This window comes from Streptomyces sp. NPDC058880, from assembly GCF_042742535.1.
Lineage (GTDB): Bacteria > Actinomycetota > Actinomycetes > Streptomycetales > Streptomycetaceae > Streptomyces.
In genome coordinates this window covers 57,672-114,981 of record NZ_JBHYMC010000017.1, presented here as the reverse complement: position 1 = coordinate 114,981, position 57,310 = coordinate 57,672, and the positions used below count along the sequence as shown (strand labels likewise).

The window sequence follows — 57,310 nt, the reverse complement described above, 5'->3', positions numbered from 1 at the left end:
GGCCACGGTCAAGTCGCACCTGGTCCACGTCTACGCGAAGCTCGGCGTCGAATCGCGCACGGCGGCGGTCGCGGCGGCCGCCACCCGCCGTCTGATCCGCACTCCCTAGCCGGGGGCTGCCCCGCGGCCCGGCCGATCCGCCGGAGGCGGCCCTATGCCACCCAGTGCGGGCGGTCCACCGGCGAGCGGAGCGGAACCCCGTCGTGGAAGGCCGCCGCAAGGCGGCGCACGGCCTCGTCCAGGCGGTCGGCGGGGAGGGTGTACGGGATGCGGAGGCGGTGTTCGAAGGTGCCCGGGTCGACGCCGAAGCGGGCGCCGCGGGTGATGTGCACGCCGGCGGCCGCGGCCCGTTCGGCCAGGGCCGAGCTGACCGGCTCGCCGAGGTCGACCCAGAGCGAGAGGCCGCCGGGCGGGATCCGCCAGGACCATCCCGGGGTGTGCTGCCGGAGCGAGTCCGTCAGGGCCGCGCGCCGATCGCGCAGCAGGTCGAGCCGGGCGGGCAGGGTACGGTCCATGCCGTCCAGCAGGTGGAGCGCGACGAGCTGGTCGAGGACCGAGCCGGTCATGTCGGCGGAGACCCGCGCGGCCGTCAGCTCGGTGATCATCTTCGCGGCGGCTCGGACCCAGCCGACGCGCAGGCCGCCCCAGTGGGTCTTGCTGAGCGATCCGATGGTCACCACGTGATCCGTGCCGCCGCGCGGCGCCAGCGAGGCCAGGGGCGCGGGGGCGGGCACGTCCAGGGCGATCTCGGCCATGGTCTCGTCGACCACCAGCCAGGTGCCGGTGCGCCGGGTCGCCGCGAGCAGCCGCAGCCGCTGCTCCTCGGGCATGAGCGCGCCCGTCGGGTTGTGGAAGTCGGGGATCACGTAGGCCAGCCTCGGCACGGTCTGGTGCAGCGTGGACTCGGCGATCTCCATGTCCCAGCCGGTGTCGGAGACGGCGATGGGCGCGGTGCGCAGCCGGGCTCGGCGCAGCGCGTCCAGGGCGTTGGCGTAGGTGGGGTTCTCCGTGACGACCCGGTCTCCTGCCTGGCAGAGCAGGGCTGTGACCAGGGTGAAGGCATGCTGGGCACCGGAGGTGATGAGGATCTGCTCGGGGCGGGTGGGCAGGCCGCGCCGGGTGAAGCGTTCGGCGACGGCCGTGCGAAGGTCGGGCAGGCCGTAGGGGTGGTAGCCGGGGGTGCGGGCGGCCTCGGGCAGCAGCAGGGCGGCCTGTGCGAGGGCGTCGGCGAGGGCGCCTTCGGGGGCGCCCATGGCGGCGATGGCCAGGTCGATGCCGGTGCCGCCGTCGGCGTCGTGGCCGCCGGCGCCGACGAGGGCGTGGGCTCCGACGGGGCCGTGGCCGTCGGGGAGCTCGGTCCAGGTGCCGGCGCCGCGCCGGCTGCGGACGTAGCCGCTCTCGCGGAGCAGGTCGTAGGCGCCGGTGACGGTGGCGCGGCTGGCGCCGACGGCTTCGGCGAGTTCGCGTTCGGCGGGCAGGCGCACGTGCAGGGCGATGCGGCCGTCGAGGATCAGCGTGCGGACGGCTTCGGCGAGTGACCGGTAGCCGGGGCGGGCGCGTACGTCGGCGGGGAGCAGCGCTGCGAGCTGTCGGCTGGCGATGGTTCTGTCAGCCGTCCGAGCCACTCGCCTGTTCACCGTGCCAACCTCCCCTGATTGGCTCTGACAGCCGGACCGATCGAGGTCCAGAATCGCGGCATTGGCCTCTGATGGGCAAGGGGAATCCGGGATGCCGACCCGGCGCGACGCCCACGCCCCGGCGGCCTGCGCCGAGCAGCGGGTCCAGCTCCGGCGCGGCTCGGGGCCGCGCCGACCGCTGCGCGGCGCGCCTTCGCGCGGCGTCCCCGGGAACGCGTACAGGAGCGAGAATCGGTGGCATGTCAGCCACTACGCACTCCGATGCACCCGTGATCGCGGGTCTGCTCCTGGCAGCCGGCGGCGGCCGCCGGCTCGGCGGCCGCCCGAAGGCCCTGCTGCCCTACCGTGGCCGTCCGCTGGTGGAGAACGCCGTACGGGTGCTGCGGGAGGCGGGCTGCGGCCCGGTGCACGTGGTCCTCGGAGCGTCGGCGGCCGAGGTCCGCGAGCGGGCCGACCTGTCCGGCTGCGTGGTCGTGGACAACCCGGACTGGGCGGAGGGCATGGGTTCCTCCTTGCGGGTGGGCCTGGCCTCCCTGGCCGGTACGGACGCCGGTGCGGCCCTGGTCTCGCTGGTGGACCAGCCGGGCATCGGCCCGGCGGCGGTCGCCCGGGTGCGGGAGGCCTACCGCTCCCCCGCGAGCCTGGCGGCCGCGGCGTACGACGGGGAGCGCGGGCACCCCGTGCTGTTCGGCGCGGAGCGCTGGGCGGACATCGCGGCGACGGCCACGGGCGACAAGGGCGCCCGGACCCATCTGGCGCGCCACGCCGGAGAGCTCGTACTGGTGGAGTGCTCCGACGTCGCGGAGGCCTTCGACATCGACACGCCGCCCGACCTGGCGCGACTCCTCTGAGCACCGCGTGACGACAGTGGCACTGAGGGCCACCGGCGGGGGGAATCTGTCGACTCAGAGAATCTCGACATCAACAAACCATTGAACTTCCACCATGAGGAAATTACTATCCACTGGTCAGAAGCGCCCTGAACCCACAGACGGCGCCCGCGACCGTATGTCGGAGCTCTCCACACCCGACGGCACTGCGTGCCGTCTCGCGCGAGCATTCCCCGCGGCCGCCAGGCACCGCCGCTGAAGGAGTGACAGTTATGTCCGCACCAGCGCCGTCCCCGCTGGCCATCGTCGATGCCGAGCCCCTGCCGCGGCAGGACGAAGTCCTCACCGGAGCGGCCCTCGCGTTCGTGGCCGAGCTCCACCGACGGTTCGCCCCCCGCCGCGCCGAGCTCCTCGCCCGCCGCGGCGAGCGCCGCGCCGAGATCGCCCGGACCTCCACCCTCGACTTCCTCCCGGACACCGCACAGGTCCGCGAGGGCGACTGGAAGGTGGCGCCGGCCCCGGCCGCGCTCAACGACCGCCGCGTGGAGATCACCGGTCCGACGGACCGCAAGATGACCATCAACGCCCTGAACTCGGGCGCCAGGGTCTGGCTCGCCGACTTCGAGGACGCCTCGGCTCCCACCTGGGAGAACGTCGTCCTCGGCCAGCTCAACCTGATCGACGCGTACGAGCGCCGCATCGACTTCACCGACCCCCGCACGGGCAAGGCCTACGCGCTCAAGCCCGCCGCCGAACTCGCGACCGTCGTCATGCGGCCGCGCGGCTGGCACCTGGAGGAGCGCCACCTGCAGTTCGAGGGCGGCCCGGCCTCCGGCTCCCTCGTCGACTTCGGCCTGTACTTCTTCCACAACGCCAAGCGCCTGATCGACCTGGGCAAGGGTCCGTACTTCTACCTGCCCAAGACGGAGTCGCACCTGGAGGCCCGCCTCTGGAACGACATCTTCGTCTTCGCCCAGGACTACGTCGGCATCCCGCAGGGCACCGTCCGCGCCACCGTCCTGATCGAGACGATCACCGCCGCGTACGAGATGGACGAGATCCTCTACGAGCTGCGCGACCACGCAGCGGGCCTGAACGCGGGCCGCTGGGACTACCTCTTCTCCATCGTGAAGAACTTCCGCGACGGCGGCGAGAAGTTCGTCCTGCCGGACCGCAACGCGGTGACGATGACGGCCCCGTTCATGCGGGCCTACACCGAACTGCTCGTCCGCACCTGCCACAAGCGCGGCGCGCACGCCATCGGCGGCATGGCAGCCTTCATCCCGTCCCGCAAGGACGCCGAGGCCAACACGATCGCCTTCGCGAAGGTCAAGGCCGACAAGGACCGCGAGGCGGGCGACGGCTTCGACGGCTCCTGGGTCGCCCACCCCGACCTGGTCCCGATCGCCATGGCCTCCTTCGACGCCGTGCTCGGCGACAAGCCCAACCAGAAGGACCGGCTGCGCGAGGACGTCTCGGTGGCCCCGGGCGAGCTCATCGCGATCGACTCGCTGGACGCGAAGCCGACGTACGAGGGCCTGCGCAACGCCGTCCAGGTCGGCATCCGCTACATCGAGGCCTGGCTGCGCGGCCTCGGCGCCGTCGGAATCTTCGGCCTGATGGAGGACGCGGCCACCGCCGAGATCTCCCGCTCGCAGATCTGGCAGTGGATCAACGCGGGAGTCGTCTTCGAGAACGGCAAGACCGCCACGGCCGAGCTGACCCGCGAGCTGGCGGCCGCCGAACTCGCCGCCCTGCGCACCGAGGTCGGCGAGGAGGCCTTCGCGGCCGGCAAGTGGCAGCAGGCCCACGACCTCTTCCTCACGGTCTCCCTCGACGCCGACTACGCGGACTTCCTCACGCTCCCGGCCTACGACCAGCTGGTCGGCTGACACCCCGGATCCGACCGGAACGCACCGCCCGGCCCCACCCCACGGCTCCGCCCCCGCCGCCCACGGCAGCGGGGGCGGAGCCGTGTCCGCCGCCCTGCCGGGAGGGGCACCCGGGCCATGCCGCACGGGGGCCGGGCCCCGCCGGAAGAGCACACGGGACCGAACGACCGATCGGTTGTTACTCGTTCGTAACTTGCCTGTACCTAGCGGTAACAACCGGGTCCGTGTCACCTTTCCGGTGCCACCGGCCGGCGGTACCCCCACTTCCCAGCCACACGAAACGGCGACGCGACGTCGCCCGCTTCGGCGTGGCCGAACGCAGGAGTTCCGCAGTGATCGGATTCCGCAACGTCAGCAAGGACCGGATCCCCCGTCGGTTGCGACGACTGGTCTGTGCCGCCGTCACCGTGCCGCTCGCCACCGGCGCGCTGCTGGCCGGCGGCGCCGGGACCGCCGGGGCCGCCCCCGGGAACGGTCCCACGGCCGTGGTGTCCATGGGCGACAGCTACATCTCCGGCGAGGCCGGGCGATGGAAGGGCAACAGCCTGACCAACACCGGCAGCCGCAACGGCACGGACCGCGGCTGGGTCAGCGGCAGCAGCTACGACCCCTCGAAGGTATACGGCACCACGGCCGGAGGCTGCCACCGGTCCGACTCGGCCGAGGTGCGCAGCGCCGGAGCGATCGCCGCCGTCGCCGTGAACCTCGCCTGTTCCGGGGCCGTCTCGCAGAACGTGTTCCGCGCCTCCAACGGCGGCGTCCCCTACAAGGGCGAGGCCCCGCAGGCCGACCAGCTGGCCGCCGTGGCCGCGAGCCACGATGTCAAGGCCATCGCCCTGTCCGTCGGAGGCAACGACCTGGGCTTCGCCGACATCATCAAGAACTGCGCCCTCGACTTCGTCATCTGGTACTCGTACTGCTACGACGACCAGCAGTACGCCGTCGACCAGAAGATCGACGGCGTCATGGCGAACGTCGGCAAGGCCGTCGACGAGATCCGTGCCGTGATGCGCACGGCCGGGTACGCCGACTCCTCCTACCGGATCGTCCTCCAGTCCTACCCGTCGCCGATCCCGCGGGGTGCGGAGAATCGCTACACCCAGAGCGACTGGAGCCGCCTCAACACGGGCGGCTGCCCCTTCTGGAACCGGGACTCGGACTGGGCGCGCGACTCGCTCGTGCCGCAGATCGCCGGCCGTCTCAAGGGCGTCGCCGCCGCCAAGGGCGTGCAGTTCCTGGACCTGCGGGACATGCTCCAGGGACGCGAGGTGTGCGCGAAGGCGAGCAAGCAGGTCACCTCCACGGTCCCGGCCTCGGGCAGGACGAGCGAGTGGGCGCGCTGGATCGACAACAACGAGTCGCAGGGCCTGATCCAGGAGTCCATGCACCCCAACTACTACGGCCAGCTGGCCGCCGGCCGGTGCCTGGCCCTGGCCATGGCGCAGCCCGCCTCCTCCGCCTCCAGCTGCAAGAACACCGCGGGGAGTGACCACACCGGAATGTTCCTGACCGCGGCGCCCTAGCTGTTTCGAAAGTCCCGCCTGGCCCGCGACGCCTGGCACGCGCGCTCGCCGCGTGTCGGGGTCGCCCACGTACGCCCCGTACGAGGACGACCCTCCGCCTTGCGATCGCACGCACCAGACGCCGCGGGGCCCGCCCTTCGGGCGGACGGCGCTCCTTTCGACACACGCCCCGGCAGGCGCGCGGCCACCGTTCGTACGGGCGCACGGCGGTTCGCCCGTACCGGACGCGGCGGTGCGCTCGCCACACCCGCAGTGGGTGGCGAGCGCACCGCCGTGCTTCCTGCGACCGGTCAGTGGACCGGCACCGGTTCGGGTGCGGCCCCCGAGGCCGCGCCCTTCCTGGCGCCGAGGTGGTTGAAGGCCAGGTTCAGCACGATCGCCACCACGCAGCCGGTGCTGATGCCGGAGTCGAGGACGACCAGCAGGTCCTTCGGGAAGGCGTGGTAGAACTCCGGCGCGGCGATCGGGATCAGGCCGATGCCGACGGATGCGGCGACGATCAGGGCGTTCTCGCCCTTCTCCATGGCCGCTCCGGCCAGGGTCTGGATGCCGCTGGCGGCCACCGAACCGAAGAGGACGATGCCGGCGCCGCCGAGGACGGGCAGCGGGACCACTCCGATCACCGAGGCCGCCATGGGACACAGGCCCAGCAGGATCAGGATGCCGCCGCCGGCGGCGACGACGAACCGGCTGCGCACCCTGGTCATGGCGACCAGGCCGATGTTCTGGGCGAAGGCGCTGCACATGAAGCCGTTGAAGAGCGGGCTGATCGCGCTGCCGAGGGTGTCGGCGCGCAGGCCTCCTGCGATGGTCCTCTCGTCCGCCGGCCGGCCGACGATCTTGCCCAGGGCGAGGATGTCGGCGGTGGACTCGGTCATGCAGACGAGCATGACGATGCACATCGAGACGATCGCGGCCACCTGGAACTGCGGGGCACCGAAGTGGAACGGAGTGGGGAAGCCGACCACCGAGGCGTTCTTGACGGCGTCGAAGCTGGTCATCCCCAGCGGAAGGGCGATCAGGGTCCCCGCGACCAGGCCGAGCAGGATGGAGATCTGCTGGAGGAATCCGCGCAGGAACTTGCGCATGAGCAGGACGATCACCAGGGTGACGGCGGCCATGCCGATGTTCTTCATCGAGCCGTAGTCGGTGGCGGTCCGGTTGCCGCCCTGTGACCAGTTGAAGGCCACGGGCAGGAGCGAGACGCCGATCAGGGTGATGACGGTGCCCGTGACGACGGGCGGGAAGAAGCGGACGAGCTTGCCGAAGTAGGGGGCGGCGAGGAAGCCGACCACCCCGGCGACGATGATCGCGCCGAAGATGACGGGCAGGGCATCGGCACCCTCCCCCTTCCCTATGGCGATCATCGGGGTCACACCGGCGAAGGAGACGCCGTTGACGAAGGGGAGCCTGGCGCCGACCTTCCAGAACCCGAGGGTCTGCAGGAGGGTGGCGAGTCCGGCGGTGAAGAGCGAGGCGCCCATCAGGAAGGCGGTCTCGGTGGCGGAGAGTCCGACCGCGGGGCCGACGATCATGGGCGGGGCCACGACACCCGCGTACATGGCGGCCACGTGCTGGAGGCCGCTGGTGAACATCTTCAGAGGAGGCAGGGTCTCGTCGACCGGGTGCTTCTCCTCCGGTACTGCGACTGCGTCTTTGCGGAACCTGGGCGGTTGGGCCACGGCTTCCTCCGGTCGGGTAACACGTCGGCAGGGACGTGGGTGTCATGGAGGTGGTGCGAAAGCGGTGCGAGTCGAGCGCGTTGATGGAGTTGTGGGTGGAGCCGGTGGATCTACTTCTTGTCCCAAGGGGCGCGGAAACGATTCGCCCAATCGCCGCTCCCGCGGTGCGCCCGTGGCGCTGGTGGCACGAGTCACCGCTCCCGGGGGCGCCTTCGGATCTCCTCGGGCGCCACCCGGGAACGGCTGCCCGCGGACCCCGCTCGGGTCCGCGGCGGCCGGCCGGGGGCCGTCCCCCCCGGCCGGACTCCGGGGGATCAGGCCTGCGCGATCCGCGCGAGGCGCTGGGCCTCTTCCCGCGTGGACACCGCGATGGCGTCCTCGTCGGCGAAGAGCAGCCGGTTGTTCTCCACGATCTGCTTGCCGTTGACGAACGAGGCCGTCACCGGGGCGGCCGCACCGAAGACCAGAGCGGTCACCGGGTCGGCGATCGAGGAGTGCAGGAAGGTGTTCAGGTTCCACAGGACCAGGTCGGCGCACTTGCCGACCTCCAGCGAACCGATGTTGTCGGCGCGGCCGAGGACCTGGGCGCCGCCGTAGGTGCCCAGGCGCAGGGCCTGGCGCGCGTTCAGGGCGCGCTCGCGGTGGACCGGGTTCAGGCGGTTGATCAGCAGCGCGTTGCGCAGCTCGGTGTGCAGCTCGCCGGACTCGTTGGAGGCGGTGCCGTCCACGCCGAGGCCCACCGGGACGCCGGCCGCGAGCATGTCGGGGACCCGGGCGATGCCGGCGGCCAGACGCGCGTTGGAGGAAGGGCAGTGCGCGACACCGGTCTTGGTGCGGGCGAAGGCGGCGATGTCGGAGTCGTTCATGTGGACGCTGTGCGCCATCCACACGTCCTCGCCGAGCCAGCCGGTCGACTCGAAGTAGTCGGTCGGGCCCATGCCGAAGAGCTCGTGGCAGAACTTCTCCTCCTCGACGGTCTCGCTGCCGTGCGTGTGCATGCGCACACCGAGGCGGCGGGCGAGCTCGGCGCCCTGCTTGAGCAGCTCGGTGGAGACCGAGAAGGGGGAGCAGGGGGCGACGGCGACCTGGGTCATCGAGTCGAAGGACGCGTCGTGGAACTTCTTGACGGTCGCCTCGGTGTCGGCCAGCGCACCTTCGAGGGTCTCGACGGCGTGGTCCGGCGGCAGGCCGCCGTCCTTCTCGCTGCGGTCCATCGAACCGCGGGCGAGGGTGAAGCGGACGCCCATCTCGGACGCGGCCCGGATGATCGAGCCGGACAGGTCGCCGGAGCCCTTGGGGAAGACGTAGTGGTGGTCCATGGCGGTGGTGACACCGCCCTTGGCCATCGCGGCGAGGGAGCCCTGCGCGGCCGTGTACGTCATCTGCTCGTCGATGCGCGCCCACGTCGGGTACAGGGCGACGAGCCAGTTGAAGAGGTTGTGGTCGGTGGCCAGGCCGCGCGTGATCCACTGGTAGAAGTGGTGGTGCGTGTTGACCAGACCGGGGGTCACGAGGTGCCCGGTGCCGTCGATCCGGCGGACCACGTTTTCGAGGTTCTCGGGGGCCTTGCCCGCACCGATGAATTCGATCTTGTTGCCGGCGACGACGACGTGGCCCGAGGCGTACTCGGTGTCATGGGCGTCGACGGTCGCGATCGCACAGTTCTCGATGACGATGCGCGGGGCGGCGCTGTCATGGGCTGCCGATGCTGCCATGGGACTTCCTCGTGCTTTCAGTGGCGGTGCGGGCACGGCAGGACCCAGGGGATTTGAGTGCCGGAGCCGGGGCCTTGGCAGCTGACAGTACTGCCGGCCCGTGGGGTGCGTCCGGGTGCCGATTCAGGAAGTTGGGTCGTGTCGCACGGTCCCGGGGCCACTGCGGAGAGCCCCGGGACGCGCGTGCCGCGCTCTTAGAGGTTGGTCATGTCCACCGGAATGCGCGCGTCGGCGCCGTCCCGCAGGATCGTGGCCTCGATCAGACCGTACGGACGGTCCGCGGCGAAGTACACCTCGTTGTCGTTCTTGAGGCCGAAGGGCTCCAGGTCGACGAGGAAGTGGTGCTTGTTCGGGAGCGAGAAGCGGACCTCGTCGATCTCCGAACGGTGGTTGATGATGCGCGAACCCATCTGGTAGAGGGTCTGCTGCAGCGAGAGGGAGTAGGTCTCGGCGAAGGCCTGCAGCATGTGCTTGCGGGTCTCGGCATAGGACTTCTCCCAGTTGGGCATCCGCTGCTCGTCGTCCGACCAGTTGAAGCGCCAGCGGCCCGACACCTGGGTGGCCAGGATGCGGTCGTACGCCTCCTGCAGGGTCGTGTACTTGTCCTTCACGTAGCCCCAGAACTCGGAGTTCGTGGAGTTCATGACGACCAGGTCCTTGAGACCGGAGATGACCTCCCAGTTCTGGCCGTCGTAGGTGATCTGGGTGACGCGGGTCTCCTGGCCCTGGCGGACGAAGGAGTGCTTGACCTCGTCGGCGCCGATGAACTTGGAGTTCGCGTCGGACGTGGCGATCCGCTCCCAGGCGTACTCCTCGATCCGGATGCGCGCGCGCTGGATCGGCTCCTGGCTGCCCACGAACCAGCGGGCCAGGTGGATGCCGAACTGCTCGGCGGACTCGATGCCGTACTCCTTGGCGAACGCATACACCGTGTTCTTGGTGGTGTCCGTCGGCAGGACGTTGGCGTTCGAGCCGGAGTAGTGGACGTCGTCCATGTCGCCGGAGAGGGCGACCGAGACGTTCAGGTCCTTGATGTGGTGCGTGTCGCCGTCCCGCGTGATCTTGACGACGCGGTTCTCTGCTTTGCCGTACTGGTTCTGGCCCAGAATCGTGGCCATGCTAGCTCCCTCGGTAAACGGAGTAGCCGAACGGGTTGAGCAGCAGCGGTACGTGGTAGTGCTCGCCCGGGTTCACCGCGAACGTGATGGTGACCTCGGGGAAGAACGTAGCGCTGTCCCTTACGCGGGGGGCGTCCTGCTGCGCCTCGGCTTGCTTCTTTGCGAAGTACGTCTCGGTCTCGAAGTCGAGACGTACGTGGGTGGTGCCCTCCGGCAGTGCCGGCAGGTCCTTGCAGCGCCCGTCCGCATCGGTGGCGGATCCGCCCAGGGCCACCCACTCGCCGCCCGGTCCCGTACGGGCCGACAGGGAGATGGCGACGCCCTCGGCGGGCCTGCCGATGCTGGTGTCCAGGATGTGCGTGGACACGGACGCGGTGGTCTCGGTGCTCATGGTCGGACTCACTCTCCTTCTACGAGGCGGGTCAGGCGGATCTTGTTGATCTTGACGAGCTCGCCGCGGGCGATGTCCCGCTCCTGCTCCGGCGAGTTGTCGATCCGGACCTTGACTGCGTCCCGCATGAACTCACCGGTCGCACCGGTGGCGCAGATGAGGAAGACGTGGCCGAACTTCTCCTGGTAGGCCAGGTTCAGTTCGAGGAGCTCGTTCCTGAGCTCCTCGGAGGCGCCGGCCATGCCCCGCTGTTCGCGGGCGGAGGTCGGGTCTCCCGGCTTCGGCCGGCCGATCGGCGCGTGGCCTCCCATCGCTTCGGCCAGGTCCTCCGCGGTGAGCTCCGCCATGGCGGCCTCGTTCGCGGCGAACAGGGACTCGGCGGTGGCGAAGGGGCGCTGGGCGAGCATCTTGCTCCCCCACGCCGAGCTGGCGCACACCTCGTGCAGCTCGGCCGAGGCCGCCCTGTCGTCCAAGGTGTTGATCCGGGTGAGACCCGGGGTCGGACTCGAAGTCACGGTAGGCCTCCGTGGCCTGTTGTTGCTTTGACGGGCTGCGCATAGCTAACGCCCTCCGCAACACGGCGTCAACACTTTGTTGAAACTTCCCGTACACAAAAGCCGCCGCCCGGGTGAATGGGGCGGCGGCTCGTCACCGTGAGTCGTAATCCGCTCACGCCTGGGTGTTCTTACTGGGATTTTCCCTGTTCAAGTAGTTGTAGACCGTGAAGCGGCTGACGCCCAGCGCGCCCGCGACCGTCTCCACGCCGTGCCGCACGGAGAAGGCGCCGCGCGCCTCCAGTATCCGGACGACGTCCTGCTTGGACTTCCGGTCGAGCTGGGACAGCGGCATGCCGTGCCGGCGTTCCAGCGCGGCCAGGATGTGGTCCAGCGAGTCCGAGAGCTGCGGCAGGCGCACGGCGAGCAGCTCCCGGCCCTCCCAGGTGAGCACGACGTCGTCGGGCGTGGCCTGCGCCGGATCCATGAGCTCACCGCCCATGGCGTCCACGAGCGGCTTGACCGCCGTGACGAAGGGGTGGTCGCGGGGCTCGGTCATGACGCCTCCTCGCCGATCACGTTGACCTGGAGGGTGACGCGGGTGGCCCCGGCCCCCAGGGAGTCGCGCAGCAGCGCGCTCACGGCGGACAGCACCCGGTCGGCCTCACCCTCCGCGGTGTTGCCGAAGGGGCCGACGTCCACCGCCTCCAGCTGGGCCTTCTGGATGACCTCGCGGGCCGCCACGGCGTGGTCGGGGGCCTCTTCGAGATCGAAGGGCTCGGTCGTGAACTCCACTCTCAATCGCACGCGGCTCAAGCTACCGCGCCGTCTCGATTTTTCGGCAGTCCGCACTTGACATCCGCGCGGAACCCCATGCAGTCTTCCATCAAGCAGAAAACAACTTCCGCAATACGGAAGGAGCGCACACCCCTCATGGGATACACGGACCAGCGCTTCGATGTGAACCTGTCGATCCTCTTCACGGAACTCCCGCTTCTGGAGCGCCCCGCGGCCGCCGCCGCGGCGGGCTTCACGGCGGTCGAGCTGTGGTGGCCCTGGATCGAGACCCCCACCCCCGCTCAGGAGGAGCTCGACGCCCTCAAGAAGGCCCTTGAGGACGCCGGCACCCAGCTGGTGGGCCTGAACTTCTACGCCGGCCGCCTGCCGGGCCCGGACCGCGGCGCGGTCTCGGTACCCGGTGAGGAGTCGGACCGCTTCAACGCCAACATCAACGTCGCGGCGGACTTTGCCGCCTCGGTCGGCTGCAAGGCGCTCAACGCCCTGTACGGCAACCGCGTCGAAGGCGTGGACCCGGCCGCCCAGGACGAGCTGGCCCTGAAGAACCTGGTCGTGGCGGCGCAGGCCGCGGACCGCGTGGGCGCGATCCTCCTGATCGAGACCCTCAACAAGCCCGAGTCGCCGCTCTACCCGCTGGTGAGCGCCCCGGCCGGCATCGAAGTGGTGGACAAGGTGAACCAGGCCACCGGCCTCGGCAACGCCAAGTTCCTGCTCGACCTTTACCACCTGGCGATGAACGATGAGGACCTCTCCGAGGTCATCGAAAAGTACGCCGCCAAGACCGGGCACGTCCAGATCGCGGACAAGCCGGGACGGGGGGCTCCGGGCACCGGCGAGCTGCCCCTGGAAGAGCTGCTCGACCAGCTGAAGAAGGCCGGATACGAGGGCTACGTGGGGCTTGAGTACAAGGCCGAGGACGCCGCCGCCTCCTTCGCCTGGCTGCCGGCCGAGGCCCGCGCCGCCCAGTAGGGGGACGAAGTCCGGGCGATCAGCCAGGCACCTCACGCACTTTTCGTACGAAGCATTAAGAGAAGGACCCTCATCATGAGCAACCCCGCTGCGCTCCCGTCGATCGCCTGGATCGGTCTCGGAATCATGGGCTCCCCCATGTCCGAGAACCTGCTGAAGGCCGGCTACCCGGTCACCGGCTTCACGCTGGAGCAGGACAAGCTGGACCGCCTGGCCGCCGCCGGCGGCACCGCGGCCGGATCGATCGCCGAGGCCGTCAAGGACGCCGACGTGATCATCACGATGGTGCCCGCCTCCCCGCAGGTCGAGGCCATCAACTACGGCCCCGAGGGCATCCTGGAGAACGCCAAGTCCGGCGCGCTGATCATCGACATGTCGTCGATCACCCCGCAGACCTCCGTGGACCTGGCGAAGAACGCCGCCGAGAAGGGCATCCGCGTCATCGACGCCCCGGTGTCCGGCGGCGAGGCCGGCGCCATCGAGGCCGTCCTGTCGATCATGGTGGGTGGCGAGCAGGCGGACTTCGACGCCGCCCTGCCGATCCTGGAGACCCTCGGCAAGACCATCGTCCTGTGCGGCCCGCACGGCTCCGGCCAGACGGTGAAGGCCGCCAACCAGCTCATCGTCGCGGTGAACATCCAGGCGTGTGCCGAGGCCGTCGTCTTCCTGGAGAAGTCGGGCGTGAACCTCACCGCCGCCCTGGACGTCCTCAACGGCGGCCTGGCCGGCTCCACGGTGCTGACCCGCAAGAAGGACAACTTCCTGAACCGCGACTTCAAGCCCGGCTTCCGGATCGACCTGCACCACAAGGACATGGGCATCGTCACCGACGCCGCCCGCAACGTCGGTGCCGCCCTCCCGGTCGGCGCGGTCGTCGCCCAGCTGGTCGCCTCCCTGCGCGCCCAGGGTGACGGCGGCCTGGACCACTCGGCCCTGCTGCGCGCCGTCGAGCGCCTCTCCGGCGCCCAGGTCTGAGGTCCCCCGCCGGGCCCCCACGGGGCCCGGACCGCCCCCTCGCGCAGGGGGCACCGAGTCTCCGGACGGTGCCGGTGCTGACACCTGTCCTGTCGCGCCCAAGCGTCGGCACCGTCCGGGTCATCTCACCCCACAACTTCGTTCAACAAACTGTTGACGTTTAGTTCTTGCCGAATTTAGGCTGTTCCGCATGACGGAAGACGCTTTCCGTCAGCAGTTACCCGTACGGAAGGTCACCATGTCGAAGCGCACGCTGACGACCGAGTCCGGCGCCCCGGTCGCCGACAATCAGAACTCCGCCACCGCCGGCGTCGGTGGCCCGCTCCTGATCCAGGACCAGCAGCTCCTGGAGAAGCTCGCCCGCTTCAACCGCGAGCGCATCCCGGAGCGCGTGGTGCACGCCCGCGGCTCGGCGGCGTACGGCTACTTCGAGGTGACCGACGACGTCACCGCGTACACCAGTGCCGCCTTCCTCAACACGGTCGGCAAGAAGACCGAGACCTTCCTGCGGTTCTCCACCGTCGCAGACTCCCTCGGCGGCGCGGACGCGGTGCGCGACCCCCGTGGCTTCGCCCTGAAGTTCTACACCGAAGAGGGCAACTACGACCTCGTCGGCAACAACACCCCGGTGTTCTTCATCAAGGACCCGATCAAGTTCCCCGACTTCATCCACTCCCAGAAGCGCGACCCCTTCACGGGCAAGCAGGAGCCGGACAACGTCTGGGACTTCTGGGCGCACGCCCCCGAGGCGACGCACCAGATCACCTGGCTGATGGGTGACCGCGGCATCCCGGCGTCGTACCGCCACATGAACGGCTACGGCTCCCACACGTACCAGTGGACGAACGAGAAGGGCGAGGCCTTCTTCGTCAAGTACCACTTCAAGACCAATCAGGGCATCCGCTGCCTCTCCGGCGAGCAGGCCGCAGAGCTGGTCGGCAAGGACGCGAACTCGCACCAGACCGACCTGCTCCAGGCCATCGAGCGCGGTGTGAACCCGAGCTGGACGCTCTACGTCCAGATCATGCCGGCCGCCGAGGCCGCGGACTACCGCTTCAACCCGTTCGACCTCACCAAGGTGTGGCCGCACGCCGACTACCCGCTGCAGCGGGTGGGCCGCCTGGTCCTCGACCGCAACCCGGACAACGTCTTCGCCGAGGTCGAGCAGTCCGCCTTCTCCCCGAACAACTTCGTCCCGGGCATCACCGCCTCGCCGGACAAGATGCTCCAGGGCCGCCTGTTCGCCTACGCGGACGCCCAGCGCTACCGCCTCGGTGTGAACCACACCCAACTGCCGGTCAACGCCCCCAAGGCGACGAAGGCCGACAACTACGGCCGCGACGGCGTCATGGCGCTGCGCAACGGCTCCCGCCACGACAAGAACTACGAGCCCAACTCGCACCAGGGCCCGTCCGAGACCGGACTGGCGCTGGGCGCCCCCAGGGCCGTCTCCGGCTACACGGGCACCCACGAGACCCCGGCCCACACCAAGGACGACGACTTCTTCCAGGCCGGTGAGCTCTACCGCCTGATGTCGGAGGCCGAGAAGGAGCGCCTGGTGGCGAACATCGCCGGCGGCCTCTCCCAGGTCACCCTTGAGGACGTCATCGAGAAGAACCTGGCTCACTTCCACGCCGCCGACGCCGACTACGGCCGTCGCGTCGAGGAAGCCGTGCGCGCCCTGCGCGACGCCTGAGCCGACAGGGATGTACCGGGGGCCTGACGGGAGGTCAGGCCCCGGGTGCTGGGCCCGAACCGTGAACCCGGATGAGGGGTGGTACACGGCGAGGGCAGGACGAGGACCGTGGCAGGCGTGCGAGCCAGTGCGGTGGTAATGGGTTCCGAGGCCCGTCTCTTGACCTGAGGGAGACGGTGCCGGAGTTCTCGTCGCCCGCCCGCCACGGTCCCAGCCACTCCCCCTTCTCTTCCCACAGGGGCTGCGCACAGAGCGCCCTGCGGGAAGCGGAGAAGGAAACCTTCCTCCCCACACAACTCCGCCCGGCGGTGCGAACGTCCTGTCGCGCCAGCCTCGCACCGTCGGGCGGTAACAACCAGAGCGCCGAGTCACGGACGGTCCCGTGACTCGGCGCTTTGTCGTACCCGTCCGGATGGCCGAACCCGTCCGGATGCCGTCACCGTGGGGTGGCCGTCACCGTGGGGTGGCCGTCACCGTGGGGTGGCAAGCGCCGTGGGGTGGCCGGCCTCCGGTCGGGCAGGTGCCGGCGCCGGGTTGGGCGTCCGGGGCCCCGCCGTCGAGGGACCCGGCGCACCGCGGCCGCACCGGAGCGCGGGCCGTGCACGGCACTTCCGGGCGGTTCGAGGACCACGAAGGGCCGTTTCCGGCCGGTCGAGGCCGAAGGCCGTTCCCGGCCTCCCGGGGCGGCCACGTACGGGAGCCGCCCACCGCACGTCCCGGTCCCGGTGGGCGGGCCCCGGTGCGCGGGGAACCGGGCGTCACGCGGCATCGCACGGCCGGGCCGGGCCCGGGGGAGCCGGTCAGCACGCTCGCGGCGCCGGAGAGCGCGTACGGGACGCACACGGGGGCGCGAGCCTCCTGAGGAGATCCCCGCCCGGCCCCCGCCGGCCACTGCAGCACCCCGGAGCCGGCCTCCAGCAGTACCCCGAGACCGGGCTCCGCCTCCGCCGCGGCCCACGGCGCGCGAGGACCGGCCGGAAGCACGACGCGCCGCGACCCCCGCCCTCCTCGTGGGGGACGGGGGTCGCGGCGTACGGCCGGAGCCGGGGATCAGACCTTCAGGGCCTTGATCGCGGTCGGGGCGTGACCGGGCTCGGTCGCGAGCTCCTCGAACTCGGTGACGTCGCTCATGTCGACGGTCTTGCTCATCGAGATGTTGGTGATGCGCTCCAGGATGGCCTCGACGACGACCGGGACCTGGAACTCCTGGGCCAGCTTCTTGGCCTGCTCGAAGGCGGCACCCAGCTCGTTCGGGTCGGTGACGCGGATGGCCTTGACGCCGAGGCCCTCGGCGACCTTGACGTGGTCGACGCCGTAGGCGCCGATCTCCGGGGTGTTGATGTTCTCGAACTCGAGGTTGACCTCGAAGTTGATGCCGAGACCGCCCTGCGCCTGACGGATCAGGCCGAGGTAGGCGTTGTTGACGAGGACGTGGACGTAGGGGACCTTGTGCTGGGCCGCGACCGCCAGCTCCTCGATCATGAACTGGAAGTCGTAGTCGCCCGAGAGCGCGACGATCGGGGTCTGCGGGTCCGCGGTGGCGGCACCGATGGCGGCCGGGATGGTCCAGCCGAGCGGACCTGCCTGGCCGCAGTTGATCCAGTGGCGCGGCTTGTAGACGTGCAGCATCTGCGCGCCGGCGATCTGGGAGAGGCCGATCGTGGTGACGTAGCGGGTCTCGGGGCCGAACGCCTTGTTCATCTCCTCGTAGACGCGCTGCGGCTTCATGGGGATGTTGTCGAAGTGCGTGCGGCGCTGCAGGGTGGCCTTGCGCTCCTGGGCGGAGGCGGCCCAGGCGGAGAAGTCCGGCAGCTTGCCCTCCGCCTTGAGCTCCTTGGCGACCTCGATGAAGAGCTCCAGCGCCGCCTTGGCGTCGGAGGCGATGCCGAAGTCCGGGGCGAAGATCTTGCCGATCTGGGTGGGCTCGATGTCGACGTGGACGAACGTGCGGTCGCCCAGGTACGCGTCCAGGTTGTAGCCGGTGTGACGGTTGGCCCAGCGGTTGCCGATGCCGAGGACGACGTCCGACTCCAGGAAGGTCGCGTTGCCGTAGCGGTGCGAGGTCTGGACTCCGACCATGCCGGCCGCCAGCTCGTGGTCGTCCGGGATGACGCCCCAGCCCATCAGGGTGGAGATGACCGGGATGTTGGTCAGCTCGGCGAACTCGACCAGCAGGTCGGAGGCGTCGGCGTTGATGATGCCGCCGCCGGCGACGATCAGCGGGCGCTCGGACTCCAGCAGGAAGCTCAGGGCCTTCTCGGCCTGCGCCCGGCTGGCCTGCGGCTTGTAGACCGGCAGCGGCTGGTAGGTCGCCGGGTCGAACTCGATCTCGGTCAGCTGGACGTCGATCGGCAGGTCGATGAGGACCGGGCCGGGACGGCCGGAGCGCATGAGGTGGAACGCCTGCTGGAAGACGCCGGGGACCTGTGCGGCCTCCAGGACCGTCGTGGCGGCCTTGGTGACCGGCTTGGCGATGGCGGCGATGTCGACGGCCTGGAAGTCCTCCTTGTGGAGCTTCGAGACCGGGGCCTGACCGGTGATGCACAGGATCGGGATGGAGTCCGCGATGGCCGAGTACAGGCCGGTGATCATGTCGGTGCCGGCCGGGCCCGAGGTACCGATGCAGACGCCGATGTTGCCCGCCTTGGCCCGCGTGTACCCCTCCGCCATGTGCGAGGCGCCCTCGACGTGGCGGGCGAGCGTGTGGTTGATGCCGCCCACGTTCTTGAGCTCGCGGTAGAAGGGGTTGATCGCAGCACCGGGAACACCGAACGCTTGTTCGACACCCTCGAGCTTGAGGATCTCAACTGCAGCAGCGGCGGCTGTCATACGAGGCATCAGGTTCTCCTGCGGGTCTGGCGGGTCAGGCTTTTCCGTAATCCGGAAGTTTTGTTCTGCTATACGGAACAAGCTAAGCGGCGTCTTCTTCGGCGTCAAGGCGGTGAAGGGCCCCGGAAGCCGCCAAATGCCGCATCTCGCTCGACGACTTGTACAAATCGCCGATCAGCCGACGGGAACGGGGCGGAAATGGCCTGCGCGCTCGCCCCGGTGGTCGCCGGTGGTGGAGCATGGACCCACGCACGGCGACGGAGGGGGCCAGGGGTCATGGCGGAAGCGGTACCGGTGCGCTGCCCGGCGTGCCTGCGCGAGAACGGCTACATCGCGCCGGTCTTCCCCTGCGCCTGCGGCAGCCCGGTCGATCCGCCGCTCGACCTGTCGGTGCCACCGGAGCAGCTGACCCACCGCACCTGGTCGGACAGCTGGGTGACGGTGCGGTGCACGGCCTGCGGGCGGGACAGCGAGTGGCCGCAGCCCGAGCTGGGCTGCGGGTCGTGCGGCACGGTGGTCCGGCTGCCGGTGCACCCACCCGAAGCCGGGACGGTCCCCGGCGCCACGGCGGCCGCGGGATCCGCCACGGGATCCGCCACGGACCCCGCCCCCGGCCTCGCCCCTCCGGGCCGCACCGCCACGGGGCGTAGCACCACGGGGCGCCCGGCCGCACCGCCGGGCATGGACCCGGACCCGGCGCACATACCGCCGCCTGCGACGGCTGCCGTCCCGCGGCCCGCATTCCGCCCCGTGACCATCCGGACGGCCCGGGACGCGGTGGCCACCGCCGCGCTGTACCTGCGCTGGCTCGGCTTCCAGGACGTACGGCAGCCCGACGGGCGCCCGATCCCCTCGGCGGCGGTGGACCTGCGGGCGCCGGGGCTGGTGGCCCAGGTGGACCCGACCACCGCGCCGGCCGGACTGCGGGCCGTGGAGTGCGTCTGGCTGAACGGGCTCACGGCCGCGGCGACCAGCGTCTACTTCTCGCTCGCCGGATACGCGGAGGACGCCCGCAGCCGCGCGGACGAGCTCGGCATACCGCTGTTCGTCATGGACCTCACCGGGATGCCGCAGCCGGTCAACGACCCGGCGGACGCGCTGGTCCGCTCAGGGGCGTAGCGGCCGACCCCTTAGGCTCGGGGCGTTACCTGCCGACTGGCCGAGGAGAGTCCCGTGAGCCTGTACGACATCCCGCTGACCACCCTGTCCGACGAACCCACGAGCCTGGCCGCGCACAAGGGCAAGGCGATCCTCCTGGTGAACACCGCGTCGCAGTGCGGGCTCACCCCGCAGTACTCGGGCCTGGCCCGCCTGCAGTTCGCGTACGAGCAGAAGGGCTTCACGGTCATCGGCGTGCCCTGCAACCAGTTCGGCGGGCAGGAGCCCGGCAACGCCGAGGACATCCAGACCTTCTGCGCGGCCGGCTTCGGTGTCACCTTCCCGATGCTGGAGAAGTCCGAGGTCAACGGCGAGAACCGGCACCCCCTCTACCAGGAGCTGGTGAAGACCCCCGACGCGGACGGCGCGGCGGGGGACATCCAGTGGAACTTCGAGAAGTTCCTCATCTCCCCCGCCGGCGAGGTCGTGGCACGCTTCCGTCCGCGCACCGAACCGGAGTCCCCCGAGGTCATCGCCGCGATCGAGGCGCACCTGCCCGCGTAGCCCGCATGGCCCGCGCCTCCCGCACAGCCGGCCGGCCCGCCGGGGTACCCGCGTAGGGGACCCCGCCCTCCGGGCCCTCGCGTACCGTCGCGTACGGGCTCGCGCACAGGGCCGCGTACGGGCGCTCGCACAGGGCCCGGGGGCGCCGCACCGCCCGGCCGGGCCCGGCCACCCCCGCCGCCCGGCGGCTCAGCCCAGGTCGGCCTCGCGGTACTCCGCCACCGAGCCCGCCGCCGTGAGTTCCCGCAGCTCGACCCGCCGGATCTTGCCGGACACGGTCTTCGGGAGCTCGCCGAACTCGATGCACCGGATCCTCTTGTACGGGGACAGCACGGCGCGGGAGTGCTCGAACAGCACCCGGGCGGTCTCCGGCCCCGGCTCCCAGCCGCCCGCGAGGGTGACGTACGCCTTCGGGACGGCCAGCCGCAGCTCGTCCGGGGCCGGGACGACGGCGGCCTCGGCGACCGCCGCGTGCTCCAGCAGCGCGCTCTCCAGCTCGAACGGGCTGATCTTGTAGTCGGAGGCCTTGAAGACGTCGTCGGAGCGCCCGACGTAGGTGAGGTATCCGTCGGCGTCCCGGGCGGCGATGTCGCCGGTCCGGTACAGCCCGTCCGCCATGGCCTCCGCGGTGCGCTCGGGGTCGTCGCGGTAGCCGGTCATCACCCCGGCGGGGCGGGCCCGCAGGTCCACGCACAGCTCGCCCTCGTCGGGGGATTCCTTGCCGGTGACCGGGTCCAGCAGGACGATCCCGTAACCGGGCGCCGGGCGGCCCATGGAACCGGGCTTGACCGGAGCGCCGGGGAAGTTGCCCACCTGGAGCGTGGTCTCGGTCTGGCCGAAACCGTCGCGGATGGTGACGCCCCAGGCCTCCCGGACCTTCTCGATGACCTCGGGATTGAGCGGCTCGCCGGCGGCGACGGCCTCCCGCGGAGGCCGGGCCAGCCGGGTGAGGTCGGACTGGATCAGCATCCGCCACACGGTGGGCGGGGCGCAGAAGGTGGTCACCCCGTGCCGGTCCATCTCGGCCATCAGGCGTTCGGCGTCGAAGCGGGCGTAGTTGTGCACGAAGACGGTGGCGCCGGCGTTCCAGGGGGCGAAGAGGTTGGACCAGGCGTGCTTGGCCCAGCCGGGCGAGGCGATGTTGAGGTGCACGTCGCCGGGGCGCAGTCCGAGCCAGTACATGGTGGACAGGTGCCCGATGGGGTACGAGGCGTGGGTGTGCTCCACGAGTTTGGGGCGGTCGGTGGTGCCGGAGGTGAAGTAGAGCATCAGGGGGTCGGTGGCGAGGGTCTCCCCGTCGGGGACGAAACCGCCCTCGGCTCCCGGGGCGTCGGCGGCGGCCGTGGCGTCGGCCAGCGACAGCCAGCCGGTGGGGATCCGCTCCCGGCCACCGGCGGCGATCCGGGTGTAGCCGCCGGGCACGTCGTCGAACTTGGCCGTGTCCTCGGCGCGCGCGACGACGTGGCGCACGTGGCCGCGCTCGACCCGGTCGCGCAGGTCGGCCGCGCCGAGGAGGGGGGTGGCGGGGATGACGACGGCGCGCAGCTTCATCGCGCCGAGCATCACCTCCCACAGCTCGCGCTGGTTGCCGAGCATGACGAGGATCCGGTCGCCCGGTACGACACCGCGGGCGCGCAGCCAGTTGGCGGTCGCGTCGGAGAGCGCGGAGAGCTGCGCGAAGGAGAGGGCCTCGCTGCTGCCGTCCTCCTCGACGATGCGCAGGGCGTCGGCGTCGTTGCCGGCGGCGATGTGGTCGAACCAGTCGAGGGCCCAGTTGAAGCGGTGGGGGCGGGGCCAGGTGAATCCGGTGTGGGCGGCTTCGTAGTCGCCGCGTCGCTCCAGCAGGAAGTCCCGCGCGGCGAGGAACTGGGCGGTGGCGCTGCTGCGGGCACTTTCGATCGTCATGGCAGGTATCGTGCCGCGTTCGCCGTACCGACCACCAGGGCCGCGTCAGCCGCGAGTTGACCGCCTGCCGTACGTCGGGCACGCCTCGGGCACGCCTCGGCGGCGGCTCAGTGGCGGATCGGCGCGAACCGTACGGACGGGGCGGGCCGGCCGGTCCCCCCGGGCGGCGCGCCCATGTCGGCGATCAGCTTCTCCCCCTCGGCGACGATCTCCTGCTCGGCCGCCTTCGGTACGCTGCCGAACAGTTCGACGGTGAGCGCCGCGCCCTCCAGCTTCCACAGGCCGGCGAGGAAACCGTCCACGAGCAGGGTGCAGTGGGCCTGGTTCCCGGTCCAGCTGCGCCCCTTGACCTCGGGGGCGACCAGGCGGGTGCGGTCGGCGTGCGAGAGCAGGAGGTTGTCGAACTCCGGGAGGAAGCGTGGCGGCGCCGGGGTGTCGGCGCCGGGCCGGGGCGCGTCGGGCAGGTCGAAGAGCTCCACACCCTTCTCGTCGCGGAAGACCGCCAGTCCCGGCCGCAGCCGCTCGAAGGCCTCGCGCAACCGGGTCAGCCCGGCCCAGGTCTGCATGTCCTTGACGGAGGCGGGCCCGAAGGCGGCGAGGTAGCGCAGCACGACGTCGTCCACGGGCTGAGCGGCCCCGGCGGGCCGGCCGAGCCAGTTCTCGATGGTGGTGAGCCGTACCTGGCCGCTGCGTCCCCACACCCCGCGGGGCGTGACCTGGACCAGAGGCAGCCGGCAGCGCGCCGCGACGGACAGGGACTGCGGGTCGGCGCCGGGCCATTCCTCCAGCAGGTCCGCGCGGATCTCGGCCATGGTGCGCGGCGCGCTGTCGACGAAGGCCCGTGCCCGGTCGGCCAGCCGGTCCAGGTCCACCCCGGCGAGGCCCTTGCGGAAGTGGTCGATCTCGCGGTCACGGGCGGGCTGGACGAGCGGGCGCAGGGTGAGGGCGTCGTACGCGGTGTGGGTGTGGATGGTGGAGCGCATGGTGACCATCCGGACCACCTCACGGGACTCCATCAGCCCGGCCAGTTCGGCGGGCTGGAAGCGGGCGAGCCGGGCGTGCAGCTGGAAGTAGGGCGGTCTGACGTTCTGTGCCTGCAGCCCGAGCAGGTGGGTGACGGCGTCCCGCGCGGACAGCTCGGCACGGCTCAGCAGCAGCTGGCGGGCGAGCGTGGCACGGTTCAGTGCGCGGGTGTCGAGTACGGGAGGTGTCGTCCTGGAGGCCATGGCAGCAAGCTATCCGCCCTTGCGGACACGGAGTGTCCGCAACTCGGTACCGGAATCTCGGCCTGAATCCCGACCACGCCGGAACCCGGCCCCCATTCCCCACCAGCGAAGGCATCGGAACGTCCTGCCTCCACCATGAGCACCCCGGAGGGCGAGGCCGGTGAACCCCCTCGTCCCCACCGGCCTCGACCGGCACCGCCGGAGCCCCGGCGGGAGCGTCGAGCTGTTCCTCGACGTCCGCGTCGGCGAGCGGCCCGGAGTACCGGCCCGCACGATGACCGACCGCCGCGCCCCGACCGGCGACGATTCGACTTCGGAGGCCGGATTGGCTGGAAAGAATCCGGGGAGAATGCACATCTCGACCCCACAGGGATTCGAATGACCCCGCGCGCGGATTTCGCCCGGTTATGCGAATATCCGGGAACCAGGCGACCGGATTCAGGCCACCTGAGTCGATTGGGTCTTGTTCGAGCCCCGCCTGGGCCGATGCGGCCGAGCAGCACCTCCCCATTCGACGCAAAAGCCCAACACGCTCCCGTCACCAATGAACTGGACGCCGCGGCCACGCCGCCGCCACCTGCCGATGGCGCCCGCCCGAGCTTCGATTGACGGCCTCTCGGATTGATGTGAGGGATTGCCGCTCCTCTCGTGAAGAAGTGCTTGACGGATCAACGGATAGAGGGGCGGCCGATGGGAGATGCGGGCTCGAAAGGCCCATGTCAACCTGCTCCCGTCACAGCCGGGTTGGGCGGATGCGGCACCAAGGCAGGCGTCCGATGGGGCGGAGATCCGGTGATAGCATCCCCACATCTGTGATCTTGATCCGTTTTTACACAGATACTGATTGTGATCGGCGTCACGTTCTCTGCATAACAGCAGGTGAACTGTGCTGATCAGCTGTGTTGCGGGGCCTCGCGAGGTGTATCTGCAGCCGTCCGCATGTCATGCGCCGGGAAAGGTTTCCATGAATCGAGACGCACTTGTGTGGTGCCTGGTTGCGGTGGCGGCGATATCCGTCGCCGCGGTCGTGGCACTCGTCGCCCGCAACAGAGCGCTGGAGGCGAAGAAGGAGCACACCGAGACCGACCTGAGGCAGCAGCTGCTCGCGGTGGACAGCCACCTGCACTCCTCACGCGCCGAGCTGCAGGCCTTCCGGAACGAGCAGGACGCCGCGATCCGCGAGGCCAAGGAAGCAGCGGAGGAGAACACCAAGTCCGTCCTCAAGGGCGCCGCGAGTCTCCTGCAGAGCCTCGCCGCCGAGCAGACGACGCTGCTGGACGCGATCCAGCGCAAGTACGGTGGACACGCCGTCCTCAGCGACCTGTTGGACGTCAACCACGCCAACGCCCAGATGGCGCGCAAGGCCCAGGGCATCGCCGTCATGTGCGGTGCGCCGCTCGGCCGGCGCAACCGGCCCGCCAGCGTCTACGACGTGGTGCGCAGCGCTCAGGGCCAGATCCGCAACTTCCACCGGGTCGCGATCATGCAGCAGACCGGTCTCGCCCTCAAGGCGTCCGCGGTCGCGCCCGTCGCGCTCGCCGTGGCGGAACTGCTCGACAACGCCGCCAGCTTCTCGCAGCACGACGCGCCGATCGAAGTGACGTTCCAGCGCGTCCAGAACAACCTGTGCATCGTCATCGACGACGCCGGCGTCAGCATGAACGACGAGGACCGGCAGCGGGCGACCGCGCTGCTCTCCGGGGAAGTGACACCCCGACTGTCGCAGCTCGGCACCCAGCCCAAGTTCGGCTTTCCCGTCATCGGACTGATCGCACGTCAGCACGGCTTCAAGGTGGACGTCACCGGAGTCTCCCGGTACGGCGGCGTCAGGGCCGTCGTCCTCTTGCCCGAGGAGCTGTGGACCATGGAGGAGATACCGGCCGTCCAGGAGGCTCCGGTCAGCAACATCCGGCGCACCTCCGAGAATCGGCCCCAGGGTGCGCCTCAGAGCATGCCGCAGAGCGCCCCGTCGCGCACGATGCACGGTCTGCCCAAGCGCGGCGCGCGCCAGGCGCCCATCGCCAGTGTCCCCGATCCCGACCCCCGCCCCGACACCAGCTGGGCGGCGCCACGGAGCCCGGAAGAGACGGGCCGCGCTTCCGGGCGCAGCTTGGGGGCCTTCCAGCGCGGCACGCTCTCGGGCCGCAACCTTGACCCCACCTCGTTCGAAGGGCCCGAAAACGCATGACCGCAGACCTGTCGTGGATGCTAGAGGACATCGTGGACAACGTGCCCCGGGCACGTCACGCCGTCCTGCTGTCCGCGGACGGCCTCCCTCGCGGTGCGACGGAAGGCCTAGCCGAGAACGATGTGCGCACCATCTCCGCCGCCATGGCCGGAATGCAGTCGCTCAGCCGGGCGACGGCCCACTTCGCCGGACCGGGGAACGACCGGCAGTGGAACCAGACCATCATCGAGTTCTCGCACGGCTGGAACTTCCTGATCGGGGCGGGGCAGGGCTCGTACCTCGCCGCCGCGGCCGCGCCTGATGTGGACATGCAGCAGATCTCCTTCCGCATGCACCGCCTCGTGGCCCGGCTGGGCAACAACCTCACCTCGCCGCCGCGGGTGGGCCACGAGGACGCCGGAGGGGCGCGGGGAAACGAGCCCCGGCAGCAGAGCCCCGGTGACGCGAAGTTCGTCCTCGGCGAGCTCGACCGGGTGGTGTCCGAGGTCCAGGGCGCCCGACACGCGGTGCTGCTGGGGTCGGACGGTCTTCCCCGCGGGGCCACCACCGGGATGAGCCGCGATCTGGCGGACACCATCTCCGCGGCCATGACGGGCATCCACGCCTACAGCCGGGTCACCGCCCAGTTCGCGGGGGTCGCCGAGGATGCGGAATGGCGTCAGACGGTCATCGAGTTCCAGCACGGCTGGATCTTCCTGCTGGCCGCCGGCCCCGACGCCTTCCTGGCGGCCGCCGCCGAACAGGTCTGTGACATTGAGGAGTTCACCACCCGACTGCACTCGGTGGTTCCCCGACTGACCGCGACGGCGACACCGGCGAAGGGGACAGGACATGCCTGAGTGGTCCGGACACGACGAAGAACTGGAACTGACGTCTCCGTTAGTGCCCCTCTTCGTGATCACGAACGGACGAGCGCTGCCCCCGGACCACGAGTACGAGCACACGACGCTCGTGACAGCGACGGGGGCGGAGAACGGACAGGTCGCGGCACGCATGCTGTCGCCGGAAGCGGGGCGGGTCATGGACCTGGTCGCGGATGGATTCCTGTCCGTGGCCGAGGTGGCGGGGCACACGCATCTGCCCCTGGGCGTCGTCCGCATCCTGCTGGCGCAGTTGGAGGAAGACGGCCTCATCCTCGCGAGGTCACCGATACCGCGCGCCGAACGTGTCGACAGAGAACTGGTCAGCGCCGTGCTCGAAGGCCTGAAGAATCGATTCGGAGCGTAAACGCGTGTACCTGGATCCAGATGTCTCCCACGCGGTGAAGATCCTCATTGTGGGGCACTTCGGGGTCGGCAAGACCACCTGCATCGGCAGCCTCTCCGAGATCGAGCCCCTGCGGACCGAGGAAGAGATCACCGAGGCCAGCGTGGGCTTCGATGACCTGTCGGGCACGCCCGACAAGACGACCACCACCGTCGCCATGGACTTCGGCCGGCTGACCCTCAGCGACACCCTGGTGCTCTACCTCTTCGGTACGCCCGGCCAGGAGCGTTTCAAGGAGATGTGGGAGGAGCTCTCCCGGGGCGCCCTGGGCGCACTCGTCCTGGTCGATCCGGAGCGGCTGCACGAGTCCTTCCCCGTCCTGGATCTCGTCGAGCGCTTCGGCCTGACGTACGCCATCGCCGTGAACCACTTCGAGGGCACCACGCACTACCCGCTCGACGAGGTGCGCGAAGCGCTGAACCTCACCGACGAGACCCCTGTCGTGGAGTGCGACGTACGGGATGAGAACTCCTCGGCGCAGGCCCTCATCACCCTCGTGAAACACCTCATGTCCCAACTCGGCTAGGAGCGCAGGAATGCAACAGCCACGTGAACCGATGGAGATACCCCCCGGCTGCCCCGCGCACGGGAACGTCCAGATGTACGGTCCCTCGTTCGGAGCCGACCCCGACAGCCACTACGCGCAGCTGCGCCACTACGGGCCCAGCGCGCCCGTGGACATCGCCCCCGACGTCCAGGCCGAGCTCGTCACCAGCTATGACGCCGCCCTGTACGTCCTGCAGAACCCCGCCTCCTTCGTGCGCGACTCCCGCCGCTGGAACGCCCTCAACGAAGGGCGCGTCCCGGCCGGCAGCCCGGCCCTGCCCATGATGGGCTACCGCCCCAACGCCCTCTTCAGCGATGGCGCGGCGCACGCCCGGCTGCGCGGGGCGGTGACCGACAGTCTCGCGACCGTCAACGAGCACCAGCTCATCCGGCAGACGCAGCAGTCCGCCAACTACCTGATCAACCAGTTCAGTACCGACATCCGCGGCCAGGCGGAGCTGATGGCCGAATACGCCCAGCCGCTGCCCCTGCTGGTCTTCAGCGAACTGTTCGGCTGCCCGCCCGAGATCGGCGACCGCGTGATCGCCGGGATCAGCGGCATCTTCGAGGGGACCCCCGGGGCCGACGAGGTGCTCGGCGGGGCGCTCACGGAGCTGATCGCCCTCAAGCGGCGCCGTCCGAAGGACGACCTGACGACGCGCCTGATGGAGCACCCGGCCCAGCTGAGCGACGAGGAGGTCCTGCACCAGCTGGTCACCCTGCTCTCCGGCGGCACCGCGCCGCTGGCCGCGGCCATCGGAACCAGCAGCGCCCTGTACCTCGGGGAGGACTGGCAGGTCGGCCTCCCGGTCGAGGACGCGGTCTCCCAGACCCTCTGGAACTACGCGCCGATCGCCAACTACGCGGCCCACTACCCGACGCACGACGTCGAACTCGGCGACAGGGTGGTCCGGGCCAACGACCCGGTCCTCATCTCGTTCGCCGCGGCCAACACGGACCCGAAGCTGACCGAACACCGCGAACAGCTCAGCGCCAAGGCGCACCTGGCGTTCGGGGCGGGCCCGCACGCCTGCCCCGCCAAGGACCCGGCTTTCATGATCACCGTGACGGCCGTGGAGACGCTGCTCAACCAGCTCCTCGACGTGGAGATGCGGGTCCCGTTCAAGGCGCTCACCTGGGCTCCGAGCCCGTGGAGCCGCACCCTGGTCACCCTCCCGATCCGCTTCACCCCGAAGGCCGCCCCCCAGGCGTCCCAGCAGGCCGGATCGAACGCGGGCCAGGCCTCGCAGCAGCAGGCGGCGGCCTCCTCGCCCGCCGCCGGGCCCGCGCGCACGAGCACCGGTGCCGCGTCACAGCCCAAGGGTGGTTTGTTCAGTCGCTTCCTGGCCTGGACCAGGGGCGAGTGAGCAGAGTGTGATGCTAGTAACCTCCTGCGTGCTCAGTAGAGTGGATGCTCTAACGATCATGTGGGTAGGCATGGCGGCTGGTTCTCAGAAAGGAGCCGCCGTCATGGGGGTTGCCGCAACTCCGTCGTACGACCGCCGGGCGTCCGCCTCCCTCTTCTCCCGTCTGCGGACGGCAAGAGGGCAGGCTGATCCCTTCCCGCTATACGCCGAGCTCCTCGCGCGGGGTGAGGTGGTCCCCGCCCCCTGGGGCGGCTTCGCCGTGACCGGCTTCGCCGCCTGCGACCAGGTCCTGCGCAGTCGTCAATGGCTGGAGCCCGACCGGGAATGGCGTGCGCGCCAGGGGCCCGGGACGCGCTGGAACGCGCCCTCCTCGCGCGAGATGAGCAATACCCTCGCCGCGCTCAACGCCCCGGACCACACCAAGGTGCGCCGGGCGGCGGGCACGTTCGACCGGTCCACCGTCGAGCGCATCGGCCACAATGTGCAACGGACCGCGGATCGGCTCCTCGACGCCTTCACCGAGCGAATACGCACCGGCGAGGCGGACTTCTCGGAGCTCGTCTGCGAGGAGCTGCCGGTCGCCACCATAGGTGACTGGCTCGGGCTGCCGCAGGCCGACTGGCCCACGCTACGCCGGTTGACCCACGATCAGGTCTTCACCCAGGAGCTGCTGCCGTCGGCCAGCCAGCTGGCCCTGTCCGACGCGGCCACCGCCGAACTCCGGGCCTATTTCATGGAGCTGGTGCGCGACCGACGCTCCCACCCCGGGAACGACCCGGTCACCGGATGGATCCGGGCGTGGGACGCGATCGAACCCGACCGGGACAAGGCCGACGAGGCGGTCTACTTCCTGGTCCTGTTCGTCCTGCTGGCCGCCCTGGAAACCACCGCGACCCTCCTCTCGACGATGACGCTGCGGCTCGTCGAGAGCCCCGAGCGCTGGGACATGGTCGCCGACAACCCGGACCTGGTGACCGGGTTCGTCGAAGAAACGCTTCGTCACGACCCGCCCACCCACGTGATCAGCCGGGTCGCCCCGGAGGACACCGTGCTGGGGGGCTTCGAGATCCGCCGCGACGAGATGGTCCACCTCATGGTCGCCGCGGCGCACCGGGACCCGGCCAGGCACCGCGACCCGGACCGGTTCGACCCCGCACGCGTGCCCGGCCACCTCGCCTTCAGCGGCGGCATCCACTACTGCCTCGGCGCGCCCCTGGCCCGCCTCGAAGCCCAGACCCTGCTCCGCCGGCTGATCCGGCGCCTTCCCCGTCTCACTCTTGTACGCCCCCCGTCGATGGCGCCGCGTGTGGCGTTCCGGCGCCTCCTGAACCTGGACGTGGCACTCGCATGATCGAATGGACCCCCTCCCCCCTGCGCACCCGGACCGCGCCCAAGGCGCTCCGCGCCGAGCAGGACGGCCCCGTCCTGCACGTCCGCCTCAACCCCTGGGGGCAGGACGACACGCTGGACACCGCGGTTCTGGACGACCTCATCGCCCTGCTCGACGACCTCCACGACAGACCCGACGTCCGGATCCTGACGCTGTCGTCGCTAGGTCCGGACTTCTGCCTGGGTGCCGACCGCGACGAGTACCAGGAGGCGCTGGGCGACGATCCGTCGGGGGCTGAACTGCGTCGCATCGCCGACAAGGCGCACCGCCTGTGCCAGGCCCTGGAGAACACCCACGCGGTCACCATCGCCCGGCTACACGGGCGGGTCATCGGCGCGGGCCTGGCCCTCGCCGCCTTCTGCGATCTGCGCGCCGGTGCCGACACCAGCCGCTTTCGCATGCCGGAGGTCGGCATCGGGCTACCGCCGGCGTGGGGTGGGGCGATGGGACGCCTGGTCTCCGAGGCCGGCGCCTCCAGGATGCGCGAGCTCATGCTCACCTGCGACGTCTTCGACGCCGACACGGCCCACCGTATCGGTCTGCTGCACCGGACCGCCCCGCTCGACCAGCTGGACGCGGTGGTCGACTCCTGGACCAGGCCCCTCGTCCGACGCTCGCCCGAAGCACTCGTCCTGACCAAACGGATGCTGGCCGGCTACGCACGGGCGGACAGGACGGCAGACGTCTCCCTGCTCGACTCCCATCTCCTGGCAGCTGCTCTCCATCAGCGCGCCAGGGGCTGACCCCTCGCAGGCCGATGCGGGCGCCCGGTCCGCGGACGCCACGCCCACCGGCTCGCCTTCGCGGCGGCCCACGTCCACCTGGCGGGGCGCCCTCGTCGGCTCCGGCGTCTTCCTCTGCGGCACGCCCAGGCCCTTCGCCGCCCCGGCCGGTGCGGATGGCGTGCTCGCCGCGCGTGACCGCTCCCTGACCGAGGCCGCGGCATCGCTGGGGGACGACGCCCCCGGGGCGCGCGTCGTGGTCGTCCCGGCCGAGGGCTACGACGGCATTGCCTGCGTGGCACGCGCGTCCTGCTCCCTCCCACTGCCGCCGGTGGAGGGCTGAGGCCCTTTCACGGCGAGCGGGGAAAGAGCGCGCGGACGAGGGCGAGAGTGCTGAGGGCGAACATCAGCACGCCCAGGGGAACGTGCAACGAGGCCACGTGCGCGACGCCGAGTGCGACCTGGGCCGAGGCGAGGAGGAGGAAGCCGGTGGAGTACAGGATCGGGCGCGGGGACCCGCCGCCCGGGCGCCAGGCGAGGACCGTGGCGAGGACGTACAGCATGGCGGCCGCGTACATCACCTTCGATCCGTAGTCGTGCAGCGTGTAGGCGCGGGACGAGGTCAGCAGCAGGCCCGCGGTGGAGGCCTGGAAGAAGAGCGCGAGGGTCTGCAGGACGGTCGCGGTTCTGAGGAAGGTGCTGCCGCGCGGCGCCGCGGTGGTCGTGGCGGTCATGGTGGGGTCGTCCTCTCCGGTCGTGTGCGGTGGCGGGTATGCCCGCGTTCGTCGGCGTCGAGCCGCGGATCAGGGGTCGCGGGGTGGTGTCCTGGTGCGTGCGGCCTCAAGACACCGCGTCGACCGGCCCTGTGACAACCTGTGGCGCAGATCACCCGGGAACAGGGCGGGGGGCAGGGGCGGTACGCCGCTACGGCAGCGGGCCGAGGGTGACGTGCGGGGAGAGCGCCCGCAGGAAGTCCGGGGCGTCGAACATCTCCCCCGCGGCGGCGACGCCGACGGTGCGGGTACGGCCCGTGAGGACGCGTTCGAGGGCTTCGACGACGAGGGGGGCCGTGACGGCGTAGATGTCCTGGCCATGGGCCACCGCGCGGCGTTCGGCGCCGCCGCGCCGGACGACGGCGTCGACGACGAAGGTCTGGTCGGACCGGCCGCTCGCATCGGCGGCGGCAGGCGCGGGAGTTGCGGGGGCCGCGATGTCCCGGACGGCGTTGGTGGTCATGTAGGTCGTGACCTCCGGGACGGAGAGGTGGGTGGGCACGGTCACCACGTCGGCCATCGTGAACTCCCCGATCACGGGCCGGGTACCGGTCGGCTGCGGGAAGTGCCATTCGAGGGTGGGCGGGGCGTCGGTGCGGTGCTCCCACCGGCCCCCGGTGTAGCGCAGGCGCCCTTCACCGCGCCGCTCCCGGGAGACCGCGCCCGAGAGCCGTGTTCCCGCGGTGGGGTGCCAGCTGCTCAGGCCGTAGGCGATGTGCACCTCGTCGGCCTCGTCCCAGTCGCCCATGGCGGCGGTGGCCAGCAGGTCGCCGAGGCCGCCGAAGAAGGCCATCGCGGGGACGACGATCGCATCGGCGGCCCGCGCCCGGTCGGCGAAGTGGGCGAAGGTGTCGATGTTGGCCTCCAGTTCGGCCGCCACGTCCACGTACGGGATCCCGGCCCGCAGGGCGGCTTCGATCAGCGCGGCGGTCGTCGAGGCGAACGGCCCGGCGCAGTTGACGACGGCGGCCGTACCGGCCAGCGCGCGGTCGAGCGAGGCGGGGCCGTCCACCGTCGCCCGGCGGGCGGCCAGGCCGGTCTCGTCCGCGAGCGCCGCCAGCCCGGCGCTATCGCGGCCGGAGAGTACGGGGACGAAGCCCCGCTCCACCAGCTCCCGCACCACGAACCGGCCGGTGTGCCCGTACGCACCGAACACCGCCACGGCCTGGCCCGCCGCCTGCTGACCCGATCCCATGAACCCGCTCCTTCACCCGTCGAGTTGTGCGACGACGGCCCCGTACGGTCCGCCGCGCTCCGTCAGGAAGATCCTCGCGCGGAGCCACCCGGCCCACGAGTGTCCGGAACGACATGACCCGTACACTTCCGGACGTGACCACTGTTGCGCTGGCCATCACCGACGGCATGCTGCATTTCGAACTTTCCCTGGCGATCGAGGTCTTCGGCTCCGATCTGACCCATATCGTCAACCCCTGGTACGACTTCGCGCTCTGCGGTCCGAGCGCCGTCCAGGTCGACCGCTTCCGCCTCCTCCCCGATCACGGGCTCGACCGGCTCCGGACGGCCGACACCGTGATCGTCCCCGGCTGGGCCGACGTGGACCGGGAGCCGCCCGCCGAGCTCGTGGACGCCGTACGGGCGGCGCACGAGGCGGGGGCCCGGGTGGCCTCGCTGTGCACGGGCGCCTTCGTGCTCGCCGCCGCAGGCCTCCTCGACGGCCGGCTCGCGACGACGCACTGGGCGCACACCGACGAGCTGACCCGGCGCCACCCCCGGGTCACGGTGGATCCCGACGTGCTCTACGTCGACAACGGGAGCGTGCTCACCTCCGCGGGCAAGGCCGCCGCCATGGACCTCTGCCTGCACCTGGTGCGCCTCGACCACGGCTCGGCCGTCGCCAACACGATCGCCCGACGCCTGGTCGTCCCCCCGCACCGTGACGGGGGCCAGGCGCAGTTCGTGACCACTCCCGTGCCCGCTCCCGGCAGCCATCCCCTGGCCCGCCTGTTCCCCTGGGTGTTGCAGCGGCTGGACCAGGCGCTCACGGTGGAGGACCTGGCCCGTCAGGCCGGGATGAGCTCACGCCACCTGGGGCGCCATTTCAGGTCGGTGACCGGCACCACTCCGCTCCAGTGGCTGCTCACCCAGCGCATCCGGCATGCGCAGGAGCTGCTGGAGACCACCGACGACACCGTCGACACCATCGCGGCGGCCACCGGCATGGGCACGGCCACCACCCTGCGCCGCCACTTCGCCCGGACGGTGGGCGTCCCACCGGACACCTACCGCCGTACCTTCCGCACCCGGGCCCGGCCCGCCTCCGTCCCCGTCCCCGTCCCCGCCCTGCCGGACGGCACCGCTGCCGAGGCCTTCGTCCGGCCCGGGTAGGTGCTCGGCGACCCCGGCTTCCGCGCAGCGGCGTACCGCGTCGGTGACGGCCTCCGCGTCGTCACCGCGCCCGCGATGGTGCCGGCGGCGGGCTCGGCGTACGCACCGGGCCGCGCAGCTACCGCCCTCGGGTTTGGGCGGCGCCGGAGGGGTAGCCGCAGGGTAGGGACCAGCGCGCACGGAAGGGGTGTGAGCGGTCATGGGTGGTGACACGGGTGACAGGAAGAGCCGTACGCCGGACAGCGGGCACAAGGCGCGGATCCGGGGGCGGTCGCCGGATCCGGGCCGGATGAGGACGGGCGGCCGGCCGCGCTCCCCGGACGAGATCGCGCACGAGCGGGGACGCGAGGACGCGACGATGCGGGACGTGATGCGGGACCTGGACGAGCGGGACCTCGACGACATGCGGGACGACCGCTGACCCGGCCCGCCCGGCAGCCGGCCCACCGCCGTACCGGACTCGCCCGCCGGCGAGTCCGGTACGGCGGGTCCGGAACGGCCCGGGTGCGTCGTCAGCAGATGCGCGGCAGCTGCTCGCCGATCGGGAGGTCGACCACGCGGGTGCCGCCGAGCGCGGTACGGGCCACCACCAGGCCCGGGTGGGCCTCCACGGCCTCGCCGACGACGGCCGCGTCGCGGCCCAGCGGGTGGGCGCGCATGGCGTCCAGTACGGCCTCGGCGTGCTCGCGCGGAACGAAGGCCACCAGCTTGCCCTCGTTCGCCACGTACAGCGGGTCGAGGCCGAGGATCGCGCACGCGTTGGCAACGGCTTCGGGCACCGGGACGCTGCGCTCGTGGATCACGACACCGGTGCCGGAGGCGGCCGCGATCTCGTTCAGCGAGGCGGCGAGGCCGCCCCGGGTGGGGTCGCGCAGGACGTGCAGGTCGGGGGTGACGGCGAGCATGCTCTGGACCAGACCGCCCAGGGCGGCGCAGTCGCTCTCGACGTCCACGCCGAATTCCAGGCCCTCCCGGACGCTCATGATCGCCACTCCGTGAAGGCCGATCCCGCCGCTGACGATCACGACGTCGCCCGGTACGACCCGCTGCGGACGCAGGTCCACCCCGTCGGGGATGATGCCGATGCCCGCGGTGTTGATGTAGACGCCGTCGCCGTGGCCCGCCTCGACGACCTTGGTGTCGCCGGTGGCGATCTCCGCGCCCGCCGCCCGGGCGGCGGCGCCCATGGCCTCGGCCACCCGCGCGACCACGGGCATCCCGACGCCCTCCTCCAGGATGAATCCGCAGGACAGGTAGGCCGCGCGCGCCCCGCTCATGGCCAGGTCGTTCACGGTGCCGTTGACCGCGAGGTCGCCGATGCAGCCTCCGGGGAAGAACAGCGGGCGCACCACGTAGGAATCGGTGGAGAAGGCCAGCCGGACGCCCCCGAGCCGGACGGCGGCCGAGTCCCCCATCTGGGCCAGCACGTCTCCGCCGAAGGCGGGGGCGAAGAGGTGCTGGACCAGCTCGGCGGAGAGTGCGCCGCCGCCGCCGTGGCCCATCACGACGCGCGGGCGGTCGCGCAGCGGGGCCGGGCAGGTCCAGCCCGTGATGTCCAGGGTGGTACCGGTGTCAGACAACGGGGCTCGCCTCCAGCGGGGTGGTCGCGGCCGCGGGAGCGGTCCCGAGCTCCAGCCGCCGGTAGAGGTAGTACGCGGCGCAGGCCCCCTCGCTGGAGACCATGGTGGCGCCGAGCGGGCTGCGCGGGGTACACAGGGTGCCGAAGGCCTCGCACTCGTGCGGCTTCAGCAGCCCCTGGAGCACCTCGCCGCTGCGGCACTCGGCGGGCTCTCGGGTGTCGATGCCACTGACCGAGAAGCGGTGTTCGGCGTCGAAGTCGCGGTAGCGCGCGGACAGCCGCCATCCGCTGTCCGGGATCACGCCGATGCCGCGCCAGGCCCGGTCGGTGACCTCGAAGACGTCCTCCAGCATGGCGAGGGCCGCCGGGTTGCCCTCGGGGCGGACGGCGCGCGCGTAGGCGTTCTCGACGGTGTGCTCACCGCGCTCCAGCTGCCGCACGGCCCGGCGCACGCCTTCCAGGATGTCCAGCGGCTCGAATCCGGTGACCACGATGGGTACGCGGTGGCGCTCGGCCAGCTCCGGGTACTCGCCGACGCCCATCACGCTGCACACGTGCCCGGCGGCCAGGAAGCCCTGGACGCGACAGCTCGGCGACTTCATGATCGCCTCGATCGCCGGGGGCACCCGGACATGGGAGACCAGCAGGCTGAAGTTGCGGATGCCGAGCTTCTTCGCCTGGTGGACCGTCATGGCGTTGGGCGGGGCGGTGGTCTCGAAGCCGATGCCGAAGAACACCACCTGGCGCCGCGGGTTCTCCTGTGCGACGCGCAGGGCGTCCAGCGGGGAGTACACGACGCGTACGTCCCCGCCCTCGCTGCGCACCTGGAACAGGTCGCGGCCGGTGCCGGGGACCCGGAGCATGTCCCCGAAGGAGCAGAAGATCACGTCGGGGCGGGAGGCGATCTCCAGCGCCTTGTCGATGACCTCCAGCGGGGTGACGCACACCGGGCAGCCCGGCCCGTGAATCAACTCGACCTGTTCTGGCAGGAGTTGGTCGATGCCGTGCCGGATGATGGTGTGGGTCTGGCCGCCGCAGACCTCCATGAGGGCCCAGGGCCGGGTCACCGTGGCGTGGATGTCGTCGAGCAGTCGGCGCGCGAGGGCGGGGTCCTGGAACTCGTCGATGTACTTCACGACCGGCCTTCCTCCTGGGTGTGCTGGGGTGCGGTGGTCTCTCCGGCGAGGGGGCCGTCGGCGAAGGGGCCGTCGGCGAACGGCCAGGGGGAGTCAGCCCCGGCCTGGGCGGCCGCTTGCTCCCACGGGTCGCCGAACTCCTCCTGGAGCATGCCGAGTTCCTCGAAGAGGGCCAGGGTCTGCCGGGCCGACTCCTCGTCGAGGCGCTGGAGGGCGAAGCCCACGTGGACGATGGCGTACTCGCCGACCCGCAGGTCCGGCAGGTACTCCAGGCACACCTCCTTCTGGACGCCGCCGAAATCGACGGTAGCCATGCGGGTGCCGTCCTTCTCCCCGATGTCAAGCACTCTGCCGGGTACCGCCAGGCACATGGGCTTCTCCTCGCTGTGGGTGGTGCGGTTGCTGCTCCGGGGCGGCGGCCGCCGCCACCATGAGCTGGCCGAGGGACAACCCGCCGTCGTTCGGGGGGACCCGGCCGTGGCGCAGGACGGTGAACCCGCGGGCCCGCAAGGCGTGGGCGCACGCGGAGGACAGCAGGGTGTTGGCGAAGACGCCGCCGGTCAGCGCGACGGTGTCCAGGCCGTGCCGCTCGCGGGCGAGCGCGCAGAGCTCGGTGACGAGGGCGGTGACGGCCGCGTGGAAGCCGCCGGCGACCAGCCTCGGGTCCGTGCCCGCGCGTACGTCGGCGACGACGGCGGTCAACAGCGGCGCCGGGTCGGCGACGACCGGGCCGGCGCCGGGGTGCTCCGGGACGCGCAGCCCGAAGGCGTAGCCGGGGCCGACCGCGGGGGCCCCGAGGGCCGCGGCCTCCAGCTCGATCGCGGCCTGTGCCTCGTATCCGGCGTGGTGGCAGACGCCCGCCAGTGAGGAGACGGCGTCGAAGAGCCGCCCCATGCTGGAGGTGGGGACGCAGTTCAGGCCCCGCTCCAGCTGGCGTTCCAGTACCCGCAGTTCGTCGGGCGGGCAGGCGGCGACGCACGGCAGGTCCGGGGTGCGGGCCAGGCCGGCGGCCCGCAGGTGGGCCAGGGCCATCCGGTACGGGCGCTGCACGGCCGCGTCGCCGCCGGGCAGCGGCACGTAGCCGAGGTGGGCGAAGCGGCTGTAGCCGGCGTAGTCGGCGAGGAGGACCTCGCCGCCCCACACGGCGCCGTCGTCGCCGTAGCCGGTGCCGTCGAAGGCGACGCCGATCACGGGGTGCTCGCCGTCCAGGCCGTGTTCCGCGAGGGTGGAGGCGATGTGCGCGTGGTGGTGCTGCACCCGCACCAGCGGCCGGGCTCCGGCCGTGCGCCGCGCCCACCGGGCGGAGCGGTAGCCCGGGTGCCGGTCCGCCGCGAGGAGGGCGGGGCTGACGCCGGTGATGGACTCCAGCTGGCGTTCGGCGCGTTCGAGGGCGTACTGGGTGGCCAGGTCGTCCATGTCGCCGATGTGCGCGGACAGCCAGGCCCGGTGTCCCTCGCCGAGGCAGAAGGTGTTCTTCAGGTCGCCGCCCGCCGCCAGGGTCGCGGGAACCGGCAGGGGCAGGTGCACCGGCAGTGGGGCGTAGCCGCGGGCGCGCCGTACGGTCAGCGTCTCGCCGTCGCAGACCCGCACCACGGAGTCGTCGCACGGAACGTGGACGGGCCGGTCGTGGGTGAGCCAGGCATCGGCGATCCCGGCGAGCCGCTCCAGCGCCTCCTCGTCGTCGGTGACGATGGGCTCACCGGCGAGGTTCCCGCTGGTCATGACCAGCGTGCGGGGGCCCGGCGGGTCTCCCGGCAGGCCGAGCAGCAGGTGGTGGACCGGGGTGTACGGGAGCATCACGCCAAGGTCGGGGCAGCGCGGGGCGACTCCTTCGGCGAGCACGCCGGGCGCGCCTTCGCAGACCGCGGCGGCGGCACGGCGGCGCAGCAGCACGATGGGCCGTACCCCGCCTTCGAGCAGGGCGCGCTCCTCGGGGCCGACGTGCGCGTACCGTTCGGCGTCGCGGATGTCCCGCACCATCAGGGCGAAGGGCTTGTCGCCGCGGGCCTTGCGGCGGCGCAGCTCGGCCACGACACCCGCGTGGGTCGCGTCGCAGGCGAGGTGGTAGCCGCCCAGGCCCTTGACGGCGACGATCGCCCCGGCCGCCAGGAGCCGGCGGGCCCCGGCGATCGGGTCCTCGTCCGGGGCGGGGCGGGGCGGCCGCCCGGTGAGCAGGGCCAGCCGGGGCCCGCACGCCGGGCAGGCGACGGGCTGGGCGTGGAAGCGGCGGTCGGCGGGGTCGCCGTACTCGCGGGCGCAGTCGGGGCACATGGGGAAGCGGGCCATGGTGGTGTGCGCGCGGTCGTAGGGCAGCCCGGTGACGATGGTGAAACGCGGTCCGCAGTGGGTGCAGGTGATGAAGGGGTGCCGGTGGCGCCGGTCGGCCGGGTCCGCGAGCTCGGCGAGACAGTCGGCGCAGGTGGCCACGTCCGGGGAGACGAGCGTCCGGGCGGGGCCGCCGGTGCGGGAGGCGACGATGGTGAATCCGGCGCCGCCCGCGACGGGGACCTCGTGGTGGTCGACCGCGTCCACGACGGCCAGCGGGGGCGCGTCCGCCGCGAGGTGCTCGCAGAACCGCGCGACGGCGGCCGGGGCGCCCTCGACCTCGGCGACGACGCCTTCAGGGGTGTTGGTGACGTGTCCGGTGAGGCCGAGGCCGGTCGCGCGCGTGTAGACGTAGGGGCGGAAGCCGACCCCCTGGACCACGCCGCGGACGATGACGCGCCGGCGCTGGACCGACTCCATCAGCGGGGCTGGGCGGCGGGCTGGGCGTGCGGGTGTTCGTGGTCGGGCCCGTGGGTGTGGCCGGGCCCGTGGTGGTGATGGTGGTCGGCCCCGTGGTCGTGGCCGTGGTCGTGGCCGTGGCCGTGCAGGTGTCCGCGGTCCTGGTTCTGGTCCTGGGTTTGTGCCTGTGCTTGTGCCTGCTGCCGGCGGGCCATCACCGGAGTGTGCGTCCTGGTCCCGTCGCCGGCCGCGAGCGCCCGGTCCAGCAGGAGCCCCAGGCCCTCGCCCTTGCGCGCCGAGGTCATGACGATCTCCACACCGGGGTTGACGCGTTCGACGTTGGCGCGGAAGGCGGCCTCGTCGAACTCGACGGCCTGCGCGATGTCGGTCTTGGTGACGACCACCAGCTGGGCCAGTCCGAAGGCGGTCGGGTACTTCAGCGGCTTGTCCTCGCCCTCGGTCACCGAGGCGAGCACCACGCGCAGCGACTCCCCCAGGTCGTAACCGGCGGGGCAGACCAGGTTCCCCACGTTCTCCACGAAGAGGATCCGGGTGTCCTCGGGCAGCCAGCCGTCCAGGTGCCGGCCGAGCATCCCGGCCTCCAGGTGGCACAGCCCGTCGGTGAGCACCTGCCTGACCGGAACGCCCGAACGGGCCAGCCGACGGGCGTCGTTCTCGGTGGCCAGGTCCGCGGTCAGCGCCGCGACCGGCACCGCTCGTTCACGCGCCAGGAGCAGCTCGCGCTCAAGGAGCGCGGTCTTGCCGCTGCCGGGGCTGGAGAGCAGGTTGACCACCGTCGTGCCGCGGGCGGCGAGCCCGGTGCGCAGGGCCCGGGCGGCGTCGTCGTTCTTGGCGAGTACCGCCTGCCGCAGATCGACCACTCGGCACATGGTTCAAGCCTCCTCGGGAATCGGTTCGCGGGTACGGGCACCGGCGGGGCCGTCCTCCCAGCGGACGCTGAGGATCTCCAGCTCGCGGCCCGAGAGCAGTTCGACGTCCGCGGCCCTGCCGCATCCGGGGCAGCACAGCTCAGGAGGCATCCCCACGGCCCAGGTGCCGGGGCAGGCCGCGCAGCGGGCACGGGCCGCCACGGGTTCGGTGACGAGTTCGGCTCCCGCGAGCAGTGTTCCGGCACAGGCCAGTTCGAAGCAGAAGGCCAGTGCGTCGGGCACCACGCCCGCCAACTCGCCCACCTTGAGCCGCACGGACGTGACGGCGTGCGCGCCGGCCGCCCCGGCGGCTTCTTCCACCTGGCCCACGACGGCCATGGCGATCGACATCTCGTGCATCGGACTCCGTCCTGCCGGGGCTCATTACACCGGCGGTACGGAGCTGCGGCCGTCGGGCACGCCGGTGCGCCGCGCCGCCCGTACGCCGTTCGGCGGGGGCGCGGCGCCATCCGGCGTCACATCCTGCGCATGCGCAGGTAGCGCCTGAGGTCGGGAAGGACCTGGAGCACGACGGCGGCGAGGGCGGCGGCAGCGGCCCCGCTGATGACGGCCTTCTTCATGGGGTTCTCCTCAGTTCACGGCGGGGTGCGCCGGCTTCGTCGGGAGCCGGCAGGTCGAGCAGGTCGAGAGCCATGCGGACGGCCTCCGGTACGGCGGCGGCCACGGGCGGGCTCAGCGCGATGCCCTCCTCGACGCAGCCGGGCTCGCAGCCGAGGACCAGCGTGCGCCGCGGCGGGGTGGCGCCGGTCCCGGCGCACAGGGTGTCCAGGAGTGCGAGGACGGTGTCGGGCGACATCTGGTGGCCGTCGAGTGCGGGCCCTTCGCCGGGTCCCGAGTCCGGTGTGCCGTCTGCGGTCGCGGCCGCCGTACCGGTGCCCGGCTGCACCTCGATGAGGTACAGGGTGCCCGGTTCGCCACCGCGGGCGGTGGCGTCGACCAGGACGAGCGTGTCGTAACCGTCGAGGAGCTGGTAGGCGAGGTGGACCCCGCGCACGCCGAAGTCCACCACCTCGACCCCGTCGGGGAGCGGGTGGGCGGACAGGGCGCGTACGGTCTCCACTCCGAAGCCGTCGTCGCCGAGGAAGACGTTGCCGATGCCGGCGATCAGGACCCTGGGGTTCACGCGTCCTCCGGCAGGGTGACCTCGTCGGGCTGGAAGTAGAGGAAGCGGCCCTGTTCCCGGCGGATGTCGGCGCCGGGGTCGTCCTCCACCGTGACGGCGAGGTGCACTCCCCCGTCGACGTCGTGCAGGACGGCTTCGACCAGGGCGGAGCGGCCGTGGAGGAAGAGGTCCTGGGCGTCGGTGCGGCGCGGTCCGGGGCGCAGCAGGACGCGGCTGCCGGGGCCGACGGGGGCTCCGTCGATCGTGATCCGGTCCGGGGCCGGGCCGGCGGGGTCGGCGCCGGCCGGATCCCACCAGGGGGTGTCCGGCTTGAACAGCGCCTCCTCGTCGGGGATCCCGGAGGTCTCTTCCGAAAGGTGCGGGCCGGTGACCTCGCGCAGGGAGCGCACCGCTCCGTGCAGCCGTTCCAACACCTCGGGGGGCAGGGAGTCGGCGAGGTCGACGACCGCGGCCGCCCGGGCGTCGGTGCCGCGGGCCTCGCGCTTCTCCTGGTCGGTCAGGGCCGCCGTGCGCAGGGCCAGGATCTCGTCGATCTCGGTGGCGTCGTACATGGCGCCCGCGCTCTCGGGCGCGATGGCCGGGTGGTCCTCCAGGATGATCGGGGAGGACAGGACGACGTCGGCGCGGCCCGCCTCACCGGCGAGCACCGGCCAGGTGTGGCGGTTCGCGCAGGCGGCGACGGCCTCCCGGGCCCATTCGGGCGGGTCGGTCATGGAGAGGAAGGAACCGGAGTCGAGTCCCAGCAGGAGGTGGGCGGCGACCAGTGAACGGGGCAGGGCGGCCTCGCGGTCGACCCCGGTCCCCGCCGCGGGGGTCCACGGGCTGGTGTTCTCCACGACGGCGGTGAGCCGGAACACCCGGTAGGCGCCGTCGAGTTCCACGGCGCGCAGTCGCAGTACGCCTTCGAGGGGCTCGGTGCGCCGTACCAGGCGGCCCGCCGTCCGCCCGTCGGCGTCGAGGACGGTCTCGATGTCGTCGCGTGCGGGGCGGGTGAACGGGACGGTGACGCCGTCGCCGGTCAGCCCGCTGACGGGGACGGCCAGTTCGACGTGTTCCTCGGTTCCTTCGTCCCAGGGCACGAGGACCCGGTCGGCCAGGTGCAGCTCGTCGACGTCGTCGAAGCCGCCGTCGTCCCGGGCCTGTTGGACCGTGCGCCGCTGCGCGTGCAGGAAACGCAGCTCCAGGGCGAGCGTCGCGTCACCCTTCGGCTCCATCAGTACCTCGGTCCGCTGGAAGGCGTGCTCGCCGTGCGCGGGGCCCCACGCGGGGGGCACGAGGACGCCGAACTGCCAGCGCATCCGGTTCTTGGCGGCGGAGGCCCGGTAGGGGTAGAGCACGTACCCTTCGAGGAGGACGGCGTCGGCCACCTGACGGGCGGCGGCGAAGCGGGGGTCCGCGGCGGTGGTGGTCGCGGTCACGGGGCCGTCCTCTCGGTGAGGCGGGGCCGCAGCCCACCCGGCCGGACGGTCCCGGGCGGGGGCGGGGGTGCGGGATCGGAGGCGCCCAGCAGCGCGCGTACGGTCGCCTCCCAGGAGGCGAGCGCGTGGCGGGAGCGGTAGGCGAGCAGGTCGGCCATCAGGTCCGCGGGCAGCCGGAGCCAGCCGCAGCCGGGGAAGTGCTGCTCGATCATCTCCCGCCAGACGGCCACCGGCATCCGGTACGCGGCTTCGCGGTCCCAGGGCACCGGCTCGACCCGGAAGCCCCCGTCGCCGGTGAAGGCGGTGCCGGAGAACAGCATGAGCAGCGGGACTTCGCCGTCCCGGAGGGCTTCGAAGTACCGGGTCGCGGCGATGTCCATGTCGTAGGTGCAGGGCACGACCAGGTCCGTCTCGGTCTCCCCGGTGAAGCCCGGCACCATGACCGGCACCTGGGCGAACTGCACGGGCTGGAGCGTGGTTCCCCAGCGGGAGCGTTCGCCGAAGAGGTCGGCGAGGCCCTCCGCCTCGGCCGGGCCGTAGCCGCGCCGAGCCGGTTCGATGCGGATCTGGCAGCGCAGGGCGAGGGCGTGCACGCGGGTGTCCGGGTCGGCGGTGACGCGCAGCCGGAAGACGAGGGTGGGGCCGGCGGCGTACGGGTCGGCCCGCACGCCGGTGCAGGTGAACGCGAAGCCCGTCATGACCGGTCCCCCGCGGGGGCCGCGGCGGCCACGGGCCGGGCGCGCCGCTCGACCTCGTCGAAGAAGGCGCCGAGCGCGGCCCGTGCCTCGGCTCCTCCGTCGAAGCCCTGCCACAGCATCCGCATCCGGCCCACCAGTTCGTAGCAGACGTCGATCGGCACGAGGTAGCAGCCGGAGCGCCCTTCCCAGCGGTGCACGAGGAGCGCTTCCGTGTCCGGTTCGAGAAGGGCGGCCAGCGGCCCGCCGTCGAGGACCTGCTGCCAGGTCTGCGGATCGAGTTCGCTCTCGGTCGCCCCCGCGGGGCTGGGGTAGAGGGCGACCAGCCGGTCCAGTGCGGCGTTGCGGAAGAAGAAGGCGACGCCGACGGGGATCTGGAGGCGTTCCCACACCCCGGCGTCGAGCCGGTGGCCGGGGTCGGTCAGGTAGCGGTCGGGGACGGCGCGGTAGCGGCCGGTCCGGGTGCCGGGCCGGTCGAACAGCAGCGCGCAGGCGGTGCAGGCGCAGACCAGTGTCCGCTTCTCGGTCTCCACCAGGTGGCGGTGCCCGTCCGGGGGCACCGCCACCCCGCACAGCTCGCAGGTTTCGGGCTCCGGCGGGCGCGGGGCGGTGAACCGGCGCAGCCCGCGCGGGCCGCCCGCGCCGACGGCGGGCCCGGTCACGGAACCCGCGCCGGGCTGGGCGGCCGGGTGCCGATCTGCAGGAGTGCGGGCTGCGGGGCCGGGGCGGGCTCCATCTCCACCCCGGTGACCTCGGGGGCGAAGCAGGTCAGGGTGTCCTCCAGCGTCCGCCGCCCGGCCTCCTCGCCGCCGGGGCCGCAGCCACAGCCGGTGGGAGCGGCCGCGGGGCGCAGCCGCAGGACGCCGGTGGCCTCGTCGAAGCCGATCATTTCCACCGGTTGGGGTGCGCCGGCCAGGGCTCGGGCGATCCGGGTGTGGACGTCCTGGGGGTGCAGGCCGTGCAGGGAGAGCAGGCTCGCGACGAGTTCGTCGTCCGCGGCGGCGGCCAGTGGGCCGTCGCCGAGCTTCGCGGCGATCCGGGCCAGGCCCGCGCCGTAGAACTCCATGAGTACGCGCACCAGTTCCTCGGCGGCCGCGCACGCCTCGCGGTCCCCGGTGGCGGCCAGCCGGTCGAGGACCTCCTCGACGCGGCGGCCCGCCTCCCGGGCGTCGACGGCCGCGCTCATCCGCCCAGTCCGCTCAGGCCGGTGGGAACGTGCATCGTCTTGACGGTCTTGCCGCCGCCGACGTACATGTGGACGCCGCAGGGCAGGCAGGGGTCGAAGCTGCGCACGGCGCGCATGATGTCGATGCCCTTGAAGTTCTCCGGGGTGTTCTCCTCGAAGATCGGGGTGTTCTGCACGGCGTCCTCGTACGGTCCGGGCGTGCCGAAGGTGTCGCGGGTACTGGCGTTCCATGGCGTGGGCGGGTACGGGTGATAGTTGGCGATCTTGCCGTCGCGGATCACCATGTGGTGCGAGAGGACGCCGCGGACGGCCTCGGTGAAGCCGACGCCGATGGACTCGTCCGGCACCTCGAACTTCTCCCAGGTCTGGGTGCGTCCGGCACGGACCTCGGCGAGGCCCTTCTCGGCGCAGTGCAGGGCGATGGCGGCCGCGTACGCCTGGAAGTAGGTGCGGGCGCGGTTGCGCTCCAGCGCGTTGCTCCACTTCGGGATCTTCCACTCGAAGCGGGTCTCGGGCTTGGTCATCGTGCGGGGCAGGTTGATGACGACGCTGTGGCCGGTGGCCTGGACGTAGCCGACGTCGACGAGGCCGGAGAGGGCCGTGGACCACAGGCGGGCGATGGGGCCGCCGCCGGTGTCGAGGGCGAGGTGGTCCTTGCCGTCGAACCAGCGCGGTGACATCACCCAGCTGTACTTGTCGTCGAAGTTGCGCTTCTGCGGTGCCGGGATGGTGTGCTGGTTCCACGGGTGGCGGGGGTCGACCGGGTTGCCGAGCGGGTCGTGCGTGACGAACTGCTCCTTGCCCTCCCAGTCGTCGTAGTACGAGCTGCCGAGCAGGATGCGGATGCCCAGGTTGATCTGGGTGAGGTCGTTGGTGACGAGCTTGCCGTCCACGACGACGCCGGGGGTGACGAACATCTTGCGTCCCCAGTCGGTCATGTTGGCGTAGGTGAAGTCGCAGTGCTCGGGGTCGTTGAGCGCGCCCCAGCAGCCCAGCAGCACCCGGCGGCGGCCGACCTCCTCGTAGCCGGGCAGGGCCTCGTAGAAGAAGTCGAACAGGTCGTCGTGGAGCGGGACGACGCGCTTCATGAACTCGACGTACCGCATGAGGCGGCTCATGTAGTCCGTGAAGAGCTGTACCGAGGCGACGGTGCCGACGCCCCCCGGGTAGAGCGTGGAGGGGTGCACGTGGCGCCCCTCCATCAGGCAGAACATCTCGCGCGTGTAGCGGCTGACCTGGAGGGCCTCGCGGTAGAACTCGCCCTCGATGGGGTTGAGGGAGCGCATGATGTCGGCGATGGTGCGGTAGCCGTGGTCGCCCGCGTGCGGGGCCTCGGTCCGCTCGGCCAGCTCCAGGACGCCGGGGTTGGTCTCGCGGACCATCTTCTCGCAGTAGTCGACCCCGACCAGGTTCTCCTGGAAGATGTTGTGGTCGAACATGTACTCGGCGGACTCGCCCAGGTTGATGATCCATTCGCCGAGGTGCGGCGGCTTCACCCCGTAGGCCATGTTCTGCGCGTAGACGGAACAGGTGGCGTGGTTGTCGCCGCAGATCCCGCAGATGCGGCTGGTGATGAAGTGCGCGTCGCGGGGGTCCTTCCCGCGCATGAAGACGCTGTAGCCGCGGAAGACCGAGGAGGTGCTGTAGCACTCCGCGACGCGCTTCTGCTTGAAGTCGATCTTCGTGTGGATGCCGAGGCTGCCGACGATCCGGGTGATCGGATCCCAGGCCATCTCCACCAGGCCGCTGCCGTCTCCGGCCGCCTTCGTGTTCGGTGCCATCGTGTCTGCCGTGACCCTTCTTCGGTGCGTGCGGGGGGGTGCGGTGCGTGCGGTGCGTTTCCGGGCGCTGTCTGCGGGAGGGGTGCGGGGCGCGCGGCCCGTCACCAGGGCGGGCGGTAGCCCGTGGTCAGGCTGCGGCCGCTGCGCCGCCACTTCGGCTCCTCGTCCACGGTGTGGGCCGTGACGGAGCGGAGCTTGCGGATCAGGGCCCCGTAGGCCCCGCTCGCGGTGACGGAGACCTTCGCACCGGGGGGCTCGTCCATGAAGGGCATGAACTTGTCGGGGAAGCCGGGCATGGTGCAGGCGATGCAGATGCCGCCGACGTTGGGGCAGCCGCCGATGCCGTTCATCCAGCCGCGCTTGGGAACGTTGCACTTCACGACGGGTCCCCAGCAGCCCAGCTTGACCAGGCACTTCGGGGAGTCGTAGGTCTGGGCGAACTGGCCCTGCTCGTAGTAGCCGGCGCGGTCGCAGCCCTCGTGCACGGTCGCACCGAACAGCCAGGTGGGGCGCAGTTTGTCGTCGAGGGGGATCATCGGGGCCGATCCCGCCGCCTGGTAGAGCAGGTAGGTGAGCGTCTCCGAGAAGTTGTCCGGCTGGATCGGGCAGCCCGGCACGCACACGATGGGGATGCCGGCCCGGGACTTCCAGTCCCACCCCAGGTAGTCGGGCACGCCCATGGCGCCGGTCGGGTTGCCCTCCATGGCGTGGATGCCGCCGTAGGTGGCGCAGGTACCGATGGCGACGACGGCGAGGGCCTTGGGGGCCAGCCGGTCGATCCACTCGCTGGTGGTGATGGGCTGACCGGTCGCCGGGTCGTCGCCGAACCCGCACCAGTAGCCCTCGGGCTTGATCGACTCGTTGGGGATCGAGCCCTCGACGACGAGGACGAACGGATCGATCTCGCCGCGCTCGCCCTTGAAGAACCACTCGATGAACGTGTCCGCACCGCCGACCGGACCGCATTCGAAGTCGATCAGGGGCCAGTGAACGGCGATCTTGGGGAGTCCCGGCAGGGTGCCGGTGACGATCTCCTCGATGCTCGGCTGCATCGCCGCCGTCAGGGACACGGAGTCGCCGTCGCAGCTCAGACCCGCGTTGATCCAGAGGATGTGGACCACGGGGTCTTCGACCGGGTCCTTCGTCGCTGCGGCCATGCGCTGCCTCCTCGGGGAGGGGATGAGGATGTGGGAGGGGCGGGGCGCGGAGGCGGTCCGCCTCGGCCCCACGTTTCTTGCTAACAGCTGCGGGGGCCGGGTGCCGCGTCCGGTTCGGCCAGTCCAGTGACGCCGCGCCGGTCCGCGGCGGCGCGGGCGAGGTGGCGCGGGGTCGCCGCCGGGCGCTCCTTGCGGACGAAGGCACGGCGCAGCGCGTGGTAGGAGGCGTGCGGGTCGTCGAAGGTCCGCCGCATCCGCGCCAGCTCGTCTTCCCGGTGGGCGGCCAGTGGGCGCCGCGCCTCGTCGCGCTCGCGTGCGGCCTTCTTCGCAGCGATCCGGGACGCGGTGGCGGGCACGGCGGCGAGACGGACCGCGAGGCACTGCGTCTCGCGGGGGAAGTCTCCGGGCGCGCAGGGGACCGTACGGTCGACCAGTCCGAGCCGGTGCGCGGCGGCGGCGCTCAGGGGCAGTGCCTCGGTGGTGAGGCGGTCGGCGAGGGCTGGGCCGACCCGGCGGGGCAGGGTGTACGTCCAGTACTCGGAGCCGTACAGGCCCATCAGGCGGTAGTGCGGGTTCAGGACGACGCCGGTGCGGCACCAGACCTCGTCGGCGGCGAGGGCCAGCATGGCGCCGCCGGCGGCGGCATTGCCGCCGAGCGCGCTCACCACGAGCCGGTCGGTGGTCGTCAGGACCGCCTCGACCAGGTCGTCCATGGCGTTGATGTTGGCCCAGGACTCCTCGGCGGGGTCCGCGGCGGCCTCGATGACGCCCAGGTGGATGCCGTTGGAGAAGAAGTCGCGGCCGCCGCCCAGGACCAGGACCGTGGTGGGGCGGGTGCAGGCGGTCCGGTACGCGTCGAGCAGCCGGCGGCAGTGCGTGGTGCTCATGGCGCCGCCGGGGAAGGAGAACGACAGGAAGCCGGTCTGCCCCTCCTCGTGGTAGCCGATGTCGGACCAGGCGGGGCGGTACGGGCCGGCGTCGGGTGGGGCCGGGAGTTCGGGGAGCGGGGGCAGCCGGTCGAGCCGGTCCGCGAGGGCGAGGGTCGCGGGCAGCCGGGGGGTGGCGGGCCGGCCCGCCACCCGGGGGGCGCGCAGCTCGGGGATCCACACGGCACCGTCGGCGGTGGCCCGGCAGACGGCCCCGGACCGGGTGGCGAGCAGCTCGCCGGGGCGGCCGCGCAGGCCGTCCTCACGGTGGCCGCCGTGCAGGTACCAGTCGGCGCCGAGCAGGTGGTCGGGTACTCCGGGCTGCGAGTCGGCGGCGCGCAGGACGCGCAGGACGCGCTCGGTGGTGTCCGCCTCCCAGTCGATGCGGCGCTCGCCCTGCCGCAGGAACGGCCGGGCCGGGCGGGGCTCCTGGGGGCGCGGGACGTACGTACCGGAGGCGAAGCGCTCCACGGCGAGCAGGACGGCCTCCAGCGCGGCGTCGGCGATCTCGCCGCGGTAGAGGTCGCTCTTGCCGACGGGGGGTACCGGGCAGTCGGCGGTGGCCCAGACGTCCCCGGCGTCCATCTCGGCGTTGGCCTGGAGGACCGTGACCCCCCACCGGGTCTCGCCGTCCTGGACGGCGTGGTCGAGGGAGGAGGGGCCGCGGTCGCCCACCGGTCCCGGGTGGAGGACGAGGCAGGTGTACGCGGCCCAGACGTCCTCGGGGATGGCAGTGCGCAGCATCGGCGCGAGGACGAGGTCGGGCCGGTGGCGGCGCACGGCGTCGCCCAGGGGGGCGTCGGGCAGGGCCAGTTCGACGGCCACCCGGTGGCCGTGGTCGCGCAGCTCGGCGTGGACTCGCTGGGTGAGGCTGTTGAACGCGCTCGCGACGAGCAGGACGTACACGGGGTCTCCCGGCGGCGGCCCGGGGCCGCCCTGTCGCGGTGCCGGGTCTGATCGGCGGCTGGTCGCCGGAGCACGTCCGGCCGCCTGCGATGCTCGTCCCCGCGGGGCGTGCGGTGGCCGAAGCGGAGCGGCGATGTCACCCGAAAGCGCCGGGGGGCACGGCCGCTCGGCCCACCGCCGTCCCGGCGGGGCGGTGCGGGGTGCCCGGCCGGGGCCGCAGCCCCGGAACCCTGGCCGGGGCGGGCCGTACCGGCCGTACGGGCGGGCCGCCGGCTCACGGGGCGGTCGCTCCGCGGTCCCGGGGAAGGCTCCTCGGCTCGCGCCCGCGGCGGGTGCGTAATCCACGGTGGCGCCGAGAAGATATCGAGCCGGACTGGCAGGATGCCCCCGCCCGAAGCGATCGTTTTCGCGCAGCACGTTTCGACGGCGGCCGTTCGGGGTCCGATGCCGTCGTCCCCGATCGGACGCATCAGGTGCCGCCCTTCCACGATTTCCACCCCGGCCGATGCTGGCCGAAATCGCTCGGGTAGCCCGGAGTTTCTGCCAACTTCCGGCCATTCAATGTGAGTTGACCGAGCAGCGAGGGTCAACCTAAGGTTTGGGCCAGTACTGCCCAGTACTCCCCATTCAGCTTTGACCCTTTCCATGCGGCGCTCCGCCGAGCCCCCACATTGCAGGAGCCACCGCGGAGGACACCGGCGCCGTGCGTCGCTTTCGCCGTCCCGCCCGTCGGCCCGCACCCGGCGGGAGCAGCCGATCCGGCACCGAATGAGGCTGAGAATGCTTTCCGAACCACTCCCTTACGAGACGGTGGTCGATGCCGTCCGCGCGCACGCGCTCCGCATACCGGACCACCCGCTGTTCACCTTCCTGCCCGACGGCGAGGAGGCCGAGCCCCCTCTCACCTTCGCGGCGCTCGACACCAGGGCGCGGGCCGTCGCCGCGAGCCTGCACGCCGCGCGGGTGGAGCCCGGCTCCCGCGCACTCCTGCTGTTCGAGCCCGGCCAGGACTTCGTCGTCGCGTTCTTCGGCTGCCTGTACGCGGGCGTCGTCGCGGTGCCCGCGTACCTGCCCCACCCCGCGCAACGCGCCCGCGGGCTGCTGCGGCTGGCCGGCATCGCCGAGGACGCGCAGCCCGCGGCCGTACTGACCACCGCCGGGATCCGGGCGGCCGTCGAGCCGGCGGCGCGGACCATCCCGGAGGTCCAGGAGACGGCCTGGCTGGCCGTCGACACGATCGCGGACGCGACCGGAACGGGCTGGTCCGCGCCGTCCCCGGAGCCGAAGTCCGTCGCCTTCCTCCAGTACACCTCCGGCTCCACCGGGCGGCCGAAGGGCGTGATGGTCACCCACGGCAATCTCACCCACAACACCGACCTGATCCGCACGTCCCTCGGAATGGACGGATCCACGGTCGTCGTGGGCTGGCTTCCCCCGTATCACGACATGGGGCTGATCTCCATGATCATCGTTCCGGCGATGCTGGGGATCCATTCCGTTTCCATGCCGACCGTGGCGTTCCTGCAGAGCCCGGTGCGCTGGCTGCGCGCGATATCGACGTACCGGGGAACGCTTTCCGCGGCCCCCAATTTCGCATTCGACCTGTGCACGCGAAAAGTGACCGCCGAGGACCGCGCGCGCTTGGACCTCTCGTCCTGGAGCGTCGCGACGAATGGCGCCGAACCCGTTCGCGCCGATTCCATGAAACGTTTCTCCGAGGCATTCGCCTCCACCGGATTCCGACCGGAAACCATCGTTCCGGTGTACGGGCTCGCCGAAAGCACCCTGCTCGTGAGCGGGGCGCCGCTCGAACGGCCCTGGGTGTTTCGCGCCTTCGACGAGGACGCGCTCGAACGCGGCACCGCGGTGAACGTGCCCGACGACAGCCCGGGGGCGCGCGTCCTGGTCAGCTGCGGCGTCAGCCGGACCCTGGACGTGGCCGTCGTCGACCCGCGCACCCGCACACGGTGCGGTCCGGGACGGGTCGGTGAGATCTGGGTCGCGGGCGACAGCATCGCGGTCGGCTACTGGCAGCGTCCCGACCTCACCCGCGAAGCCTTCGAGGCGACACCGGCCGACGGCGAGGACGAGGGCCCGTACCTGCGCACGGGGGACCTCGGGTTCCGGACGCAGGACGGTCTCTTCGTCTGCGGCCGCATCAAGGACGTCATCATCGTGGGCGGCCGCAACCACTACCCCCACGACATCGAGCGCACCGCCGAGAGCGCGCACCCCTCGATCCGCCCCGGCTGCGTCGCCGCCTTCGGCGTGGACGCGGACGGCGCGGAGCAGGTGGTGGTCGCCGCCGAGCTGCGCCGCGGGGCCGGCGAGGCCCCGGACCGGGAGGACCGGCAGGCGGTGGTGGACGCCGTCCTGCGCGCGGTGGCCCAGGAACACCGGCTGACCGTCCGCGAGGTCGTCCTCCTGCCCGCCGGCACCCTGCCCAAGACGTCGAGCGGAAAGCTCCAGCGCCGCGAGACCAGGAAGGAGTACCTGGCCGGCCGGTCTCCGTGGAACGCGCGAGCGCAGCACTGACCCGCACGACAGCACGACACAGGGGGAGCATATGAAGGACACCGAGCTGGAGGCCTGGCTGCGCCGGCGCATCGCCGAGCTGACCCGCAGGGCTTCGGGGGACGAGATATCGGTCCACGAACCGCTGGCCGCCTACGGCTTGTCGTCGATCGACGCGGTGGCGCTGGCCGGCGAACTCGGCGCGCTGCTGGGCCGAAGGGTCTCGCCGACGGTCGCGTACGAATTCCCGACGCTCAGGGAGATACTGGACCACCTCCAGGGCAGGCACCCCGTCCGGGGCGGCCCCACCGCACCACGCCGAGCCGACGCCGGCCCGGCCCGCGACGAACCGATCGCGATCATCGGCATGGGATGCCGCTTCCCCGGGGCCGACGGCCCCGAGGCCTTCTGGGACCTGCTCGAACGAGGCGTGGACGCCATCGGCCGGGTGCCCGACGACAGGTTCGCCCGCTGGGGCCGCGGGAACGGCGGCACCGGCCGCGGCGGCGTCGGAGGCTTCCTGAGCGGCGTCGGCGGCCTGGACATCGACTTCTTCGGCATCGGCGAGCACGAGGCCGCCCGGATCGACCCCCAGCAGCGACTCATGCTGGAAGTCGCCTGGGAGGCCGTCGAGGACGCCGGGATCGACCCGTACGGCCTGGCCGGCTCGGACACCGGTGTCTTCGTCGGCATCTCCAGCTCCGACTACCGCGGCGTCCTGACGGACTCGCCCTCCGCAGACGCCTACTCCCTGCTCGGCGGAGCCGCCTCCGTCGCCGCGGGTCGGCTCTCCTACGTACTCGACCTGCGCGGCCCGAGCCTGTCCGTCGACACCGCCTGCTCCTCGTCCCTCGTCGCCGTCCACCTCGCGTGCGAGGCGATCCGGCGCGGTGAGTGCGGCCTGGCCGTCGTCGGCGGCGTGAACGTGATCCTGACCCCGGCCGTCACCGAGGCCTTCGACCACTCGGGCGTCATGGCGCCCGACGGCCGCTGCAAGGCCTTCTCGGCGCGGGCCGACGGCTACGTGCGCAGCGAGGGCGCCGGCGCCGTCGTCCTCAAACCGCTGAGCGCGGCACTGCGCGACGGGGACCGCGTCTCGGCGGTGGTCCGCGGCTCCGCGGTGACCTCCGACGGGCGGACCAACGGCCTGCTGGCGCCCAGCCGCCGGGCACAGGAGGACGTCGTACGCCACGCGCTCGCAGCCGCGGGTGCCCGGCCGTCGGAGGTCGGCTACGTCGAGGCGCACGGGACGGGCACGGCGATCGGCGACCAGATCGAGGCGGCCGCGCTGGGCACCGTACTGAACCAGGGGCGGGCCGCCGACCGACCGTGCGCGGTCGGCTCGGTGAAGACGAACCTCGGCCACCTGGAGGCAGCGGCGGGCATCGCCGGGCTGATCAAGCTGGCGCTCTCCTTCGAGCACCGGGCCCTCCCGGCGTCCCTGCACTGCGCCGAACCGAGCCCGGACATCGACTTCGACGGACTCGGCCTGCGCGTCCAGTCCTCGCTGCGGCATCTGGAGTCGCCCGAGGAGCTCGGGCTCGCCGGCGTCAGCTCCTTCGGCTTCGGCGGCACGAACGCGCACGCGGTGCTCGGCCCCGCGCCCGCCCCCTCCCCCGAGCCGGAAGGGCCCACGGGCGAGGGACGACCCGTGCGGCTCCTGGCCCTGTCGGCCGCCACCGAGGCGGCGCTGCACGCGCAGGCCGCCCGGCACGCGGCGTGGGCCGCCGGGGTGGAGGCGCGCGAGCTGGCCCGCGGTACGGCCGCGGCGACGCTGCTGCGGGGACGGGGCGGGCCCCGCGGGCGGGAGTTCCGCGCCGCCTTCGCCTTCGCGGACCCCGGCGAGCTCCTGGCCCGGCTGCGCGAGCCGTTCACAGCCGCGCGGGCCGTCCCGGACGACGCCGGCGTCGTCTTCGTGTTCCCGGGGCAGGGCGCGCAGTGGCTCGGGATGGGCAGAGCCCTGCTGGAGACGGAGCCCGCCTTCGACCTCGCCGTCTCGCGCTGCGAGCAGGCCTTCGCACCGTACGTCGACTGGTCGCTGCGGGAGGTCCTGACCGGGGAGGCCGCCGCCCCGCTGCTGGAGCGCATCGACGTCGTCCAGCCGGCGCTCTTCGCGATGCAGGTCGCCCTGGCGGCGCTCTTCCGGTCGTGGGGCGTCCGGCCCGCCGGTGTGGTCGGCCACAGCATGGGCGAGGTGGCGGCGGCCCACGTCGCGGGCGCGCTGCGCCTGGAGGACGCGGCCCGGATCATCTGCCGGCGCAGCGCCCTGATGATGCGCCACCGGGGCCGGGGCGCCATGGCGCTGGTCTCGCTCCCGGTGTCGGACGTGCGCAAGGCCCTGGAGCCGTACGGGGACCGGCTCTCGCTCGCCGCGCACAACGGGCCGGTCACGACGGTGGTGTCCGGGGAGACCGGAGCCGTCGACTCCTTCGTGACCGCCATGGACGCCCGGGGCGTGTTCTGCCGGCGGATCAAGGTGGACGTGGCCTCGCACTGCGCGCTGCTGGAGGACCTGCGGGAGGACCTCACTGACGAGCTGTCCGGGTTGTCGCCACGCGCCTCGACCGCCGCCTTCCACTCCTCCCTGACCGGTGGGCTCCTCGACACGAACGCGCTGGACGCGGACTACTGGTGGCGCAACCTGCGCGAGCCGGTGCTGTTCGCCGACGCCGTCCGCACCGCCGGGGCGGCCGGTCACCGGGTGTTCCTGGAGATGAGCCCGCACCCGCTGCTGTCGGTGTCGGTGACCGAGTGCCTGGAGGACGAGGACCGCCCGGCGGCCGCCGTCCCGGCCATGCGGCGCGAGGAGGTCCGCGCCCCCTACGAAGCGGTCGCCGCGCTGTTCGAGGCCGGATGCGACATCGACTGGTCGGCGTTCTTCGGCGGCCGGCCCCGCCCGGGCACACGGCTTCCCTCATACCCCTGGCAGCGCCAGGAGCACTGGGTGGAGCCCGAGGCCCCGCGGTCGGAGGGGACACTGGTCACCGGGTCGCTACCGGTGGTCCGGGACCACCGCGTGCGGGAGCGGGCCATCGCGCCCGCCGCGTGGATGCTCGACGCGGCACTGGAGGAACTCGGCCCGGACCGGACCGGCGGCCACGGGCTCAGCGGCGTACTGGTGACGAACCCGCTGGCGGTCGCCGAGGGAGAGGCCCGGCACGTGCGGGTCTCGCGGCGGGTGCGCGCGGGGAACGAGCCCTACCTGTCGGTGGAGAGCCGGGCGGCCGGCGACCGGGACTCCGCGTGGCAGGAGCACCTCTGCGCCACGTGGTCCGAGACCCCGCCGGCCCCGGAGGCCGCCGACCTGTCCGCGATCCGGCTGCGCTGCCCGCAGCGCGTCGAGCCCGGCGCCCTGTACGAGCACCTGGCGGCATCCGGGCTCTCCTACGGGGACACCATGCGGATGGTGACCGGGATGTGGCGGGGTGAGGGGGAGCTGTTGGCCGGGCTCGCGCCGCCGTCCCCGCACACCCTGGGCCGGCCGCTGCCCGCGGACGCCGCGGACGGGGCGATGCAGTCCATCGCCGGGCTGTCGCTGGACGGCGGCGCCGACGGCACCTTCGTGGGGTTCGGCTACGGCCGGGTCGACGTCCTCGCCCCCTGGTCGGGTCCCGCCTTCGCCCACGTGCGGCTGCGCGGTGAACCCGCGGCGGACGCCGACACCTTCGACTGCGACGTGACGGTGATCGATCCCGACGGCCGGGTCCTCGTACGGTTCACGGGCGTATCCCTGAAGCGGATGGGCGACCGGCACTCCCTGCGCTTCTTCGCGGTGGACGAGCGGCCACAGCCGCGGTCGTCGCAGACCGGCACGGCCGGAACGACCGCCGCGGGCACCCCCGTCGTGCTCCTGACCGGGGAAACCGGCCGGAGCGCGGCGCTCGTGGAGGAGCTGCGCCGGGACGGCGCCGAGTGCACCGTCGCGCCGCTGCCCGAGGGGGAGGACGCGGCCGGATTCCTCACGTCCCTGCCGCAGCGGGCGCGGCTTCTCGTCGTCCAGCCCGAACGCGCAGCGTTCCTGTCGTTCCTGCGGGCCGTGGCGCGCGACGGGGCCGCCGTACAACGCGAGTTGGCGCTGGTGACGGGTGACGTCGCACTGCCCCCGCTGCTGCGCGCCCTGGAGCAGGAGGCCGTGGGCTGGTCCGGGCGGGCGATCCGGGTCGAGCCCGAGGAACTCGGGACCCGGGAACTCGCCCGGGACATCGCCGCGGAACTCGCGACGCCGGCCGGCGCGTTCTGCGTCCGCTACCGGCACGGGGAGCGCACCGTCCCGTCCCTGACCCCGGTCGAGCCCGCATCCGCCGAGGCCGGCCTCAGGCCCGGCGGGGTCTACTGGATCACGGGCGGCCAGGGCGGGCTCGGTTCCACCCTCGCGGTGACGCTGGCCCGGGAGGCGGGCGCGCGGGTGGTGCTCACCGGACGCCGGGCGGAGGTGGACCCGCAGCTGGCGGAGGCGGTCGACGCGGCCGGCGGACGGCTGCTCTACCTCCAGGCCGACGTGACCGACGCGGCCGCGGTACGGCGTGCGCTGGAGGAGACGCTGCGCCGCTTCGGGGCCCTGCACGGCGTGATCCACACCGCGGGCGTGCTCGACGACGCGCTCCTGGAGGCCACGTCGTCCGAGCGCATGAACGCCGTCATCGGGCCGAAGGAGCACGGCGCCCGCATCCTCATCGACGCGGTGGCGTCGGAGGACCTGGACTTCATCGTGCTGTTCTCCTCCCTGGCCAGCCTGTTCGTGACGGCCGGCCAGGGTGCGTACGCCGCAGGCAACGCCACGCTCGACGCGCTGACCGGCACCGTACGCAGCCGCCGCACGCCGGTGCGGACGGTCAACTGGGGGCCGTGGGCGGAACGGGGAATGGTCGCCGACCCCAAGTACCGGCTCCGGCTCCTGGAGTCGGGGCTGCACCCGATGTCCCCGGAGGCGGGCGCAACCGCGTTCCTGCGGACCCTGGGCGGCTCGCACCTCCAGCTGGCGGTCCTGGACGTGGGCGACGAGGTCGCCGAAGGACTGGTGGACCGGTTCAACCGCGGGCGGGGCGGGGCTGCGGTCACGCCGCGGGCGCAGGCCGCGCGGGCGCAGGGCCCGGCCGGTCCGGCAGCGGACTTCGTACGGGCGGAGCTGGCCCGATCCCTGCGCCGCTCCCCCGCCGAGATCGACACCTCGGCGCGCTTGGACCGCCTCGGCGTCGACTCGCTGCTGGCGGTGTCCCTCACCCGCCGGATCGGCGCCCACTTCGGGCTGGAGCTGCCGGCCACGTTCCTGTTCAAC

49 protein-coding genes (2 of these 49 only partly in view) are annotated in these 57,310 nt (G+C 72.0%); 21 read left to right on the top strand and 28 right to left on the bottom strand.

Translation table 11 applies throughout. From position 1 onward, the window contains the following. On the top strand, positions 1–109 hold the final stretch of the coding sequence (locus tag ACFW2G_RS13265; protein WP_037915682.1) for a response regulator transcription factor. It extends 521 nt beyond the left edge of the window; the window shows 109 of its 630 coding nt (coding positions 522–630); its start codon lies beyond the left edge, outside the window; it ends in the stop codon at positions 107–109. A gap of 43 nt (positions 110–152) precedes the next feature. Here ACFW2G_RS13265 and ACFW2G_RS13260 read toward each other — a convergent pair whose 3' ends face one another. Beyond that, positions 153–1,625: a PLP-dependent aminotransferase family protein gene (locus ACFW2G_RS13260; RefSeq protein ID WP_384447287.1), complete on the bottom strand. Its 1,473-nt coding sequence runs from the start codon at positions 1,623–1,625 to the stop codon at positions 153–155. Between the two features lie 251 nt (positions 1,626–1,876). On the opposite strand from ACFW2G_RS13260, the gene ACFW2G_RS13255 reads away from it, so the two are divergent. The 3 genes from ACFW2G_RS13255 (at position 1,877) to ACFW2G_RS13245 (ending at position 5,882) form a co-directional block, all read left to right on the top strand. Then, positions 1,877–2,488, top strand: coding sequence for an NTP transferase domain-containing protein (locus tag ACFW2G_RS13255; protein ID WP_172671251.1), 612 nt, complete (start codon positions 1,877–1,879; stop codon positions 2,486–2,488). Between the two features lie 251 nt (positions 2,489–2,739). Beyond that, positions 2,740–4,359: a malate synthase A gene (aceB, locus tag ACFW2G_RS13250; protein WP_037915679.1), complete on the top strand. Its 1,620-nt coding sequence runs from the start codon at positions 2,740–2,742 to the stop codon at positions 4,357–4,359. Between the two features lie 332 nt (positions 4,360–4,691). Next, positions 4,692–5,882, top strand: coding sequence for a hypothetical protein (locus ACFW2G_RS13245; RefSeq protein WP_384580425.1), 1,191 nt, complete (start codon positions 4,692–4,694; stop codon positions 5,880–5,882). A 290-nt stretch (positions 5,883–6,172) separates the two neighbouring features. Here ACFW2G_RS13245 and ACFW2G_RS13240 read toward each other — a convergent pair whose 3' ends face one another. The 7 genes from ACFW2G_RS13240 to ACFW2G_RS13210 form a co-directional block, all read right to left on the bottom strand. Then, entirely contained in the window at positions 6,173–7,564 is a 1,392-nt protein-coding gene (locus tag ACFW2G_RS13240; protein WP_037915673.1) for a nucleobase:cation symporter-2 family protein, read from the bottom strand. A 314-nt stretch (positions 7,565–7,878) separates the two neighbouring features. Beyond that, complete coding sequence (locus ACFW2G_RS13235) at positions 7,879–9,279, bottom strand: 8-oxoguanine deaminase (protein ID WP_384447282.1); 1,401 nt, start codon at positions 9,277–9,279, stop codon at positions 7,879–7,881. Positions 9,280–9,473: 194 nt separating this feature from the next. Next, positions 9,474–10,397, bottom strand: a complete 924-nt coding sequence (pucL, locus tag ACFW2G_RS13230) for a factor-independent urate hydroxylase (protein ID WP_037915670.1) — start codon at positions 10,395–10,397, stop codon at positions 9,474–9,476. 1 nt (position 10,398) lies between these two features. Further along, positions 10,399–10,788, bottom strand: a complete 390-nt coding sequence (gene uraH, locus ACFW2G_RS13225) for a hydroxyisourate hydrolase (protein WP_037915668.1) — start codon at positions 10,786–10,788, stop codon at positions 10,399–10,401. Positions 10,789–10,796: 8 nt separating this feature from the next. Next, a complete protein-coding gene (uraD, locus tag ACFW2G_RS13220) occupies positions 10,797–11,303 on the bottom strand; it encodes a 2-oxo-4-hydroxy-4-carboxy-5-ureidoimidazoline decarboxylase (RefSeq protein ID WP_384447279.1) in 507 nt (168 codons plus the stop codon). 154 nt (positions 11,304–11,457) lie between these two features. Continuing rightward, positions 11,458–11,841, bottom strand: coding sequence for a helix-turn-helix domain-containing protein (locus tag ACFW2G_RS13215; protein WP_037915663.1), 384 nt, complete (start codon positions 11,839–11,841; stop codon positions 11,458–11,460). Continuing rightward, positions 11,838–12,089, bottom strand: a complete 252-nt coding sequence (locus ACFW2G_RS13210) for a hypothetical protein (RefSeq protein WP_078555773.1) — start codon at positions 12,087–12,089, stop codon at positions 11,838–11,840. The genes ACFW2G_RS13215 and ACFW2G_RS13210 overlap by 4 nt, the downstream gene beginning before the upstream one ends. Before the next feature lie 126 nt (positions 12,090–12,215). Between ACFW2G_RS13210 and ACFW2G_RS13205 the strand changes: the two genes are divergently transcribed. The 3 genes from ACFW2G_RS13205 to ACFW2G_RS13195 all read left to right on the top strand — a co-directional run bounded on the left by ACFW2G_RS13205 (position 12,216) and on the right by ACFW2G_RS13195 (position 15,720). Beyond that, positions 12,216–13,049: a TIM barrel protein gene (locus ACFW2G_RS13205; RefSeq protein WP_384447277.1), complete on the top strand. Its 834-nt coding sequence runs from the start codon at positions 12,216–12,218 to the stop codon at positions 13,047–13,049. A 75-nt stretch (positions 13,050–13,124) separates the two neighbouring features. After that, positions 13,125–14,024 carry a 2-hydroxy-3-oxopropionate reductase gene (locus ACFW2G_RS13200; RefSeq protein WP_037915654.1) on the top strand — a complete coding sequence of 300 codons (900 nt, stop codon included), beginning with the start codon at positions 13,125–13,127 and terminating at the stop codon, positions 14,022–14,024. A 238-nt stretch (positions 14,025–14,262) separates the two neighbouring features. Next, a complete protein-coding gene (locus ACFW2G_RS13195; RefSeq protein WP_384447295.1) occupies positions 14,263–15,720 on the top strand; it encodes a catalase in 1,458 nt (485 codons plus the stop codon). Positions 15,721–16,770: 1,050 nt separating this feature from the next. Here the strand turns inward: ACFW2G_RS13195 and gcl are convergent. Next, positions 16,771–18,558, bottom strand: coding sequence for a glyoxylate carboligase (gcl, locus tag ACFW2G_RS13190; RefSeq protein ID WP_078555771.1), 1,788 nt, complete (start codon positions 18,556–18,558; stop codon positions 16,771–16,773). Positions 18,559–18,825: 267 nt separating this feature from the next. On the opposite strand from gcl, the gene ACFW2G_RS13185 reads away from it, so the two are divergent. Both ACFW2G_RS13185 and ACFW2G_RS13180 read left to right on the top strand, forming a co-directional pair. Continuing rightward, the gene (locus ACFW2G_RS13185) at positions 18,826–19,668 is read left to right on the top strand and encodes a hypothetical protein (protein WP_384447274.1); all 843 of its coding nucleotides are present in this window, start codon (positions 18,826–18,828) and stop codon (positions 19,666–19,668) included. A gap of 54 nt (positions 19,669–19,722) precedes the next feature. Continuing rightward, on the top strand, positions 19,723–20,211 hold the full coding sequence (locus tag ACFW2G_RS13180) for a glutathione peroxidase (RefSeq protein WP_384447272.1): 489 nt from the start codon (positions 19,723–19,725) through the stop codon (positions 20,209–20,211). A 189-nt stretch (positions 20,212–20,400) separates the two neighbouring features. Here ACFW2G_RS13180 and ACFW2G_RS13175 read toward each other — a convergent pair whose 3' ends face one another. Both ACFW2G_RS13175 and ACFW2G_RS13170 read right to left on the bottom strand, forming a co-directional pair. Further along, positions 20,401–22,116, bottom strand: coding sequence for an AMP-binding protein (locus tag ACFW2G_RS13175; protein ID WP_384447270.1), 1,716 nt, complete (start codon positions 22,114–22,116; stop codon positions 20,401–20,403). Positions 22,117–22,223: 107 nt separating this feature from the next. Next, positions 22,224–23,342 (bottom strand): winged helix DNA-binding domain-containing protein, encoded by a 1,119-nt coding sequence (locus ACFW2G_RS13170; RefSeq protein ID WP_384580423.1) that lies wholly within the window; start codon positions 23,340–23,342, stop codon positions 22,224–22,226. A 964-nt stretch (positions 23,343–24,306) separates the two neighbouring features. On the opposite strand from ACFW2G_RS13170, the gene ACFW2G_RS13165 reads away from it, so the two are divergent. The 8 genes from ACFW2G_RS13165 (at position 24,307) to ACFW2G_RS13130 (ending at position 31,164) form a co-directional block, all read left to right on the top strand. After that, positions 24,307–25,530 (top strand): ATP-binding protein, encoded by a 1,224-nt coding sequence (locus tag ACFW2G_RS13165; protein ID WP_384580420.1) that lies wholly within the window; start codon positions 24,307–24,309, stop codon positions 25,528–25,530. Then, the gene (locus ACFW2G_RS13160) at positions 25,527–26,369 is read left to right on the top strand and encodes a roadblock/LC7 domain-containing protein (RefSeq protein ID WP_384447264.1); all 843 of its coding nucleotides are present in this window, start codon (positions 25,527–25,529) and stop codon (positions 26,367–26,369) included. The genes ACFW2G_RS13165 and ACFW2G_RS13160 overlap by 4 nt, the downstream gene beginning before the upstream one ends. Further along, on the top strand, positions 26,362–26,757 hold the full coding sequence (locus tag ACFW2G_RS13155) for a DUF742 domain-containing protein (protein WP_037915632.1): 396 nt from the start codon (positions 26,362–26,364) through the stop codon (positions 26,755–26,757). The genes ACFW2G_RS13160 and ACFW2G_RS13155 overlap by 8 nt, the downstream gene beginning before the upstream one ends. 4 nt (positions 26,758–26,761) lie before the next feature. After that, positions 26,762–27,322 (top strand): ATP/GTP-binding protein, encoded by a 561-nt coding sequence (locus ACFW2G_RS13150; RefSeq protein WP_030237619.1) that lies wholly within the window; start codon positions 26,762–26,764, stop codon positions 27,320–27,322. Positions 27,323–27,332: 10 nt separating this feature from the next. After that, on the top strand, positions 27,333–28,709 hold the full coding sequence (locus tag ACFW2G_RS13145; protein WP_037915627.1) for a cytochrome P450: 1,377 nt from the start codon (positions 27,333–27,335) through the stop codon (positions 28,707–28,709). Positions 28,710–28,812: 103 nt separating this feature from the next. Continuing rightward, positions 28,813–30,060 carry a cytochrome P450 gene (locus tag ACFW2G_RS13140; RefSeq protein WP_384580417.1) on the top strand — a complete coding sequence of 416 codons (1,248 nt, stop codon included), beginning with the start codon at positions 28,813–28,815 and terminating at the stop codon, positions 30,058–30,060. Beyond that, positions 30,057–30,842 (top strand): enoyl-CoA hydratase/isomerase family protein, encoded by a 786-nt coding sequence (locus ACFW2G_RS13135; protein ID WP_384447258.1) that lies wholly within the window; start codon positions 30,057–30,059, stop codon positions 30,840–30,842. Before ACFW2G_RS13140 ends, ACFW2G_RS13135 begins: the two co-directional genes overlap by 4 nt. A 160-nt stretch (positions 30,843–31,002) precedes the next feature. Beyond that, the gene (locus ACFW2G_RS13130; protein ID WP_384580415.1) at positions 31,003–31,164 is read left to right on the top strand and encodes a hypothetical protein; all 162 of its coding nucleotides are present in this window, start codon (positions 31,003–31,005) and stop codon (positions 31,162–31,164) included. Between the two features lie 7 nt (positions 31,165–31,171). Here the strand turns inward: ACFW2G_RS13130 and ACFW2G_RS13125 are convergent, their stop codons facing one another. After that, the gene (locus tag ACFW2G_RS13125) at positions 31,172–31,555 is read right to left on the bottom strand and encodes a hypothetical protein (protein ID WP_384447254.1); all 384 of its coding nucleotides are present in this window, start codon (positions 31,553–31,555) and stop codon (positions 31,172–31,174) included. A gap of 190 nt (positions 31,556–31,745) precedes the next feature. Continuing rightward, complete coding sequence (locus tag ACFW2G_RS13120; RefSeq protein WP_384580413.1) at positions 31,746–32,789, bottom strand: saccharopine dehydrogenase NADP-binding domain-containing protein; 1,044 nt, start codon at positions 32,787–32,789, stop codon at positions 31,746–31,748. Positions 32,790–32,923: 134 nt separating this feature from the next. Between ACFW2G_RS13120 and ACFW2G_RS13115 the strand changes: the two genes are divergently transcribed. Together ACFW2G_RS13115 and ACFW2G_RS13110 are read left to right on the top strand one after the other, a co-directional pair. Then, on the top strand, positions 32,924–33,940 hold the full coding sequence (locus tag ACFW2G_RS13115) for a helix-turn-helix domain-containing protein (RefSeq protein ID WP_384580411.1): 1,017 nt from the start codon (positions 32,924–32,926) through the stop codon (positions 33,938–33,940). 199 nt (positions 33,941–34,139) lie between these two features. Next, entirely contained in the window at positions 34,140–34,361 is a 222-nt protein-coding gene (locus ACFW2G_RS13110; protein WP_037915616.1) for a hypothetical protein, read from the top strand. A 91-nt stretch (positions 34,362–34,452) separates the two neighbouring features. Here ACFW2G_RS13110 and hypE read toward each other — a convergent pair whose 3' ends face one another. The 15 genes from hypE to ACFW2G_RS13035 all read right to left on the bottom strand — a co-directional run bounded on the left by hypE (position 34,453) and on the right by ACFW2G_RS13035 (position 49,521). Continuing rightward, positions 34,453–35,442: a hydrogenase expression/formation protein HypE gene (gene hypE, locus ACFW2G_RS13105; protein ID WP_172671271.1), complete on the bottom strand. Its 990-nt coding sequence runs from the start codon at positions 35,440–35,442 to the stop codon at positions 34,453–34,455. Between the two features lie 70 nt (positions 35,443–35,512). After that, positions 35,513–36,655: a hydrogenase formation protein HypD gene (gene hypD, locus ACFW2G_RS13100; protein WP_384580408.1), complete on the bottom strand. Its 1,143-nt coding sequence runs from the start codon at positions 36,653–36,655 to the stop codon at positions 35,513–35,515. Continuing rightward, the gene (locus ACFW2G_RS13095) at positions 36,652–37,026 is read right to left on the bottom strand and encodes a HypC/HybG/HupF family hydrogenase formation chaperone (protein WP_384447245.1); all 375 of its coding nucleotides are present in this window, start codon (positions 37,024–37,026) and stop codon (positions 36,652–36,654) included. The genes hypD and ACFW2G_RS13095 overlap by 4 nt, the downstream gene beginning before the upstream one ends. Then, positions 36,995–39,400 carry a carbamoyltransferase HypF gene (hypF, locus tag ACFW2G_RS13090; RefSeq protein WP_384580406.1) on the bottom strand — a complete coding sequence of 802 codons (2,406 nt, stop codon included), beginning with the start codon at positions 39,398–39,400 and terminating at the stop codon, positions 36,995–36,997. Before hypF ends, ACFW2G_RS13095 begins: the two co-directional genes overlap by 32 nt. Beyond that, positions 39,400–40,269, bottom strand: coding sequence for a hydrogenase nickel incorporation protein HypB (gene hypB / locus ACFW2G_RS13085; RefSeq protein WP_037915608.1), 870 nt, complete (start codon positions 40,267–40,269; stop codon positions 39,400–39,402). The genes hypF and hypB overlap by 1 nt, the downstream gene beginning before the upstream one ends. Before the next feature lie 3 nt (positions 40,270–40,272). After that, positions 40,273–40,668: a hydrogenase maturation nickel metallochaperone HypA gene (locus ACFW2G_RS13080; protein WP_037915606.1), complete on the bottom strand. Its 396-nt coding sequence runs from the start codon at positions 40,666–40,668 to the stop codon at positions 40,273–40,275. 116 nt (positions 40,669–40,784) lie between these two features. Continuing rightward, positions 40,785–40,889: a DUF6893 family small protein gene (locus ACFW2G_RS13075; RefSeq protein WP_384447240.1), complete on the bottom strand. Its 105-nt coding sequence runs from the start codon at positions 40,887–40,889 to the stop codon at positions 40,785–40,787. Further along, entirely contained in the window at positions 40,886–41,452 is a 567-nt protein-coding gene (locus ACFW2G_RS13070; RefSeq protein ID WP_384447238.1) for a hydrogenase maturation protease, read from the bottom strand. Before ACFW2G_RS13070 ends, ACFW2G_RS13075 begins: the two co-directional genes overlap by 4 nt. Next, a complete protein-coding gene (locus ACFW2G_RS13065) occupies positions 41,449–42,870 on the bottom strand; it encodes a hypothetical protein (RefSeq protein WP_384580404.1) in 1,422 nt (473 codons plus the stop codon). Before ACFW2G_RS13065 ends, ACFW2G_RS13070 begins: the two co-directional genes overlap by 4 nt. Then, on the bottom strand, positions 42,867–43,568 hold the full coding sequence (locus tag ACFW2G_RS13060; protein WP_037915599.1) for a DUF6084 family protein: 702 nt from the start codon (positions 43,566–43,568) through the stop codon (positions 42,867–42,869). Before ACFW2G_RS13060 ends, ACFW2G_RS13065 begins: the two co-directional genes overlap by 4 nt. Further along, entirely contained in the window at positions 43,565–44,227 is a 663-nt protein-coding gene (locus ACFW2G_RS13055) for a DUF5947 family protein (protein WP_384580402.1), read from the bottom strand. Before ACFW2G_RS13055 ends, ACFW2G_RS13060 begins: the two co-directional genes overlap by 4 nt. Then, entirely contained in the window at positions 44,224–44,751 is a 528-nt protein-coding gene (locus ACFW2G_RS13050) for a hypothetical protein (RefSeq protein ID WP_037915596.1), read from the bottom strand. The genes ACFW2G_RS13055 and ACFW2G_RS13050 overlap by 4 nt, the downstream gene beginning before the upstream one ends. Next, positions 44,748–46,532, bottom strand: a complete 1,785-nt coding sequence (locus tag ACFW2G_RS13045) for a nickel-dependent hydrogenase large subunit (RefSeq protein WP_037915593.1) — start codon at positions 46,530–46,532, stop codon at positions 44,748–44,750. Before ACFW2G_RS13045 ends, ACFW2G_RS13050 begins: the two co-directional genes overlap by 4 nt. A gap of 101 nt (positions 46,533–46,633) precedes the next feature. Beyond that, complete coding sequence (locus ACFW2G_RS13040; protein WP_384447230.1) at positions 46,634–47,689, bottom strand: hydrogenase expression protein HypE; 1,056 nt, start codon at positions 47,687–47,689, stop codon at positions 46,634–46,636. A gap of 80 nt (positions 47,690–47,769) precedes the next feature. Further along, positions 47,770–49,521, bottom strand: a complete 1,752-nt coding sequence (locus ACFW2G_RS13035) for an enoyl-CoA hydratase-related protein (RefSeq protein ID WP_384580400.1) — start codon at positions 49,519–49,521, stop codon at positions 47,770–47,772. Between the two features lie 780 nt (positions 49,522–50,301). On the opposite strand from ACFW2G_RS13035, the gene ACFW2G_RS13030 reads away from it, so the two are divergent. Beyond that, positions 50,302–52,056: a fatty acyl-AMP ligase gene (locus ACFW2G_RS13030; RefSeq protein WP_037915584.1), complete on the top strand. Its 1,755-nt coding sequence runs from the start codon at positions 50,302–50,304 to the stop codon at positions 52,054–52,056. A gap of 31 nt (positions 52,057–52,087) precedes the next feature. Then, positions 52,088–57,310, top strand: partial view of an SDR family NAD(P)-dependent oxidoreductase gene (locus tag ACFW2G_RS13025; protein ID WP_384580398.1) — the 5' portion only. The gene runs 1,122 nt beyond the window's last position; 5,223 of the gene's 6,345 nt are visible here — the first part of the coding sequence; it begins with the start codon at positions 52,088–52,090; its stop codon lies off the right edge, out of view.

Bases quoted from the DNA above. Each gene is read 5' to 3' on its own strand.
- ACFW2G_RS13050 (WP_037915596.1), bottom strand. From the start codon at position 44,751: ATGAGCGCGGCCGTCGACGCCCGGGAGGCGGGCCGCCGCGTCGAGGAG.
- ACFW2G_RS13255 (WP_172671251.1), top strand. From the start codon at position 1,877: ATGTCAGCCACTACGCACTCCGATGCACCCGTGATCGCGGGTCTGCTC.
- ACFW2G_RS13095 (WP_384447245.1), bottom strand. From the start codon at position 37,026: ATGTGCCTGGCGGTACCCGGCAGAGTGCTTGACATCGGGGAGAAGGAC.
- ACFW2G_RS13195 (WP_384447295.1), top strand. From the start codon at position 14,263: ATGTCGAAGCGCACGCTGACGACCGAGTCCGGCGCCCCGGTCGCCGAC.
- ACFW2G_RS13125 (WP_384447254.1), bottom strand. From the start codon at position 31,555: ATGACCGCCACGACCACCGCGGCGCCGCGCGGCAGCACCTTCCTCAGA.
- ACFW2G_RS13215 (WP_037915663.1), bottom strand. From the start codon at position 11,841: ATGACCGAGCCCCGCGACCACCCCTTCGTCACGGCGGTCAAGCCGCTC.
- ACFW2G_RS13075 (WP_384447240.1), bottom strand. From the start codon at position 40,889: ATGAAGAAGGCCGTCATCAGCGGGGCCGCTGCCGCCGCCCTCGCCGCC.
- hypE (WP_172671271.1), bottom strand. From the start codon at position 35,442: ATGGGCCACGGCGGCGGCGGCGCACTCTCCGCCGAGCTGGTCCAGCAC.
- ACFW2G_RS13175 (WP_384447270.1), bottom strand. From the start codon at position 22,116: ATGACGATCGAAAGTGCCCGCAGCAGCGCCACCGCCCAGTTCCTCGCC.
- ACFW2G_RS13145 (WP_037915627.1), top strand. From the start codon at position 27,333: ATGCAACAGCCACGTGAACCGATGGAGATACCCCCCGGCTGCCCCGCG.
- ACFW2G_RS13165 (WP_384580420.1), top strand. From the start codon at position 24,307: ATGAATCGAGACGCACTTGTGTGGTGCCTGGTTGCGGTGGCGGCGATA.
- uraH (WP_037915668.1), bottom strand. From the start codon at position 10,788: ATGAGCACCGAGACCACCGCGTCCGTGTCCACGCACATCCTGGACACC.
- ACFW2G_RS13080 (WP_037915606.1), bottom strand. From the start codon at position 40,668: ATGCACGAGATGTCGATCGCCATGGCCGTCGTGGGCCAGGTGGAAGAA.
- ACFW2G_RS13235 (WP_384447282.1), bottom strand. From the start codon at position 9,279: ATGGCAGCATCGGCAGCCCATGACAGCGCCGCCCCGCGCATCGTCATC.
- pucL (WP_037915670.1), bottom strand. From the start codon at position 10,397: ATGGCCACGATTCTGGGCCAGAACCAGTACGGCAAAGCAGAGAACCGC.
- ACFW2G_RS13135 (WP_384447258.1), top strand. From the start codon at position 30,057: ATGATCGAATGGACCCCCTCCCCCCTGCGCACCCGGACCGCGCCCAAG.
- ACFW2G_RS13185 (WP_384447274.1), top strand. From the start codon at position 18,826: ATGGCGGAAGCGGTACCGGTGCGCTGCCCGGCGTGCCTGCGCGAGAAC.
- ACFW2G_RS13200 (WP_037915654.1), top strand. From the start codon at position 13,125: ATGAGCAACCCCGCTGCGCTCCCGTCGATCGCCTGGATCGGTCTCGGA.
- ACFW2G_RS13140 (WP_384580417.1), top strand. From the start codon at position 28,813: ATGGGGGTTGCCGCAACTCCGTCGTACGACCGCCGGGCGTCCGCCTCC.
- ACFW2G_RS13155 (WP_037915632.1), top strand. From the start codon at position 26,362: ATGCCTGAGTGGTCCGGACACGACGAAGAACTGGAACTGACGTCTCCG.
- aceB (WP_037915679.1), top strand. From the start codon at position 2,740: ATGTCCGCACCAGCGCCGTCCCCGCTGGCCATCGTCGATGCCGAGCCC.
- gcl (WP_078555771.1), bottom strand. From the start codon at position 18,558: ATGCCTCGTATGACAGCCGCCGCTGCTGCAGTTGAGATCCTCAAGCTC.
- ACFW2G_RS13160 (WP_384447264.1), top strand. From the start codon at position 25,527: ATGACCGCAGACCTGTCGTGGATGCTAGAGGACATCGTGGACAACGTG.
- ACFW2G_RS13205 (WP_384447277.1), top strand. From the start codon at position 12,216: ATGGGATACACGGACCAGCGCTTCGATGTGAACCTGTCGATCCTCTTC.
- ACFW2G_RS13030 (WP_037915584.1), top strand. From the start codon at position 50,302: ATGCTTTCCGAACCACTCCCTTACGAGACGGTGGTCGATGCCGTCCGC.
- ACFW2G_RS13060 (WP_037915599.1), bottom strand. From the start codon at position 43,568: ATGACGGGCTTCGCGTTCACCTGCACCGGCGTGCGGGCCGACCCGTAC.
- ACFW2G_RS13120 (WP_384580413.1), bottom strand. From the start codon at position 32,789: ATGGGATCGGGTCAGCAGGCGGCGGGCCAGGCCGTGGCGGTGTTCGGT.
- ACFW2G_RS13170 (WP_384580423.1), bottom strand. From the start codon at position 23,342: ATGGCCTCCAGGACGACACCTCCCGTACTCGACACCCGCGCACTGAAC.
- ACFW2G_RS13045 (WP_037915593.1), bottom strand. From the start codon at position 46,532: ATGGCACCGAACACGAAGGCGGCCGGAGACGGCAGCGGCCTGGTGGAG.
- ACFW2G_RS13110 (WP_037915616.1), top strand. From the start codon at position 34,140: ATGGGTGGTGACACGGGTGACAGGAAGAGCCGTACGCCGGACAGCGGG.
- ACFW2G_RS13040 (WP_384447230.1), bottom strand. From the start codon at position 47,689: ATGGCCGCAGCGACGAAGGACCCGGTCGAAGACCCCGTGGTCCACATC.
- hypB (WP_037915608.1), bottom strand. From the start codon at position 40,269: ATGTGCCGAGTGGTCGATCTGCGGCAGGCGGTACTCGCCAAGAACGAC.
- hypF (WP_384580406.1), bottom strand. From the start codon at position 39,400: ATGGAGTCGGTCCAGCGCCGGCGCGTCATCGTCCGCGGCGTGGTCCAG.